54 protein-coding genes (1 of these 54 running past the window's edge) are annotated in these 57,671 nt (G+C 43.5%); 20 read left to right on the top strand and 34 right to left on the bottom strand.

Going from position 1 to position 57,671, the window contains the following annotated elements; genetic code table 11:
• From J7529_RS13895 to hpsL, 9 genes are all read right to left on the bottom strand, one after another.
• On the bottom strand, positions 1-953 hold the 5' portion of the coding sequence (locus tag J7529_RS13895; RefSeq protein ID WP_318729447.1) for an ABC transporter substrate-binding protein. The gene continues 814 nt to the left of window position 1, outside the view; 953 of the gene's 1,767 nt are visible here — the first part of the coding sequence; its start codon is at positions 951-953; the stop codon falls past the left edge of the window.
• A gap of 86 nt (positions 954-1,039) precedes the next feature.
• Positions 1,040-1,474 (bottom strand): DUF3122 domain-containing protein, encoded by a 435-nt coding sequence (locus J7529_RS13890; protein WP_318729446.1) that lies wholly within the window; start codon positions 1,472-1,474, stop codon positions 1,040-1,042.
• A 140-nt stretch (positions 1,475-1,614) separates the two neighbouring features.
• Entirely contained in the window at positions 1,615-2,211 is a 597-nt protein-coding gene (locus J7529_RS13885) for a DUF3365 domain-containing protein (protein ID WP_271942003.1), read from the bottom strand.
• A 178-nt stretch (positions 2,212-2,389) separates the two neighbouring features.
• Positions 2,390-2,614 carry a hypothetical protein gene (locus J7529_RS13880; RefSeq protein ID WP_318729445.1) on the bottom strand — a complete coding sequence of 75 codons (225 nt, stop codon included), beginning with the start codon at positions 2,612-2,614 and terminating at the stop codon, positions 2,390-2,392.
• Between the two features lie 47 nt (positions 2,615-2,661).
• Positions 2,662-2,814, bottom strand: coding sequence for a hypothetical protein (locus J7529_RS13875; RefSeq protein ID WP_318729444.1), 153 nt, complete (start codon positions 2,812-2,814; stop codon positions 2,662-2,664).
• A gap of 235 nt (positions 2,815-3,049) precedes the next feature.
• The gene (hpsP, locus tag J7529_RS13870) at positions 3,050-4,231 is read right to left on the bottom strand and encodes a hormogonium polysaccharide biosynthesis glycosyltransferase HpsP (RefSeq protein WP_318729443.1); all 1,182 of its coding nucleotides are present in this window, start codon (positions 4,229-4,231) and stop codon (positions 3,050-3,052) included.
• A gap of 96 nt (positions 4,232-4,327) precedes the next feature.
• The gene (hpsO, locus tag J7529_RS13865) at positions 4,328-5,494 is read right to left on the bottom strand and encodes a hormogonium polysaccharide biosynthesis glycosyltransferase HpsO (protein WP_271942010.1); all 1,167 of its coding nucleotides are present in this window, start codon (positions 5,492-5,494) and stop codon (positions 4,328-4,330) included.
• Positions 5,495-5,519: 25 nt separating this feature from the next.
• Positions 5,520-6,512, bottom strand: coding sequence for a hormogonium polysaccharide biosynthesis glycosyltransferase HpsN (gene hpsN / locus J7529_RS13860; protein WP_318729442.1), 993 nt, complete (start codon positions 6,510-6,512; stop codon positions 5,520-5,522).
• 33 nt (positions 6,513-6,545) lie between these two features.
• Positions 6,546-8,240, bottom strand: a complete 1,695-nt coding sequence (gene hpsL, locus J7529_RS13855) for a hormogonium polysaccharide biosynthesis protein HpsL (protein WP_318729441.1) — start codon at positions 8,238-8,240, stop codon at positions 6,546-6,548.
• Between the two features lie 139 nt (positions 8,241-8,379).
• Between hpsL and J7529_RS13850 the strand changes: the two genes are divergently transcribed.
• A complete protein-coding gene (locus J7529_RS13850) occupies positions 8,380-8,721 on the top strand; it encodes an NAD(P)H-quinone oxidoreductase subunit M (protein WP_271942019.1) in 342 nt (113 codons plus the stop codon).
• Between the two features lie 12 nt (positions 8,722-8,733).
• On the opposite strand, the gene J7529_RS13845 is transcribed toward J7529_RS13850, so the two are convergent.
• Positions 8,734-9,096, bottom strand: a complete 363-nt coding sequence (locus J7529_RS13845; protein WP_318729440.1) for a hypothetical protein — start codon at positions 9,094-9,096, stop codon at positions 8,734-8,736.
• A 106-nt stretch (positions 9,097-9,202) separates the two neighbouring features.
• Between J7529_RS13845 and J7529_RS13840 the strand changes: the two genes are divergently transcribed.
• From J7529_RS13840 to J7529_RS13830, 3 genes are read left to right on the top strand one after another with little or no spacing between them, the layout of a single operon-like run.
• The gene (locus tag J7529_RS13840; protein WP_271942020.1) at positions 9,203-10,612 is read left to right on the top strand and encodes a NupC/NupG family nucleoside CNT transporter; all 1,410 of its coding nucleotides are present in this window, start codon (positions 9,203-9,205) and stop codon (positions 10,610-10,612) included.
• A 41-nt stretch (positions 10,613-10,653) separates the two neighbouring features.
• Complete coding sequence (locus J7529_RS13835; protein ID WP_318729439.1) at positions 10,654-11,439, top strand: hypothetical protein; 786 nt, start codon at positions 10,654-10,656, stop codon at positions 11,437-11,439.
• Positions 11,439-12,014 carry a DUF3318 domain-containing protein gene (locus J7529_RS13830; protein WP_318729438.1) on the top strand — a complete coding sequence of 192 codons (576 nt, stop codon included), beginning with the start codon at positions 11,439-11,441 and terminating at the stop codon, positions 12,012-12,014. Before J7529_RS13835 ends, J7529_RS13830 begins: the two co-directional genes overlap by 1 nt.
• Before the next feature lie 150 nt (positions 12,015-12,164).
• On the opposite strand, the gene J7529_RS13825 is transcribed toward J7529_RS13830, so the two are convergent.
• The 3 genes from J7529_RS13825 to crtH all read right to left on the bottom strand — a co-directional run bounded on the left by J7529_RS13825 (position 12,165) and on the right by crtH (position 16,186).
• The gene (locus tag J7529_RS13825; protein WP_318729437.1) at positions 12,165-12,467 is read right to left on the bottom strand and encodes a hypothetical protein; all 303 of its coding nucleotides are present in this window, start codon (positions 12,465-12,467) and stop codon (positions 12,165-12,167) included.
• Between the two features lie 262 nt (positions 12,468-12,729).
• A complete protein-coding gene (locus J7529_RS13820) occupies positions 12,730-14,589 on the bottom strand; it encodes a tetratricopeptide repeat protein (protein WP_318729436.1) in 1,860 nt (619 codons plus the stop codon).
• 70 nt (positions 14,590-14,659) lie between these two features.
• Entirely contained in the window at positions 14,660-16,186 is a 1,527-nt protein-coding gene (gene crtH, locus J7529_RS13815) for a carotenoid isomerase (RefSeq protein ID WP_318729435.1), read from the bottom strand.
• A gap of 78 nt (positions 16,187-16,264) precedes the next feature.
• On the opposite strand from crtH, the gene upp reads away from it, so the two are divergent.
• The 3 genes from upp (at position 16,265) to J7529_RS13800 (ending at position 17,796) form a co-directional block, all read left to right on the top strand.
• Positions 16,265-16,915: a uracil phosphoribosyltransferase gene (gene upp, locus J7529_RS13810; RefSeq protein ID WP_318729434.1), complete on the top strand. Its 651-nt coding sequence runs from the start codon at positions 16,265-16,267 to the stop codon at positions 16,913-16,915.
• A gap of 83 nt (positions 16,916-16,998) precedes the next feature.
• Positions 16,999-17,313, top strand: a complete 315-nt coding sequence (locus J7529_RS13805; protein ID WP_318729433.1) for a hypothetical protein — start codon at positions 16,999-17,001, stop codon at positions 17,311-17,313.
• A gap of 198 nt (positions 17,314-17,511) precedes the next feature.
• Positions 17,512-17,796, top strand: coding sequence for a YggT family protein (locus tag J7529_RS13800; protein ID WP_271942045.1), 285 nt, complete (start codon positions 17,512-17,514; stop codon positions 17,794-17,796).
• Here the strand turns inward: J7529_RS13800 and J7529_RS13795 are convergent.
• Positions 17,793-18,239 (bottom strand): hypothetical protein, encoded by a 447-nt coding sequence (locus J7529_RS13795; RefSeq protein WP_318729432.1) that lies wholly within the window; start codon positions 18,237-18,239, stop codon positions 17,793-17,795. The genes J7529_RS13800 and J7529_RS13795 overlap by 4 nt on opposite strands.
• A gap of 180 nt (positions 18,240-18,419) precedes the next feature.
• On the opposite strand from J7529_RS13795, the gene J7529_RS13790 reads away from it, so the two are divergent.
• From J7529_RS13790 to J7529_RS13760, 7 genes are all read left to right on the top strand, one after another.
• On the top strand, positions 18,420-21,998 hold the full coding sequence (locus J7529_RS13790) for an EAL domain-containing protein (protein ID WP_318729431.1): 3,579 nt from the start codon (positions 18,420-18,422) through the stop codon (positions 21,996-21,998).
• 200 nt (positions 21,999-22,198) lie between these two features.
• Positions 22,199-23,452, top strand: coding sequence for a hypothetical protein (locus J7529_RS13785; RefSeq protein ID WP_318729430.1), 1,254 nt, complete (start codon positions 22,199-22,201; stop codon positions 23,450-23,452).
• A gap of 25 nt (positions 23,453-23,477) precedes the next feature.
• Positions 23,478-23,945 carry a hypothetical protein gene (locus J7529_RS13780; RefSeq protein ID WP_318729429.1) on the top strand — a complete coding sequence of 156 codons (468 nt, stop codon included), beginning with the start codon at positions 23,478-23,480 and terminating at the stop codon, positions 23,943-23,945.
• Between the two features lie 43 nt (positions 23,946-23,988).
• On the top strand, positions 23,989-26,235 hold the full coding sequence (locus J7529_RS13775) for a cation:proton antiporter (RefSeq protein WP_318729428.1): 2,247 nt from the start codon (positions 23,989-23,991) through the stop codon (positions 26,233-26,235).
• A gap of 26 nt (positions 26,236-26,261) precedes the next feature.
• Positions 26,262-26,888, top strand: a complete 627-nt coding sequence (locus tag J7529_RS13770; protein ID WP_271942060.1) for an alpha/beta hydrolase — start codon at positions 26,262-26,264, stop codon at positions 26,886-26,888.
• Between the two features lie 163 nt (positions 26,889-27,051).
• Positions 27,052-27,546, top strand: a complete 495-nt coding sequence (locus tag J7529_RS13765; RefSeq protein ID WP_318729427.1) for a DUF4168 domain-containing protein — start codon at positions 27,052-27,054, stop codon at positions 27,544-27,546.
• Between the two features lie 330 nt (positions 27,547-27,876).
• Positions 27,877-29,202, top strand: a complete 1,326-nt coding sequence (locus J7529_RS13760; RefSeq protein WP_271942066.1) for an AAA-like domain-containing protein — start codon at positions 27,877-27,879, stop codon at positions 29,200-29,202.
• Here the strand turns inward: J7529_RS13760 and J7529_RS13755 are convergent.
• The 15 genes from J7529_RS13755 to J7529_RS13685 form a co-directional block, all read right to left on the bottom strand.
• Positions 29,191-34,938: an AAA family ATPase gene (locus tag J7529_RS13755; protein ID WP_318729426.1), complete on the bottom strand. Its 5,748-nt coding sequence runs from the start codon at positions 34,936-34,938 to the stop codon at positions 29,191-29,193. The genes J7529_RS13760 and J7529_RS13755 overlap by 12 nt on opposite strands.
• A gap of 84 nt (positions 34,939-35,022) precedes the next feature.
• On the bottom strand, positions 35,023-35,307 hold the full coding sequence (locus J7529_RS13750) for a hypothetical protein (RefSeq protein ID WP_318729425.1): 285 nt from the start codon (positions 35,305-35,307) through the stop codon (positions 35,023-35,025).
• A 21-nt stretch (positions 35,308-35,328) separates the two neighbouring features.
• A complete protein-coding gene (locus J7529_RS13745) occupies positions 35,329-36,951 on the bottom strand; it encodes a hypothetical protein (RefSeq protein ID WP_318729424.1) in 1,623 nt (540 codons plus the stop codon).
• Positions 36,952-36,993: 42 nt separating this feature from the next.
• The gene (locus J7529_RS13740) at positions 36,994-37,824 is read right to left on the bottom strand and encodes a hypothetical protein (protein WP_318729423.1); all 831 of its coding nucleotides are present in this window, start codon (positions 37,822-37,824) and stop codon (positions 36,994-36,996) included.
• A gap of 1 nt (position 37,825) precedes the next feature.
• Positions 37,826-38,602: an SAM-dependent methyltransferase gene (locus J7529_RS13735; protein WP_318729422.1), complete on the bottom strand. Its 777-nt coding sequence runs from the start codon at positions 38,600-38,602 to the stop codon at positions 37,826-37,828.
• A gap of 462 nt (positions 38,603-39,064) precedes the next feature.
• Positions 39,065-39,388 (bottom strand): protease inhibitor I42 family protein, encoded by a 324-nt coding sequence (locus J7529_RS13730; RefSeq protein WP_318729421.1) that lies wholly within the window; start codon positions 39,386-39,388, stop codon positions 39,065-39,067.
• A gap of 172 nt (positions 39,389-39,560) precedes the next feature.
• On the bottom strand, positions 39,561-40,430 hold the full coding sequence (locus J7529_RS13725; protein WP_318729420.1) for a S8/S53 family peptidase: 870 nt from the start codon (positions 40,428-40,430) through the stop codon (positions 39,561-39,563).
• A gap of 307 nt (positions 40,431-40,737) precedes the next feature.
• Complete coding sequence (locus J7529_RS13720) at positions 40,738-41,460, bottom strand: sigma-70 family RNA polymerase sigma factor (protein ID WP_318729419.1); 723 nt, start codon at positions 41,458-41,460, stop codon at positions 40,738-40,740.
• Positions 41,461-42,090: 630 nt separating this feature from the next.
• A complete protein-coding gene (locus J7529_RS13715; RefSeq protein WP_318729418.1) occupies positions 42,091-43,167 on the bottom strand; it encodes an FAD-dependent oxidoreductase in 1,077 nt (358 codons plus the stop codon).
• 279 nt (positions 43,168-43,446) lie between these two features.
• Entirely contained in the window at positions 43,447-43,629 is a 183-nt protein-coding gene (locus J7529_RS13710; RefSeq protein ID WP_318729417.1) for a hypothetical protein, read from the bottom strand.
• Positions 43,630-43,643: 14 nt separating this feature from the next.
• Entirely contained in the window at positions 43,644-44,039 is a 396-nt protein-coding gene (locus J7529_RS13705; RefSeq protein ID WP_318729459.1) for a pre-16S rRNA-processing nuclease YqgF, read from the bottom strand.
• 316 nt (positions 44,040-44,355) lie between these two features.
• Complete coding sequence (locus J7529_RS13700) at positions 44,356-45,204, bottom strand: alpha/beta fold hydrolase (protein ID WP_318729416.1); 849 nt, start codon at positions 45,202-45,204, stop codon at positions 44,356-44,358.
• A 213-nt stretch (positions 45,205-45,417) separates the two neighbouring features.
• Entirely contained in the window at positions 45,418-45,759 is a 342-nt protein-coding gene (locus J7529_RS13695) for a hypothetical protein (protein ID WP_318729415.1), read from the bottom strand.
• A complete protein-coding gene (locus tag J7529_RS13690; protein WP_318729414.1) occupies positions 45,756-45,983 on the bottom strand; it encodes a hypothetical protein in 228 nt (75 codons plus the stop codon). Before J7529_RS13690 ends, J7529_RS13695 begins: the two co-directional genes overlap by 4 nt.
• Positions 45,984-46,187: 204 nt before the next feature.
• Positions 46,188-46,817 (bottom strand): DUF416 family protein, encoded by a 630-nt coding sequence (locus J7529_RS13685; protein WP_318729413.1) that lies wholly within the window; start codon positions 46,815-46,817, stop codon positions 46,188-46,190.
• Positions 46,818-46,925: 108 nt separating this feature from the next.
• On the opposite strand from J7529_RS13685, the gene J7529_RS13680 reads away from it, so the two are divergent.
• On the top strand, positions 46,926-47,255 hold the full coding sequence (locus J7529_RS13680; protein WP_318729412.1) for a XisI protein: 330 nt from the start codon (positions 46,926-46,928) through the stop codon (positions 47,253-47,255).
• Between the two features lie 21 nt (positions 47,256-47,276).
• Here J7529_RS13680 and J7529_RS13675 read toward each other — a convergent pair whose 3' ends face one another.
• The 3 genes from J7529_RS13675 to J7529_RS13665 all read right to left on the bottom strand — a co-directional run bounded on the left by J7529_RS13675 (position 47,277) and on the right by J7529_RS13665 (position 50,097).
• The gene (locus J7529_RS13675; RefSeq protein WP_318729411.1) at positions 47,277-48,713 is read right to left on the bottom strand and encodes a DUF697 domain-containing protein; all 1,437 of its coding nucleotides are present in this window, start codon (positions 48,711-48,713) and stop codon (positions 47,277-47,279) included.
• A gap of 74 nt (positions 48,714-48,787) precedes the next feature.
• Complete coding sequence (locus J7529_RS13670) at positions 48,788-49,651, bottom strand: aKG-HExxH-type peptide beta-hydroxylase (protein WP_318729410.1); 864 nt, start codon at positions 49,649-49,651, stop codon at positions 48,788-48,790.
• Positions 49,652-49,788: 137 nt separating this feature from the next.
• A complete protein-coding gene (locus tag J7529_RS13665; RefSeq protein WP_318729409.1) occupies positions 49,789-50,097 on the bottom strand; it encodes a hypothetical protein in 309 nt (102 codons plus the stop codon).
• An 82-nt stretch (positions 50,098-50,179) separates the two neighbouring features.
• On the opposite strand from J7529_RS13665, the gene J7529_RS13660 reads away from it, so the two are divergent.
• From J7529_RS13660 to J7529_RS13645, 4 genes are all read left to right on the top strand, one after another.
• Positions 50,180-51,544: an AAA family ATPase gene (locus J7529_RS13660; protein ID WP_318729408.1), complete on the top strand. Its 1,365-nt coding sequence runs from the start codon at positions 50,180-50,182 to the stop codon at positions 51,542-51,544.
• 62 nt (positions 51,545-51,606) lie between these two features.
• A complete protein-coding gene (locus J7529_RS13655; RefSeq protein ID WP_318699552.1) occupies positions 51,607-51,936 on the top strand; it encodes a XisI protein in 330 nt (109 codons plus the stop codon).
• A gap of 89 nt (positions 51,937-52,025) precedes the next feature.
• Positions 52,026-53,297, top strand: coding sequence for an FAD-binding oxidoreductase (locus J7529_RS13650; RefSeq protein WP_318729407.1), 1,272 nt, complete (start codon positions 52,026-52,028; stop codon positions 53,295-53,297).
• Between the two features lie 151 nt (positions 53,298-53,448).
• Positions 53,449-54,816, top strand: coding sequence for a (Fe-S)-binding protein (locus tag J7529_RS13645; protein WP_318729406.1), 1,368 nt, complete (start codon positions 53,449-53,451; stop codon positions 54,814-54,816).
• Here J7529_RS13645 and J7529_RS13640 read toward each other — a convergent pair.
• Together J7529_RS13640 and J7529_RS13635 are read right to left on the bottom strand one after the other, a co-directional pair.
• Positions 54,813-56,165: an ATP-binding protein gene (locus tag J7529_RS13640; protein WP_318729405.1), complete on the bottom strand. Its 1,353-nt coding sequence runs from the start codon at positions 56,163-56,165 to the stop codon at positions 54,813-54,815. The genes J7529_RS13645 and J7529_RS13640 overlap by 4 nt on opposite strands.
• 151 nt (positions 56,166-56,316) lie before the next feature.
• Positions 56,317-56,862, bottom strand: coding sequence for a class I SAM-dependent methyltransferase (locus tag J7529_RS13635; RefSeq protein WP_318729404.1), 546 nt, complete (start codon positions 56,860-56,862; stop codon positions 56,317-56,319).
• A 223-nt stretch (positions 56,863-57,085) separates the two neighbouring features.
• Between J7529_RS13635 and J7529_RS13630 the strand changes: the two genes are divergently transcribed.
• Positions 57,086-57,671, top strand: a 586-nt coding sequence (locus J7529_RS13630; protein ID WP_413038889.1) for an RNA-guided endonuclease InsQ/TnpB family protein, incomplete at its 3' end; no start/stop codon positions are given.

The following is a 57,671-nucleotide window of genomic DNA, read 5'->3' as shown; positions in this document are numbered from 1 at the left end:
TTGCCATCGCGACTGGCTTTATTTAAATTAAAGGTGATAAATACAGAACTGAGGGTGGGTTGTCGTCCGTGGATGATAAATTTTCCTCGGTCTTCTTCTTTCTTTAAGAGGGAAAAATATTCTGGGGAAACCTCGACTAAATCTAAACTCCCGGAACGAAATTGGAGAAAGCTGGTGTCGGTGGACTCGACAATTTGCCAAATGATGCGATCGATATTGGGGAGGCGATCGCCCCCTTCGTCTTTTTTCCAATAATAGGGATTTCGCTTAAAAATGACCCGTTGGGTGGTATTATACCGCTCTAATTGATAGGGGCCATTGACGACAATTTGCTCGACTGGGGTGTCGGTTCCCCAGGTGGAGAGAAAGATGGGATTCCCTTCGGAATCTTGGTTGTCTATAGTCGGTTTAAGGACATGGGCAGGTAAAATTGGTAAGCCGGTACTGCGTAAAAATGGGGCGAAGGGTTCGGGGATGGTAAATTCAACTCGGCGATCGTCTAATTTTCTCACCGTCGGTAGGGCGCGACTTTCACCGATCATCAGTACAAACCGAGCGGAGGTGGGAATGGCTTCATTGAGATAAACATCGTTGTAGCTAAAGACGACATCATCGGTGGTGAGGGGAGAGCCATCGGACCATTGTAAATTCTCCCGGAGGGTAAAGATGATCCGCTTACCTTGGTTGGAAATTTGCCAAGATTGGGCTAATCCGGGTTCAATTTCTCCAGTTAAACCATTGGTCTCAATCAGTCCTTTGTAGGTGAGTCCAAAAATGTTGGGAGACTCTTGACTGAGGGCGTAGTTAAAGGTTTTGGGATCGCTGAGAATGGCTTGCACCAGTTGGGGTACTTCAGCGGCAGATGTGCGAAACTGGGTAGGGCTACAGGCGGATAAAGCGATCGCCATGACCACCAGTAGCACTCTTATCCATCGACTATATGCGATCGCCATATATCTGTGTCTGTCTTAAGTTGCCTATTGATTGTACAGCACAGCCAAGTTGCTCAAGACCCTCGTTAAAGCATCCTCATAAACAATTAATATTCATGGGCTAAATATTGCCATTCCAGAATAATCACCGCAGGAACCGAGATCTGAGTTTCTCCATTTTCCACGGGTAAAGATAGCTCTAGGGAACCAGAAGCGGAAACGGAATCCAGAATATCGGTTAGCTCGTACTGTCCCACATTGGGGGCAGGGGCTTTATCTGCAAAAACATCGGAGGCACTCAACTGCTGATTCTGGCTATCTTTGAGGTTAAGAGGAGCGGGATGTTGAAAAACCGTTTGCTCGGGAAATCCGACTAAACGTAACTGAACATTAGCCAATCCTCCCACTTTGATCCGCTTAAAGAGAATCACTTGCCAGGTTTTGCCACTCCTATCTCGCAAGCTATGGCGAGATTGATAGAGGGTTTGTCCTGGTGCTTCGAGTTGTTGGCGAATCAGAGCCGATGCGGGTGGGGAAACCAAAAGGGTAGAGGGGAGGAGGAAGAACAGCAGGGCAACGAGAAAAGCAATGACCCTGTATTTTCCTGGGTGAGTTGGACACGATTTCCTTAAATCTCCCCGAGAAAAGGGGACTTTAAGGAGAGAAGGGTGAGTTAGGGCGTTCATTCAGATTCAGAAGCGACAGGATTGGGAATAAAGACAGCGTACATGCCTCGAAGATCTCCTACTTTAAAGTCATAGGCTAAATCTTGGGGATAGTTTTGTTTAACAAATTCTGGCCGTGCTGCTTTTGCGCCATGGCAGCCTAAACAGGTGGCTTCTACATTAATTCGGCGATAGTAGTGCTGTCCTGGTTGACCATTAAGGGTTTCATCTTGCCAGAATCCCATCAGTTTTGGATAGCTATCTAGCAGTTTAAGGGCTGCTTCTGCTTCTGGGGTGTCTGGAGCATGGGCAGGGTTGCGATATTTGACTGCCATTTGTTTCACTTGCCATCCGTTTTCTTGGCTCAGTTGTTTGGCTTTCATACCCACGGGTTTACAGACTTGCTTGAAGGTTTGTGGAGTAATGGCTTCGGTTCTGTCTTTGAGGGTGGAGGCTAACCCAGAGCGCATGGCATCTAAGTTTTCAATTTCTTCGATAGCATGGGAGAGTTGACTAGGATCGGGGTTTGCCAGGGCTGTTTGGGGAGCGCAGAGGCTCAGGACAGTGAGGCACAGGAGCAGAGTGCCCATGGCGAGGAGTTTGATCGGTTTCATGAGTCAGATTAAAAATCATTACTTAACTTTATAGTAATGGATTGCAGTCAGAAAATCCAGGTTTGGAAGCCAGGCAAGAGGGCAAAATCGCCCAAATGTAACTGACTTTAGCCGATCGCCGGAAATTCACTTAATCCCAATTTATGATCGCTGTCCAAAAGGTATAACGTCATTGAGGTTACGATCTGCCCCCGTCCGATCCAATTTCTCGATCGATTGCTTGTCGATAGGCTTCAATTTCCACCTGTAGATCGTCAAACGTGGGGTCATCCTGAAAGCATCCAAATTTGTCTAGCCAAGGATTTCCAGTCTTAGTGGTTAGTGGAATCTCAACTTGAACCACTTCAACTTTATTCGTTAGATAGTCAAATTGTAAATCATGAATCATACTGTTGCTTTTCATCTGGTCCATTGACAAAAGGAGTTAGCAGCTCAAATTGTTATAAATTCTCATGACCCCATTACTAATGTAGCGACACTTTTCTTTTCCAAGACATACTCGCTGTAATCAGCGAGATGATCGAGTCCTAAGCAACTAAGAACGATTTCTAAGGCTAACCATAGGGTGATCCTGGGGATTAAGGTTTTCCATCGTACTTTCATCGGTTGAGTTCCTCGACAGGAAATACAAAAACATACGAGAGGTTAGAGGTTTCGTCTGGATGATTTCGGCTATAGTTCTAGGATGCTCTAGAGATGCCGGTGATGACGGTGAGTACAGAGGGCGATCGCCTGTGAGAGATATCCTAGAAAGATGTGATCTCGGTTTTTTCTCTAACCTGATGTTTGTACTATAGGTAGCCGATGGAGAAGGAGGTGAGAAAACCAGGACAGTAATTTAACTGGATGATCGCGCGAACTGTTGGTAAACGCCGATGGTTTGTTGGGCGATCGCCGACCAGCTATAGTGAGTATTAGCGTATTGTGCCCCTGCTGCTCCTCGTTTCAGTCGTTCTTGGCGATCGCTCAGAGCCAGTCGTAAACTATCCGTTAACGAATTCACATCACAACCACACACCCATCCAGCCGCCGCTTTTTGGATATCTTCCCAGATATAAACGCCTGTGGAGATGACGACAGGGGTTCCGGAGGCGATCGCTTCAGCAACAGCAATGCCAAAATTCTCATAGTAGGACGGCAATACAAACAGATCTGCATCTCGCAACAGCGCCGCTTTCTCCGCTCCCCTGACAAACCCCGGAAACTGGGTACAGGAGGCTAAAGTCGAGGATTGGATCTGCTGTTTAATTTGCTCCACATAGGCGGTATTTTGGGGATTACCACCCGCTAAAACGAACTCAAAGTCAAAATTTTCATTTATCAAGGTTTCCAGGGCAGGAATGAGCAAATCCAAGCCCTTTTTCGGGTCAATTCTCGACATATAGAGAATTAAGGGTTTATCGGCAGGGATATTCAGGTTTTCTCTAGCCATGCCTGGTTCTGGCAATTCGGGCAGTTGCACGCCTAAAGGTACAATTACGCCTGGGGTATCAGTGCCAAAGCGATCGGAAATTTTTGCTTCAATGCTGCTGGTAAAATGAATGGCTGCGGCTCCTTTAATATTGCCCTTTTCCCACAGAGCCGTATAGATGCGTTTCAGTTGCCGTTTTTTGCGTAAGTCCGCCGGATCTAACGTTCCCAAAGGACGCATAATATACGGGAGTCTTTTCTGTCTGGCGATCGTGGCAGCAGCCGAACTGACCGGAGAAAATAGGGCATGAATATGGGCAATCTCGTATTCTGAGGCATGTTCGGACAGCCATTGTAATAAATCTAGGGAAAATTTGTAGCGTCGGAATGGGGAGCAGCGAAAGTAGCGAATCTGATAGCCATTTTCCTCCACAGGGCGGTCTAGGGGCACATCTAACGGCGCTTCACCCGTATCACCATTAGAATCTGTGGTTAAGATAGTCACTTCCATGCCAGGCTTATTACTTAAGGCGGTAGACAACCCTTTGACCATCTGACTCGGACCACCATAGACGAGAGAAATGGAAGGAACAATTTGTAAAACGCGCATTATGGTTACAGCGCTTTGCGCTAGGGAATAGGGAATGGGGCAAGATCTACGTTTCGGGAAATCAATTGAAAATACAAGAACTAAACGTGAATGAATCTACAGCAACTGTTCATAAAAAGAGCATTGTTCTTTAGCCAAAGCCGTATTGGTATAGTGAAGCATCGCCCGTTCATAACCTTTTTGCGCCAAATCTTGTCTGAATTCTTGATTTTCCATTACTTGACGCAAACTGTTTCGCAAACCATCCACATTCCCTTCTGGAAATACCAATCCCGCTTCATCAATCACATGGGGAATTTCTCCAGAATCAGAACCAATGACCGGCACTTTACAAGACATCGCTTCAATGAGAACATGGCCAAATTGTTCTTTCCAACCGGCTGCGGTTAGCGTCTTAAATTTATAGGTGGTCTCAGACGGTAAAACCAGGACATCCATTAAATTAATATAGCGATAAACCTGGTCATGGGGAACACTGTCCACACAAATCAACCGGTCTCGCAATCCAACTTCTGAAGCCTTGTTTAAAAGATCTTGCTTCAAGTCGCCTCGACCGAGCAACAGCCATTTCCACGGATAATCTGTAATTTTTTTCAAGGCATTGAATAAAGTCAAAAGTCCTTTTTCTTCGACAAATCGCCCCACAAATCCCACGACAAATTCATCAGGCTTAATGCCCAAAGATATTCTCAATTCCGGTTGCTCTTGGGGCGAAAATAACTGCTCATCTACTCCCAGTTGAGGCATCACTTTGATGGGACCATCATAGCCATGATCGCGCAGTACATCGGCTCCGTCTTGGTTGCCTGATATAATACCATGGGAATGTTTAAGATTAAATCCCTCTAACACAGAAATGGGAAATTTGACTTCATAGGGTAAATTCCACCAAGTAAAGAATACATTTTTGGCGTTCAAGTTGAGTTGCTTATTGAGGGTAATTAATTCCGCGTGGCTAAACGCTTTTGCTCCTTGCTCAGTCTGCAAAATATGGGGTTTGAAGCTTTTGAGCAATTGCACTAAATCCAGCCCAAAAGTCAATAATCCTTGGTTGTTTTGACTAAAGTTGGATAGGGGAACAACTCGAAAATTTCCCTCATCAACGGGTTGGGTTTCAATAATTTTGTTTTGCACGCCTCCCGGTCGCCATCGCTTGGGGACAACCACGGTTACTTCTATGCTTGGATCGAGTTGGGCTAATTTTCTTAATTTCTCTCGATTGAGATCAACAATGTAGGTGTGGCTGGCGATTAAAATTTTCATGATTGTTTAGACTCTAATAACACCATTAAACCGATTCAGAAGCTTGCCATTGTTCATCTTGTTGGCTATAGGTTTGCCCTGTTTTCCATACTGTTTTGAGCCGAGTCTGCCAAGCACTTAAGTAACCCATGGTGTAGAACCCTGCACGACTAACAATTTTGATGGGGGAGCCACTTTTATTGCAGGGAGGATGACCTAAAACGTGACAGTCAAATAACTTGCTAAAGAATCGGACTTGTTGACCTACAGTCAAATTCTTGAGTCCCATAAGAAAGTGGTTATGGTAGAAGGTAATCTGATATTCTAGCGATCGCGTGGAAATATCGTGACATCCTCCGGTTTCTTCCCCCAAATGCACCAAATTGGCTTCTGGATCGTACCAGATTTTGTATCCCGTCTGGCGCAAGCGCAGGCAAAAATCGGACTCTTCCCGTACGGCACTGCCGCGAAATCTCTCGTCAAATTCCAAGCCATATTTGCTAAAAATATCACGGCGGAAGGACATATTACATCCCCGTGCAGAAATAACTTCCTGGGCTTTGGTCGTATGAACTAAATCAATGTGATACCAAGCAATTCCAGGGTCAAAGGCTTGCGGCGGTAACTCTTCAATAGTATAACTATTCTTGGACTCGCCCAACTTCATGCGGTCAAAAACACGACCAGCTACTGCCCCAATTTCCGGGCGATCGTAATTGCGAGCATGGGCCATCAAATAGCCTTCTGGTAACACCACATCATCATCAATAAACAGCACCACATCTCCGCTAGAGCGCCGTACTGCATAATTTCGCGCTCCTGGTAAACTCGCCCAATTGACCCGAAACAGCTTAATTTTGCCTGAATTAGCCATCTCATCCAAGAAGGCTTGAATTTCCGGCTTATGCTCGGCTGTTTGATCGACTACTAAAACCTCAAAATTGGGATAATCCTGCTTCAGGACATCCTGGATACTATCGAGTAGGGGTTCCTCTCTCCCATAGGTAGGAATAATCACAGATACAAAAGGTAAATTCATTGTTGATTCGGCGATCGCTCAGGGATTATAGTTCTATTTCTTCTTTTTACTCGATTTACGCCCATTTTTGCCAGATTTAGCCGATTTAGATTTAGATTTCTTGCGTTTTTTCGGATCGGCTTGTGCTTCCAGAAGCGCTTGTAGTTCTTCCTGTTTCTTTTGTTCTTCCTTATCAATGTCAGGTAACTTTAAGGTAATACCAGCAAATAACCAATAGTAGACACATACTGGATCGGTATCTAATGGATACCAGTAAGTTTGGTAACTGATAATTAGAATAAATACCCAAAAACAAGCGCCAAAATTGCGTAAGCTTTTATCTTTGACCGAACGATAAGCTTTAAACGTTTCCCAAGTCAGAGCAGTAACGAGCAGTAAAAATAAGGCAAGCCCTGGTTTTCCTAATTCAAAGAGGATTTTTGGGAACCAAGTTTCCACCAAAAAAGTTTTCCCAAATATTCTAGCAGAATTAGTTGCCCGTCCTAATCCATTGCCAAAGAAACCGGCTTTCTTCGCAGAATGTTCGGCTTGTTCAGCAATAAAATCTGCTGGGTTAGATGCACCCACTCGACCGACTAAACTATCCCATCTTTCTTGTACAACATCGGGGAAAGCTATAGCCGCACCTCCCAAGAGTAAGGTTAATCCAACTGCAATCGGAATGAACCGTTTTAGGTTAGCAACTTGACCGGTAAGCACCAGTAAAATGACGGTTACCACAGGGACAAGCATTGTCGCAATTCGTTGTCCTGAAATCACAGAACAAACAAAGTTTAATCCCATTCCAGCAAATCCTGCCATTTGCCATAGAGGAGACGGATCGCAAAAAGCAGTTGCAAAGGTAAAGAAGGCGCTACAAATCATATACCAACCCCAGTGCCAAGGGGAAGGTAAGGTACTGGGGAGACGGATCTGACCAACCTGGGGACTGTAAGTTAAAGATCCTCCAACTAGGCATCTGGCTTCAATACTTGCTTTGAATAAATCGTCTCCTGTTGCATTACGGGTGCCTTGACATGCACCAGATAAGAGCGATCGATATTGCATTACACATAATACACAGGTGATCAGGGCTAAAATAGTCGTTATCCGGGTAATCCAAAGCAATTCTTTTTTCCCCCGAATCATATAAAATCCACAACTGATTAAGGGGATGTATCCCATGAATACTTTTAAGCCTAAAAGCCCTAATAAGATCGGTTTATCTCCTCCGTAAGTTTTTCCAGTTGTATTAATAGCTAGGATGACAAAGATACAATAAGTTAATAGGGCAAATATGAAGGGAATTAGGGGTTTAGGTACAAGGAATGGCAAACGATATCGTTGGCAGTATTGATAGATGCCCATTAATCCAGGAATGTAAAACGCATCTTTGGCTAACTGGAGGAGTGCATTTCCTCCTCCCACTCCATAAACAATAGTGCCGCTAAAGGGCATATAGATATAGAAAGCCCATAGAGCTTGAATGGGATAATTCAAGGAAAATATAAGAACACCAATCCCAAATAATCCGGCTACGAAAAATGAAGGTTCGCCCATAACTGCGAACCCAATTAAGCCGAAAACAGAACCAATGCCGATCGCCTGACCTAGGACTCCATTGAACTTTTTGCGCGCATTGGCAGCTTCACGTTTTTTGGCGGCTAGTTCTTCTTTCGTCGGAGGGGGTTTGACTAGGGTGGCTAGATTCGGTGCTTTTCCTTTGGATTTGAGTTTACTTTTGGCCATGGGGGAAGCGGGAACTGCTCTGAAGTTATTCTTTCTGGGAGATCAATACAATGGCACCTTTCCCTAAGATAGCTTAGAGATTGCGTCCTTTGCCTAGCAATGACAGAATACCTATAGGCTGTTTTTTATTGACTATTATATGTTACTCAAATCTACGACCCGCCATATCCGCATTTTTACGGCTGTTATTGAAAAGGGAGAACTTAATCCATCTGACAATATGCTTACTCTGGATGTTGACCCAGATAATGAATTAAATTGGACGGATTCGTCCCTAAAAGCGGTCTATGGTAAGTTTGAGGAGTTGGTTACAGCCTATGAAGGACAGGATTTAACCGAGTATAATCTGCGTCGGATTGGGTCGGATTTGGAGCATTTTGTCCGATCGCTCCTCCAAAAAGGGGAACTCAGCTATAACCTGGAAAGCCGGGCAGTGAACTACAGTATGGGCTTACCTCAAGTCGCCGTCGATCAACCCTAATTCCAATTCCCGTTAAAGACTATCAAATGGATTCGGGGGTTGGGGTTGGGGGCGATCCTCCCCCGCCAACTCTGAGGGAGGACGTTCGTTGCTCCAACCCCACCAGGCTTGTCCGCATTCACATAAATAAAATTCTTGCCATTTACGGCGATTGCCTTCTGTGTAAACGGGCGATCGCCGATTTAACCACACCCGTTCAGCTTGCCTCGAAGTCGCCGCACAGCGAGGACAACAGAACTTGAATGCATGGGTAGCTTGTTCTGTCCAAGCCGGTGGATGAATATCAAACGCTTCCATAAACCTTAAAATTCTCCCTAAACCAACGGAGTGCTTATACCCTAAGCTTAAACCCATGAACACCAATTTTTCATCCATGATGGCTATCCTGGACTTGACATCGGTGTAATTCCGGAGTCTGATAATAATCAACGTGGTGTGACATCACCGGATTGGCTGGCTACTGTGAGGAAGCACTTTGCCCATGAATCCCATCTTAAACCTAATTTCTGCCCTCGGAATAGTTATCTTATGTCTGATTGCTTGGGTTGGTTCCGAAGACCGCAAAGTGGTTCCCTGGCGAACGATCGCCGTTGGCATTACTCTACAAATGACGATCGGACTCTTAGTCTTTGTTCTCCCCACGCGCGATCTGATTGCCCAACTCAATAATCTGCTCAATGCCCTTTTAGATGCTTCAGAAGCAGGTGCTCGCTTCCTATTTGGTGGCGATACTTCTGCTTTTGTCCCCAATCCTAACCGAGTGCTTGGCCCGGGGCCGGCAGGACGGTGGATTATGCGTGCAGTCAGTCAACCCTATGTGGCGATCCCTGGTGATAAACTCGGCTCAGATAATCTCAATCCTGGTTATATCTTTGCCTTTCGCTCCCTACCCCAAGTGGTCTTCTTTTCGGCATTAGTTGCCCTATTATATCGATTGAATATTATTCAACCGATTGTGAAGATTTTTGCCCAACTGTTCCAGAAAACGATGAAAATTAGTGGGGCGGAATCTTTATCCGGAGCAGCCAATATTTTTGTCGGCATTGAATCGGCGATCGCCGTTAAACCCTTCCTGGCAAAAATGACGCGCAGCGAAATCTGTGCCATTCTCACCAGTTGTTTTGGTTCGATTGCTTCCTCTGTTCTTGGACTCTATGCTGGTTTTTTACGCCCCGTCTTTCCCTCTATTGCCGGTCATTTGGTCTCCGCTTCAATTATGACCATTCCCGCTTGTTTCGTGATTTCAAAAATCTTGGTTCCGGAAACTGGAGTGCCTGAAACTCTGGGCAAAATTCCCGAAGAGCCAGAGCAAGACCCCGAAAAACGACCGAATCCCATGGATAGCCTGATTATGGGAGCCTTAGATGGGGTGAAAATGGCCGTTGGTATTGCGGCTGTAATTATCGCCATTTTGGGTTTAGTGGCGTTAATTAATATGGGCTTTGATAGCCTATCCGGATTACCTGCACCAGTCGGTACGGTGTTTCAAGTGGTTACGCTGCAAAATATCATGGGATTTTTGTTTTTCCCCCTAACTATTCTGACGGGGGTATCTCTGGATATTAATGAAATTTGGCAAGCTTCGGTGATTATCGGTCGTCGGGTGTTTGAAACCAATGTGCCGCCCTACATTAGTCTCGCTAATCTGAGTCGTGCAGGAGCCATTAGCGATCGCGCCATGCTCATCGTTAGCTATGTTCTCTGTGGGTTTACTCACTTTGCCTCCTATGGTATTTTCGTTGGCGGACTCTCTTCCCTGATTCCCGAACGGCGATCGGAAGTTTCCTCCCTCGGCTTCAAAGCACTCTGGGCCGCTACTCTCGCCACCTTAATGACCGGTTGTATTGCTGGACTCTTTGACTTGGGTAACCCGGCTACATTAGGACGATAATCGCTAAATTCCCCCTTCCTCCATTTCCCTAGTTTCTACCCATGCTCAAACTCAAACTCCATCGACTCTGGTTTATTAGTTTAATGGTTGTGACTGCCCTAGGATTAATCTTAGGTAACCCTCACTGGTCTGCATTTAACACACCAGTTGCCCTAGAGCAACCCGCGATCGCCCAAGTCCCCAGTCCTCCAACCCCAGAAACCTTACCGGAACCGCCTCCTTTACCTTCTCCGGACGCTTCTCCATCGCCTCAAGCTTCTCCGAGTCCAGAAGCTCCTTCAGCTCCCACTCCCCTCGCCTCCCCTTCTCCTTTACCTCCCCCTCCTGCTCCTCCGAGTCCAGAACCGACTCCAGCCATTCAAGAGCCAACTGCATCCCCGTTAGAGGTGGGTGGGACGTATGAAGATCCCAATGGCTTTTATCAAATCGCGATCGTTCAAGACTATAAGGTGAGTTCCACCGGCAACGATCCTCTGTTTGAATCCCCAGATGGACAAATGGCTTATACCGTTGTGCGTTTACCTCGACTGACCAAACAACGACTCACCAATGGCATTTTGGCCCAAATTGCGGTTGAAGAATTGCAAGGCGGTGAGGGGTTTCTAGCTCAAAGCTATATCCCCCTAGGTGAAGGAGTCGTACAAGTGCCTTGGACAGGAAGCTTAACCCAAGGACGCAATAGCCAACCGATGAGTGGGACACTGATTTCGACTCAACAGGAACAGGATGTCTATTTGGTTTTAATTGCAGCGACAGAAACAGGAGCCGAGCAAGTGCCGAATCTGCTGGCAAGTTTGGTTGATGGTTTGGAGGTTACCCCACAATAATGTATCGCGATCGCGACCCCGAACTGTCTCGACTCATGGAACTGATGCCCGCTTCTGGGCGCATGTTTGTGCAATTGATTGGTAAACCGGAACAACCCCAGGTGATTGATGCACCGTTTCCTTTGCCCTGGAAGCGATCGCGGCCGATTTATATCAATTTTGACCTTTTGCGCCAGTTACCACTGCCAGAGCAAGATTTAGCTGTCCTACAAGCCGTTTGTTGGGTTTGCCAGGTGGAATGGTTTAAGCCTAATCTCTATCAAGGATTAGTGGCAGTAGGATTCCTGGGAACAATGATAGAAATGATGCAAGCTGATGCCGTAGGAATGGTCGCCGGAGGAGGACTAACAGCTATGGCAGTGATGCAAATCCGACGCAAAAACCGCCAACGGGATGTGATGATTGAAGGCGATAAAGCAGCTATTCGGGTAGCCAGTCGGCGCGGATATACGGAACTCGAAGCCACTGAATCCTTGTTAAAGGCGATCGAGCATATCGCTCAAATTGAAGGGAGAAATGGTTTATCTGTAGTGGAGCTACTGCGATGCCAAAATTTGCGGGTGATGTTAAATTAGGGAATAGGATGGAACCCTCCGTCCGTTTTTCTCTACTCTGCAATGGGAAAAACTCATTGAGTCAAATCGTCCTATTCTCTAGAGTAAATACCCAAAATAAAGAAGGTTATGGATTAGAACATCAAGGGAAATGCTCATCTCTACCCTCCCTTATTGCTCGTCAATAGAATCTTCTTGCAACTGAATATCCAAGTTTCCAGGAAGCTCTAGATCCTCTTCTTCTGAAGCAAACGCTTTCAATTCTTCAATTTCAGATTCTTCCGTAATCCCTAACTCAGCCCTTCTTTGTTGATCGATAGGACGATTAAGAACGCACCCCGCATTATCTGGACTAATCGAGCAACCATTAGGGTCAAAGTCCACTTTAACTAATTCAACTGTTGTAGAAACCATAATCAGTCCTAAGGTTAGACTAGCAGCAGAAATAGAGATTTTTTCGTAGATGCTTTCCATCGTGTTTTTGGTTCCCTTGATGCATGAAACAGCTATATAGAAAGCTTAGTGGTAAATTTAGGGAATGTCTGTAAAGCTTTGATGAAGTTTGACCGTATTTTTATGAAGATTTCATGAAGAAGCGCTGAAACAACGCAATTTTGTTTGGTCAGGTACGGGGAATCTACTGAATCGAACCATGAAACCCACATTTAGCACGACACAATGTAGTACAAAAGTCGTTCTCAACGTTCCTTATACGCGAGATTTTATAATAACTCTTTTATTCGATAATATAATCAAATCCATCTAGGCCAATCCTAGCCATAATTTGCGATCGCCACTCTTGAAGAGTCTGTTTAAATGCTTCTGCTCCTAGGTTTCCCTTCAAAATGGTGACTAAATTCGCGACTTGCCGTTTCTCTATCGCATTTTTTTGCTCTAATAAATACAGTCCTAAACAAGCGTGAAATACAGCTAAGGAAAGTTGACCGAGTTGATAGTTGACTTCACCAAGATTGGCATGGCTTAAGCCTTCCAATTCCAAATTCCCTAATTGAATGGATAGGGCTAGACTTTTTTCTAAATAGGATTGGGCATTATTGCTCCGATCTAAGATTAAATGAGCAATTCCCATGCCCAAATAACAAAAGACTGCTGAGATCAAATCTTGATGCTTTTCTAATAACTTGATTCCGCGTTGAAGCCTTTCGATACAAGCTTCTATGTCGGAGATAGAAACATGTTCTTGTTGTTGAGCTTGACGGACTTCTGCATAGCCTAAATTGGCGATCGCATTAATTTCCCCCAATGGATCGCCCATCTGACGAGCAAACAAGAGTGCCCGTTGTCCGAAATCGATCGCCTCCGGAAATTTCCCTAGACTGAGCTGCAAGCGACTCAAATGGTTCAAATTTGCTACTTCACAGTTGCGATCGGACTCTTGACGGGCTAAATCGAGGGCTTCTTCGTGTAAAATGAGGGCGCGATCGCGATCGCCCATCCACTGTTGCGAATAGCCCAATACAGTCAGGATACGTGCCTTTTCTTGCTTTTTCTCAATGGTTTTCAGGGGGCGATCGAGATAGGCAATGGTTTCCCGAAACGTTTTACCCGTAAAGGAGGCAAAGACACCGCCATAGATGGGAAAATTATCTCGTTGAGCAAAAGAGCGTAAAATTTGCAGCCCAATTTGAAAACAAGCATCCGCAAGGCGATCGCGATCGGAAGCTGAAAGCTGCTCTGCTTGGCGAAATCCACTGCTTAATTCGCACCAGATAATCGCAAACGTGAGAAAGGTGGAGGCGGCGGCATCATTGCCCGCTTTAATATTGTAGGGTTGTTTGTCAAACCAGCTCACCAAACCCTCTTGAATGCCTCGCAATAAAACAATTAACTCTACCCAAGCACTCAAATCTAGATGGGTTTGTTGTTGAGCCAGAGATGCAGCAGATTGATTATTCGATTGTTCAGTAAAGAACGATTTAGATAATGGACTGCTCACTTGTTTTGCCCAATATCCCCAAGGATTATTCGCCCCTACTTTGGATGCAAATCCCAATTGACGCGGATCGTATAACCATCCCATCAAATCCAGAGAAGTAGACGCTGACAATCCTTGTTTCAGTCCTGCTGCTAGAGTGTGAAGTTCAGCCACCCTAGTGTCATCGGATTCTTGAACTTGTTCTAGCTCTTTTGCAAAAGATCCAATCTCCTTATTACTGAAGGCATTGGTTTGGTTGGGATCGAGAATATCCAGGAGAACGGATAGGCGATCTCCTTCATCTGCATTGATTAATTGGGTGAGAGCATCGCTACAAGCATTTTCCGTCCTTTGAGTCTCTTGATATCGATTCCAGGCTTCTTCTAAAGTGCGAAGCGCCCTCAGTTGACGCTGGGCTTTTGCTTGCTTTAACTCATCCTGTTCAGCCTCCACTTTATTTTGAGTCAGCGTTATTTTTTCGATTAAACATCGTTCAAAAATCTCCCCCGTACCCCGTGCCAATCCTAGCTGTGCGACCAATTGCCGATAAACATACTCTTTAGATACAATCTTTCCTTTGAGGGTATCGGTAACGATTTTCTCGATAAACGCTGAGTAGCGATCGCTTAAAGATAAGGTTTCTGGATCTTCTGATGGCATTTCTTCTTTAGGTTCTTGATGATGTTCTGAATTATAGCCAGTTCAATGAAAGAGTGGAATCTGGTTTCCCCTATTCCTTATTCCCTGATAAACCTAAATCGACTGCTATTCGGTGGGCACAAGCAAATCCAGAAAAGGCGACTGCATTCAAGCCTTGTCCAGGAAAAGTGCTATCCCCGACACAATATAATCCCGGAATACTTGTCCGATTAAAAGGCATTCCTAACAATCCTAATAACTTACGTTTGGGAATGGGGCCATAGGTTCCATCTTGGCGGTTTAAGAAGCGGCGATGGGTGCGCGGCGTACCGACTTCTTCATAGTCTAATCCCGCTTCTAATCCAGGGAAAATAGTCTCTAATCGCTCAATGATTTGATCGGCAATTTCTTCTTTTTGGGCTTCATATTTTTTCGGCGTTAGTCCTTGCCATTGGTCAATCCAACTGGGGGTAAAGGTGTGGATAATATGATGACCGGGAGGGGCTAAATCGGGATCGAGTAAGGTCGGAATGGAGACAAAAATTGTCCCGTGGGAGGTTTCCATTTTATCCCAATCTTCAAGCAAAATATGGTGGCATTCTGTTCCTTCTGGCAAGACGGAAGCTTTTACTCCTAAATGTAAACTGACGAAACTGGGGGATTTTTGGTAGCGTTCTTGCCAGCTTTGTTCGGCTGGAGGTAGGGTTTCGGAAGGTAACAAGGATTCAAAGGTGTTCCACCGGGTAGCATTGGAAACAACACGGCGAGCAGTATAGCGTTTGCCATTGACTAATTCTACCCCGATGGCTTTGTTGTTCTTGAGGAGAATTTGTTTCACTCTGGATTTATAGAGGATTTGACTGCCTTTTTTTTCCAGTCCTTCAGCGAGTTTTTCCGCAATTTGTCCGACTCCACCTTTGGGATAGTTAATGCCTCCATAATGGCGGTCAGAAAAGACCATCCCGGCGTTGATCATGGGGGTGAGTTGGGCAGGGACAACGGACCAACAATAGCATTCAATATCGATGAATTTGAGCAGTTGTGGATCGCGGATATAGCGACGGGCAATATCTCCCACGTTTTGTGGGAGATATTTCACTAAACCTAAACAAGCCAAGGGATGCTGGAAAAATACCCGCATTAAATATCTAGGTTCCTCTAAGGAAAGGAGTTCCATGGCGTTGAGACAATTAAATACGCGCCAACATTCATCATAAAATTGGCGGATGCCTTGGCGTTCGTGGGGGAAGCGATCGCCTAATTCTTGTATAAACGCCTCGTACTCCCGATGGACTTTTAGCTCTAACCCTCCTGGCAAATGATAATGAATTTGTACGGGATCGGGATAAGTATCTAAACTCATATCCACTGCATCCAGGGCACGGGTGAGTAAATTGGTCGTTCCCTGTTTACCGAAGCCAAAAATCATTGAGGCTCCGACATCAAACCGATAACCATTGCGCTCAAAATAGCCCGCACTTCCCCCTGGAATTAAATAACTTTCCAATACTAAAACGCGAGCGCCTTTAGCAGCGAGTTGGGTCGCGGTGACCAGTCCACCAATACCGGAACCAATCACAATCACATCACAATCGGGGGAAGAAGACTCAACAGACATGACTATAGGAAGGGAAATAAATATTTAGAAGTCCAACATTTAATTGTAAACTATTGTTTGGTTTATCCTCACACACCCATGACTTTTCAACTGCACGTTCATGTCCCCCCCCATCCCCTGATTCAACATTGGTTGGCTGTTGCTCGCGATCACCAAACCCCTAGCGCTCTATTCCGTACTGCCATGACGGAACTGGGACGCTGGCTTACCTACGAAGCAGTGCGAGACTGGTTACCCACCTTCCAAACCACCATCGAAACCCCCCTAGCTCCCTGTGCAGCGACTCTGGTTAACCCAGAAATTCCTGTGGCTGTCGTTCCTATCCTCCGGGCAGGTTTGGCTCTGCTGGAAGGCTCCCAAGCCCTGCTCCCTTTAGCGAAAGTTTACCATCTGGGTCTGGCTCGCAATGAAGAAACCCTAGAAGCAAGTTGTTACCTGAATAAACTGCCCCCAGAGTTTGCTCCAGAAACTCGGATCTTAATTCCAGAACCGATGCTTGCAACAGGAGGCAGCATTACCTTGGCCTTACAAGAACTCACCCAACGAGGTATTAATCCGGCATTTGTCCGTATTGTCTGTGTGGTTGCTGCCTCTCCAGCCCTGCAAAAGCTGAATGAAGATTATCCGGCTCTTAAGGTGTATACCGCCTGTATTGACCCTGAATTGAATCAGCAAGGATTTATTGTTCCGGGATTAGGGGATGCGGGAGATCGCACCTTTGGAACCTAACCTAAAGGCGTACTACTATAAAATCGCTCATTCATCCCCCATAACCGTTAACCTAGAAATAAAGCTTCACCTCACCCGATCCTATGACTCAATCTAATAACAACTTTGCTAGCGGATTTCTCCTCGGCTCCATTGTCGGGAGTGTTTTAGGCGGTATCTTAGGGGCAACCCTAGCCAATCGTCGGAATGAAAACCTAGAATCTGAAGAAATCTTAAATGGTAATAGCCAAAATCAGTTCCAAAACCCCAATCTTGATTTTAGAGCCGATGCCGAGATTGAAGCGGCTCGTCGCCGCCTAGAAACCAAAATCGCCCAACTCAATGAAACCATTGATGATGTGCGTGACCAACTGGGAACCATGAATAAGGTCTCATCTGACCCGGAAACCAATGGGTAATCGGGAATGGGGAATGGGTAATTAGGGCATCTCTGCGTCCCCCCATCTTCCCCGTCTCCCCATCCCCGCGTCTGCATGTCGAACTGTTCTCATCCCCCCATCCCAATCGGTTCGGGAATTGCTCTGCCACTTCTGGGAAGCGATCCGGTACATTAGAAAACAAGTGATCCTGCAAATCTTTAGAGGAATAACATCCCCATGTACTTGCTTGCCAGCACCCTAGCGACATTTTGTAACATTTACTTTGTCCTGCTGATTATTCGAGTTTTATTGAGTTGGTTTCCCAGTATCAACTGGTTTGACCCCCCATTTTCTCTGTTGAGTCAGCTTACCGATCCCTATCTGAACATTTTCCGGTCGATCATCCCGCCTCTGGGGGGATTGGACTTTTCCCCCATTTTGGCGATCTTCTTGCTCCAGTTTTTAGCCAATGTGTTTAACACCCTTGAGGTATCTTTTGCACAAGGTTCATTGGGCTTCTAGCGCCGAACTCGACCCCCAAACCCCGCAGCCTTGAATTGCTCTAGGATTAGGGGAGTCGGTTGATCGGCGGCCACTGAGATTCTCAGTTCAAAGTCACTGACTCCCGGTGGCAATTCTTCAATTAACCCCAAACGAGTCCGATTTTGCATGACAGGGTTGCGGTTGGCATCGTAGACGCGACCAAAAATATCGGCATCATAAACCGTTTTTCCGGTTGGATTCGTTGCTTTTCCATGGATGAGAAAGCAGTTGGCCTTTTGAGAGAAACCTCCACTGGTGACGGTTCCTTCACCAATTTCTGGAGGGCAAGTTTCGTAAGAGAGGTCAGAGAGTTTAATTTGAGTGAGTGCCAAGGCATCAGGGGCGATGCTCCAAGAGGTAAGGATAAGAAGCAGCGCCACTAGAGCGAGTTGCACAGAACGAAGTAGAGAAGGCGATCGCATAAGTGATTACATCATAGACTTTATCTGATCGATTATTTAGCTTACCCTGGATTGAGCATCAAGCCCAAGGTTAGCCTTAGCCTTGGATTAGAGTTTCAATGGGCCATTTTGGCTAAGGGTGTATTGATATTGGCTGAATAATCGGAGATCTATGGGGGAATAACAAGGATGATGGGGGAAATGAAACCAATCCATACAAAAATCAAAGAAGCTCAATTCCGTTTCTTGATGGAAACTACAACGGATGGGGTTTGGATCTGGGAGGTGGAAGCTGACCAGGTGGTATGGAACGAAAAAATGTATACTCTGATTGGTCTTCCTCCTCAAGGAATTGAAGCCAATTTGGAGAGGGTTCAATCTCTGATTCATCCAGAGGATCTAAAGAAGTATCAAGAAATGATTGATGCAGCTCTAGAAACTGGCAATAGCTATGAACTAGAGTTTCGTATCCGTCGTAGTGATGGTCAATATATTTGGGTACTCGATCGCGCAACCGTATTGAAAGATAATGATAATCGTCCTTATCGGATGATGGGAACGATCGCAGATATTAGCGATCGCAAATATAATGAACTGTGGTTAAATGGGCAAAAACAGATTCTAGAGGCGATCGCCAAAAATGCTCCTCTCCAAGAAACCCTCAGCTTACTGATTAATACCTTAGAAGGCCAAGCTCCAGAACTGTTCGGATCGATTCTATTGACCGATCTACCAAACAACTGCTTAAGGTTAGGAGCAGCTCCCCAGTTACACCCCAATTACAACCAAGCCGTTGATGGCGTAGCTATTGGTGAAGGTTCCGGATCTTGTGGTACAGCCGCCTATCGAAAGGAACCTGTGATCGTAGAAAATATTGCAATCGATCCCCTCTGGAAAAACTATAAAGATTTAGCCCTATCCTATGGCTTACAAGCTGCTTGGTCAGTTCCTGTATTATCGTTACAAGATCAAGTGCTGGGCACATTTTGTTTTTATGCTCAATTCCCCAGTCTCCCCAAAGAGAAACATCACAAACGGATGGAGTCTGCCACCCGGTTAGCAGCAATTGCTATTGAACGATGTCAAAGTGAAGCGGCTTTAAGGGAAAACGAGCAACGATTTCGTTGCTTATTTGAAGAAGTACCTTTAATTCCAGTACAGGGATACGATCCAGACCTGAATATCTTTTTCTGGAACAAGGCAAGTGAAAATTTATATGGATATTCTCCTCAAGAGGCGATCGGAAAAAATCTAGAAGAGCTAATTCTTACCCCGGAAACAGCCGATTATCTACGCCAAGAGTATCACAACTGGATTACCCAAGGAATTCCCATGGCTCCAGGAGAATTAATTGTCAAAAATCATAAGCAAGAATCGATCCGTATTTTCTCTAGCTATGTCCTCCTTTACAATGCCAAAGGAAAACCAGAATTATACTGTGTTGATTTAGATTTAACTGAACGCTACCAGCAAGCCGAAAAACTTTCTGAATTGAGTACCCGGCTTAAATATCTCCACCGTCTGAGTACCGGTAATTATCAAGATTTTGAGGAACTGTTTGCGGCTTACTTACAGGCTGGATGTCAACTATTTCGATTGACAACGGGATTTATTGCCAATCTCAATCAAGAGATTATTTGCTTAGAATTTGTGCAAAGTGATTTGCCACTAAAACCGGGAATGTGTTTTAAGGTATCCGATACATATTGTTCGGAAGTGATTTATCATCAGGAGACCATTAGTTGTGAAAAAAATGAAGATCATCCAAAACTGAAAGAATGTTTTATTTGTAACAATCTAAATCTAGAATCCTATCTAGGAACTCCAATTATTGTAGAAGATAAAATTTATGGAGTACTGAGTTTTCTCTCTCCTGAAGTCCGTACCCAACCCTTTACCGAAGCCGATCGCGAGATGATTGAGTTAATGGCTAAGGATATTTCTCGCTTTATTACAGACCATCACCAGGAACTGAAACGCCAAAAAGCAGAATTAGCCCTGCGTGAGAGTGAGTTAAAATATCGCAGTATTTTTGAAAATATTAGTCAAGGAATTTTTCAAAGTACACCCGATGGCTATTATTTAAGTGCTAATCGGTTTCTAGCTCATCTCTATGGATATGATAGTCCAGAATCCTTGATCGAGTGCTTGACCGATATTGATCGTCAACTTTATGTCGATCCGACTCGTCGTCAACAGCTCAAAATCCTGACTGAAAAGCAGGGGATTGTTTATGATTTTGAGTCTGAGGTTTATCGACGAGATGGTGAAATAATCTGGGTTTCAGAGACTCAAAGAGCGGTTTTAGATGAGGAAGGAAATATCATCTATTATGAGGGAACTGTAGAAGATATTAGCGCTCGTCGTCAAGCGGAGGAACAACTGCACTATGATGCCTATCATGATAAACTAACGGGTTTAAAAAACCGGACTTGGTTTATCGATCATCTGGGTCAAACGATCCATGCCTATCAATTGCAAGAAACTGGCTTATATGCCATTCTATTTATTGACTTAGACCGGTTTAAAATTATCAATGATAGTCTGGGGCATTTGGTCGGTGATGATTTATTAAAACAGGTGGCTCAGAGATTACAAACTTCCCTGAGTGGAATTCATGGAGAGTCTTTTTGTAACCTGGATCGGGAGATTCCTAAAGATACATTAGCTCGATTTGGGGGGGATGAATTTGCGGTATTATTAACGTCCCTGAGCGATCCTCAAGAGGCGATCGCCGCTGCCGAACGGTTAGTCTCCCTAATGCGAACTCCCTTCCGGATGGGAGATTATGAGTTTTCCTTGGGCGCGAGTATTGGCATTACCTTAGGGCATCACGATTATCACTCCCCAGAAGAACTCTTACGAGATGCCGATCTGGCCATGTATCAGGCGAAAGGACAAGGAGGAGGGCAGTTTGTCTGTTTTGAAACAGTCATGCATCCCCGCGCCCTAGCTCGGTTGCAGTTAGAACACGATCTCACTCGTGCCCTAGAGTTAGAAGAATTATCTTTATGCTATCAACCGGTAGTCTGCTTAAGGACAGGGGGATTAAAAGGATTTGAGGTCTTGTTGAGATGGAAACATTCTAAGAAAGGATGGATTTCACCGGGAGAATTTATTCCCGTGGCCGAAGAAATTGGTTTAATTAGCACCTTGGGATGGTGGGTCTTAGAGCAAAGTTGCCGTCAATTGCAGCAATGGAGAGCTGAGATCTCCCAGGGGTTAGAGATCGTATTGAATGTGAATTTGTCGTTATTGCAACTGAAACAGACGAATTTAGTTGAGCAAATTGAAAAATTATTGCGATCGCATCATATTCCCGGTGATTGCTTAAATTTAGAGGTTACCGAAACGAGCTTTCTGGAAACTTCTCAATTTGATGCGTCCATCTTGCATGAACTCAAAGCATTGGGCTTACAACTGTCTATTGACGACTTTGGCACCGGATACTCCTCCCTCAGTCGGTTACACCAACTGCCCATTGATATGATTAAAATTGACCGAGAATTTGTTGATGGTATAGAAACGGATATTAGCAAAGAGGCGATCGCCCAAACTATCATCACCCTCGCCCATAACCTGGGGGCACAACTCGTTTGTGAAGGGATCGAAACCCCAGCTCAATGCTGCAAACTGCAACAGCTTGGGTGTGAATACGCACAAGGTTATCTCTTTTCTCGCCCCCTGATCCCCCGATCGGCTACCCAATTACTCAAACATCCTCATTTTCAACAAGCCATCAATTGGTCATCTTGTGGTTGCTCTGTAGCCTCGAAATAGGGAATAGGGAATAGGGAATAGGGAATGGGGAATAGGTTTAGAGTCGCTAAGGAGTGAGAATCTAAGGAACTCCTAACCACCTTGGCCATTGCTATAATGCTTATCACCCTACCAGAACCCCAAGATCGGAGAGTATATTAAAAACAACCCTATGATCCATTACTTATTACCGATTCCCCCTTACCAATTCCCTATTACCCATGAGCCATTCTGCTCAACTCACCCTCAATTCCTGTTTACTTGACTTAAATCTCCAAGATTTTCAAGTCAGTCCGACAACTTTAACTCAAGTTGTCTTAAATCAGTTCGATCAACGTCCAGACCTTGCCGGTGTAATTATTGCCAGTCCTGAGCGACTGTTGGGTATGATTTCCCGGCGTTTATTTTATGAGCATTTAAGTGAAAGCTACAGCACACAAAAAATATTAAAAACTCCTATTCAATTTTTTTTGAATAATATGAAAACCCAAGGGAAATGTTTGCAGCTTTCCTATACTGAAAAAATTGGTACAGCCGTTAATATTGTTCTATCCCGCGATCCCAAAGTTATTTATGAACCCATTGTGGTTGTTTTCCAAGAAGCTAGTGTACCGGGGATAGCGGCCTATTTTTTGTTGGAATTTCAAACTCTTATTTTAGCTCAATCTCAAATTTTATCTGACTTAAACCGGGAAATAGAAAATAAACAACTTGAAGGTCAACGAAACACGATAAAACTAGAACGGGAGCATCAAAAAGTAGAAGCCTATGCTCGATTACTTGAAGATCAATTAGCGACGATCCATGAACGCAATCAGCTCCTGGAATTACAGCAGCAAGAATTAGTGCAAAAAAATCAAGAGGTTGCTGATTTAAATCATCGATTTATTCAAATTGGAAAACTTTTATCTCAATCCGGTAAACGAGCCTTTCGGGCCACCTCCTCTGGTGTAGGTGTGATTTGTAATCAAACCGATAAAATTGTGAAAACTGGAGACTTGTTAGAAGAAGAACTTAAAACGATTGATGAAACCTCAAAGTTGATTGAAAGAGTCAGTCAACAGGTGCGGCACCTAGCCGTACAACTAGCAATTATCGCTAATCAAATGAGTTCAGAAATGAGAGGCTTTAGTAGTGTTAGTTCGGAAATTAGTCAATTGGTTACCCAAACTTTTGAAGCTGGGCAACAAATGAAACGGTTCGCAAATCGATTTCGCCAAAGAATTCAAGAGTTTACCGAATTTGCCCAAACGGGAAGTCAAGTAGCTACTTCTTTAGTAGATAAAGTAGAGAGTGCTGAAAAATCCCTCAAAGATTTAGAATTGTTAGTTCAATTTCAAGCGAATAAAAAAAGATCGGTTCCTAGACCTGCACCCCCAAGATCTCGCCCCGATCCAACTGAGAGTAAGTCCAGGACTTCTGAAGAGAAAAATCAGAAGAATGGCTCTGAGTCCCCTAGGAGTGATAAACTATAGAGGAGTGTTACCTCATGATTAGAATATGATTAAAACGGGAATCAAAATAGCTTTAAGTTTATCTTTCTTTTTATCTATGGGGATGAATGTGGTCAGTCAAACCCCTCCTGCAAATACTTATCAGGAAGGATTTTGGCAACCGATCGCCCGGGTTGACAATCCCCAATTTCCGATGACTGTTGAGCTGGTCAACCAAACGGGTCTAAATCTAGATTATGGCTTGACTACTGACTCGCCAATACAAGTACCAGAGTCCTTACGTTCAGGGGAAACCACGAGTATAGTTCTTGCCGATCCAGAGGCGAATATTTCCATTGGTTATATTCCTCTAGATCCCAGGAATGAAGAGATTAGCTTTGAATATAACATTACCATAAACTCTAGTTCATCTATTCGGTTTGAAATTCTTCGCACGAACCAACCGGATCGGGTAGGCGATGGCATTGGTCGGGTAATTGATATTCAAAGTACGGGGGGAATTTTTATTTATTAATTGCATAAAATTCGCTCACCCATCTCTCTCAAATATTAAAAAAATGGCAGCCGATCATCACTTTATCCTAGACTTAACTCTTGTTTTAGGTGCTTCTGCTCTGGGAGGATATGTAGCTACTCGCCTACGACAACCGGTACTGTTAGGATATCTGGTGAGTGGGTTTGTAGTGGGGCCTTTTGGCTTGCAATTGCTGGCAGAAACGGAACAGATTAAACCCTTAGCAGAGATCGGGGTTGCATTTTTATTATTTGCGTTGGGGGTAGAATTTTCCCTGGCAGAATTAAAGCGGGTGAAAGAAATTGCTATTCAAGGGAGTTTATTGCAAATTGGCTTAACCTTAAGTTTAGTGGCGATCGCCTCCACTGTCCTCGGTTGGGTCAGTGGTTGGACGCAGGGGATTTTCTTAGGGTCAATTTTATCACTCTCATCCACCGCCGTAGTTCTGAAAACCCTCACGGAGCGTGGAGAAGTCAATACCCTTCATGGGCAGGTGATGCTGGCGATTTTAATTGCCCAGGATTTAGCCCTGGGGTTAATGTTAGCCATTTTACCCGCATTAGATTCCCCCGAACACGTCTGGCCCACATTAGGAGCAGCCTTACTCAAAGTATCCATCTTTTTAGGGTTGGCGATCGCCTTGGGACGATGGGTTGTTCCTCCCCTGATCAAAAGCATCGCCCGCACCGAAAGCAGCGAACTCTTCCTCTTAACCACCATTGCGCTGTGCTTAAGTGTTGCCCTGGTTACTGCCCATCTGGGATTATCCATTGAAATGGGAGCCTTTGTGGCTGGCTTAATGATGGCCGAAATTGATTATGCCGATCAAGCCCTCGCTAAAGTTCTCCCCTTACGCGATACATTTGCCAGCCTCTTTTTTGCCTCTATTGGCATGTTAATCGATCCGCAAATTTTGCTCGATAACTTCGGCATTATTTTAGGATTAGTGCTGATGGTGATGTTCGGTAAAGCCCTAATTATTTTCCCCATTGTCCTCAAATTTGGCTACTCCTTAAAAACCGCCGCGATCGCCGCTTTGGGCTTAAACCAAATCGGTGAATTTTCCTTTGTCCTCGCCTTAGAAGGATTCGATCTGGGTCTGTTAACCGAGGAAAAATATCTCCTGATCTTAGGCACAACTGCCATTACTCTAATCCTCACTCCTATTAGCATCCGCTTTGCCCCCCGGTTAGCCCAATTTATGGATAAAATCCCTGGACTCAACCAACTCCTACGTCAACAAGAAATCAAAGCGCTATCCTTACCAGAAACAATTACAAATCATGTTGTCATCGCTGGCTATGGGCGAGTCGGACAAGCCCTAATTAGAATTTTGCATAATCAAGGACATCCTCTCTTAGTTATTGACAATAGTGAAGCTGCAATTCAACGATTAAGACATCAAAATATTCCCTATATTTTTGGTGATGCCGACTCCGAATTGGTCTTAGGCAAAGCTCATTTAGAAACGGCCAAAGCCTTGGCCATTACCCTCCCCGATCCCGGCACGACCAGACTCTTGCTCAAACATGCCCTAGAATTTGCACCAGAATTGGATGTGGTTGCCCGATCCCATAATAATAGTGAAATTGATGTCCTCACCCAACTAGGGGCCCAAGAAGTCGTACAACCGGAGTTTGAAGCTGCCTTAGAAATGGGGGCCCATTTACTGTCCACATTAGGTGAATCTCAATGGGCGATTCAATCAGTCATTCAAGCAATTCATCGCGACCATTATCGCAGCGTCCGTCCAGAAAATTTGGTGGGTCTGCAACAGAAATGGCTGGATGATGCCACTGAATCTTTGCACCATGAATGGGTAAAACTTTCAGAAACGTCATCCTTAGATTGGATGACCTTAAGTGAAACCGATATCCGTCATTTAACCGGAGTGACAGTGATGGCTATTCAGCAAGGTGACGATCGGGTCTATTATCCGAAAAATAAAATGACCTTGCGTTCCGGTGACCAATTATTAGTCGTCGGAAAACCAGAAGAAATCTTAGCTTTTCGAGATTTAGTTGAGGGACGTAGCGCCCTTGCCGAGGGAATCAGTCATTGGTTAACCCTTTCTGAGCTATCCCCGCTGATTATGCTCACACCCCGTGACATTTGGCAAAAATATCAGGTGGTCATTCAAGCGGTACGTCGCCATGGAAAACTTTATAATCCAGTGGATTCAGCCATGCAATTAGAAGCAGATGATTGTTTATTATTGCGAGGAGAGAGCGATCGCATCCAAGACGCGATCGCCGATGATATCCTCTTGAACCCAAACGAGTTAAACTAATTTCTATTACCAATTACCCATCCCCTATGTCTCTCGATTATCTTGAATTTGCTTCTTCTAGCCAACCTCCCCAGGGTTTAGTGATTTTTCTCCATGGTTGGGGGGCAAATGCACCCGATTTATACCCCCTAGCTGAAACTCTGAATTTACCGGAATATCAGTTTATCTTTCCCAATGCTCCCTTTGCCCATCCCGAAGTTCCAGGAGGGTTAATGTGGTATGGTTTAGACTTCAATAATCCTGAAAAAATGTTTAGCGATTCTCAAAGAATTCAAGTCTCCTATGAAAAACTTAAAGCATTTTTAGAAGGGTTATCTCAACAAACTGGAGTCCCCTTAGAAAAAATAGTTTTAGCTGGATTTTCTCAAGGGGGAGCAATGGCGCTCCATGTGGGATTAACCCTGCCGTTTGCAGGGTTAATTGGCTTGAGTGGTTATTTGCATTCAGAAGTAGAATATTCCTATGAGCCTCCAGTGTTTCTCTTTCATGGTCGTTTCGATCCGATGGTTCCCCTGGAGAAAGGAAAACAAGCCAGAGATGAGTTACAAAAACAAGGAATTGCAGTAACCTATGAAGAGTTCGATATGGCTCATCAAATTATTCCAGAAGAGTTGGAGCGGGTGCGCCAAGTTTTGGTGGATATGTTGGCATAGAGCGCTAGGTGTTAGGGAATGGGGAATAGGGAATCGGGAATGGGGAATTGAGGTGGAGGATCATCGAGCCTAAATTATGAATCATACCCTTGTAAGATTCCCCTATCTCCCTATCCTCTCAACGGTTATAGTAGCTAGGTTTCTCTCATTGAAAGACAGTCCTATGGTGAACTTAAGACAAAGAATCTGGAATTGGGGCGCGATCGCCGCGATCGCCACTTTAGCGATCGCCATTACCGCTTGTGGTTCTTCTCCAGAGGAGGTTGCCTCCTCTCCTTCTCCGGTTGATCCCGTAATTCTCACGCCAGAAGAAGTACAAAATTATGCCAGGGTCATCCTAGAACTTGAACCCATTCGCCAAGTTGCTCTCGGCCAAGTACAAACCTTAGTGGATAGCGGTGTAGCGCCGATTATTATTTGCACCGATCCCCAGAGTCTTGCCGGTTTATCTTCTGAAGTGACGGAAGTGGTGGTTAATTTCTGTACTCGAGCTAAAGAGATTAATGACAAATATGGCTTTACCCCTACACGCTTTAATGATATTACCCGTAATTTACCGACGAATGCAGAATTGAAAGCACAAGTTGATGAAGCGCTGTTAGCACAGGTGATGAATCCAGAGACAACTGCACCGGAAACCACTGACTTAGGACAATAATTTGTAAGTTGTGAATGGTTCCATTAACCCAGCAAGAGTGGCTGACTGGTTTTGTTGGCGCGATCGCTCTAAAACTTGGATGGGTATTTCTAAGGATAAATTAGGAAAGTCTTAATACTTTTAAAGGGGTCGAGAATTGCAATCGGGGGCGATCGTCAACCCAAACATTTTCCCCTGTTGCACATTCACAATCCAATATTCTCGAATCCCTACTTTCGTTCTGAATCACTGAATCCTTGAAAACCTCCAGCTACCCTGTCTTGCATCTTGTCTACAAAATTGGTATAAGATAGGCGCTAACTCCTTAAAAACAGATAACTCTCGCCTTTTATGACTATTGATGAGCTATGGGTATTGATAGGCGCTAAATACCACAAACAATTAAGACCCGTACAAAAAATAGTGCTTTATCAATCCTGGGAGGGATATTCCTTTGCTCAAATAGCCAAACAATCTGGATTTACACAAGATCACCTCAAGAATATCGCATCCAAGTTGTGGTCGTTGCTTTCAGACCTGTTTAACGAGACCCTGACTAAAAAGACCTTCCGTGCCATTCTAGAACCGCGCCCCCTGAGCGTCCTCGAACGAGAACTCATCGCACAAGCGACTCCTCTGATGCGGGAATACCCCCTAGAATCCCCCGATGGTCCCGTTCCCCTCGAGTCTCCGTTTTACATCCAGCGTACCCCGATTGAAGAATTGACCTGCACAGCTATCGCAACACCGGGAAGCCTGATCCGACTCAAATCACCCAAACGCATGGGAAAAACCTCCCTGATGGTGAGAGTATTAGCTCATGCTCGGCAGTTAGGCTACCGCACCGTTTCTCTAAACTTGCAGCAAGTCGATCGGGCGTGTTTAACAGACCTAGATTCTTTCTTACGCTCGTTTTGCCTGATGCTCTCGCGCCCACTGAAGTGGACATCCAATCTCGACGATTACTGGGACGATTTTTTGGGGAGCAAAAGTAATTGTACCATCTATCTTGAAGATTATTTACAAGCTCACCACAATTCGCCTTTAGTCATTGCTTTAGATCGGGTTGAGGAGCTATTTTTATATCCAATCATTGCCGCTGAATTTTTTGCCATGCTGCGTTATTGGCACGAAAAAGCGAGTTTTGGAGATAGCGAAAGTGAACTCTGGAAAAACTTACGTTTAATCCTGGTTTACTCTACCGAAGAGTATCTCGCTTTGAAGACGAATCACTCGCCGTTCAATGTTGGTTTTGTGCATAAGTTGCCGTTGTTTACGTCGTTTCAGGTTGAAGAATTAGCGGAGCGCCACCAACTCGACCTCTCAGTGCAACAGATAGAGCAATTTATGGAATTAGTTGCAGGTCATCCCTATCTCGTGCGACTGGGATTTTATCATCTTGCTCAACAGACCGTCACTTGGGAAGAATTGATGAAAACGGCAGCAACCGATACTGGTATCTATCACAATCACCTGCACCAACATCTGGCTAGCCTGAAAGCCGATCCCGATCTCGCCGTGGCTTATAAAGAGGTATTGAAGGCAAACCAACCCATAGAGTTAGAGCAGCAATTAGCGTTTAAGTTGCACTGTTTGGGATTGGTGAATTTGCAAGGTTCTGTTGTGTGTTCTAGTTGTCAGTTATATACTGACTATTTTCGAGACTTAAAGTTTTAGTCGATGCAAGGTTTTGGCTATCCAAGCTCGATCAAAAATTGATTCGTAAATGCGGTTGCCAACTTGGAGAACACCCCTTTTGTTGATGACTAACCCAGACATGAGCAAGTCTGCTTGTTCGACATTATCAATAGCGATCGCCTCTGTTTTCTCTAAGATTTGCCCATAAATTTCGAGTAGTCTAACCGCTTTCTGTTTATCTTGGAGGAGGTAATCGCGAATAGTTCTTAAATGTTGGGGTTCGTCTTGAGTTTCCCAGTCGGTGAGAATGTGCGATCGCACTAATTCTTCTACCCATTCTCCTTCGCGGTTGCTTGGAAGAGTGGAAGAATCGTTGCGGATTAGCCGACAGAGTTTTTGGGTGAGGAAGGGTTGACCTCCCGTCCAAGCTAAGATTTCTGTCAGTAGGGTTTGGGGGTTGGTCACCCGTTTGCTTAACCCATAGAGTAAGGGTTGAACTTCGTGCTTTCTAAAATAGGCGAGTTCAATTTTTTGACCGATGTTAAATGGGGTGCTGCTTTTGGATTGAATGAGTTGATAAGGAGAGGCGGCACCGAGTAAGATGAAAGTGAGGCGATTATAATCGGGAATTTCAGCTCTTTGATTATAGCAGTAACGGAGGATTTTGAATAAGGGATCGGTATCGAAATCCAGGTTGAGGACGGTATCTATTTCGTCGATGAAGATGGCAATTTTTCCCGAAATGTTGGGGAGTAAGACCGTTTCGATAAATTCAGAAAAACGTTGGCTGGAGGATAAGAGGTCGCGATCGCGCCACCAACTGCGAAGATTAACGGTATCTGATAGACGAAATGCTTTGACTAATAAATAGGCTAAACCAGCATACCAGTGTTCCGGACGGACTTGGCGATCGCTAATTCCAGTCAGATCGATCGCCACGCAGTTAGTACCTGTATTTTTCAACTGTTTCACCATTTGCACGCGCAAGCTAGACTTTCCCATTTGCCGAGAATTAAGGATCGTGCAGAATTCTCCTTTGATTAAAGCTTTGTAGAGTTGTCTGTCGGCAGAACGGACGACGTAAGTTGGAGCATCTATTGGCAGGCTTCCACCGACTTGATAGTCAAAGGTTGAGGGTTCTTCTCCACTTTTCAGTAACTCGTTTTCGATTTTTAGTTCCGCCTGAGTTAATTTCAGAACTTCTACAGTTTGAGACAGTTCTTGGGTGCGTTCTTCTACTTTTTGTTCGAGACTTTCGCTGTAGTCTTCTAATTGAGCGTAGAGGCGAGCATTCTCAATGGAAATCGCGGCTTGGGAGGAGAGGATTTTTAAGGTTTCCAGGCGATCGTTGGTAAACGAACCGACGGTTAGATTGTTTTCTAGATACAGAATAGCAATGAGTTTGTTTTGATTGATGAGAGGAGTGCAGAGAATAGATTTGGGTTGAGTGGCAATAATATAAGAGTCGCGAGTAAATCCTCCTTCCTCGGTGGCATTGTTTAAGACGACATTTTCTCGGATCTTGATGACGTAATTAACGATAGCAGTTGAGAGTAAAGGTATCTGCTGTTGAGGATCGAAAGCATCTACAGGAACGCTACGAGCAATTTTGGTCTCTCCAGAGGTGGTATCAGATTCTGCTTCAATGCGCCACTGAATGTCTTCATTGTCTTCTGCATTCATTAGAGTTGGTAAAATCAAAAACCCTCTTTGTGCGCCAGCGTTCTCAATAACCGTCTCGATTAACTTACTGAGTAGTTCTTCGAGGACAATTTCGCTGGAAATAGTTTGCGAAGCTTTCAATATACTGGTTAAATCTAAGGTTTCGTTAGAACCTCCAGCCGTGGATAGGGTTGTTGATAATTTGCGATCGGTTATGGCTCCAGGTTTGGCAGCAAAAAACTGCGGATATCGGGTTTCTAAGTCTCTAACTTTAGCATTCGCTCCCCACCTGAGATAGGCATAATGAGCATCATTTAAGTAATAGCTGGCTACTCTGTCTTGACCTCTAGCTAGATAAAACATTCCCGCTAATTCGCAAGCAATGGCTTCTTCATTGAGATATTCATTTTCTTGAGCGCCAGCTATCGCGCGATCGTAGTATTCTCTAGCATTACTATCTTGTCCTAAAATCCGGGCACGTTCGGCTTCTACTAAGTAAAATTTGTGCAGACAATTAGCCGCACAATGTCCAGCCCAGTTTTCCATTAGTTCTTGGTTAGCTGCGACTTCTTCCAGAATACTTTCTTGGGTTGATTCTGAAGATTTTGAAAAGATAGCTAGTTTACTTAGGGATTTATAAAAATAATATATTGGCATATACACTGATGCTCTTTGTGTCTCGAAGCCCTCCTTAGCTAAATCAAAATATTTAACTGCTCGCTCATAATATTGAAAAATATAAGAAAGGATTATTTTATTAAAATATAGATTAAATAAACCACCTTTATCATTAACTTGAATATGAAGTAGCAGCATTTCTTCCTCCTTATATATTTCGCCACTTAAGCAGAACGGATTATCTATTTTGCTTTGCTGCAAGAGTAAAATTGCCTGCCAATAAGTTTTGAGCCAGTCTAGTATTGCTTCTTGTTTGAGTTTAGTTACAACTGCACCATAAATTTCTATCTCCTGTTGTACCTCTGCTAAATTTTTGCTAGTGAGGTACAAAACAATGCAGTAAGTACTTGCATTGTTAGCTGCAAATTCCAAATCCCCAGTTTCTAATCCACTTTTATATCCCTCTATAAAAGATGATAGAGTATTTTTAATATGCTGCTTCCAATGAACTACAGCAAAATTATTTACCATTAAGGTTCTTGACTTAATTTCTTGGGCACAAAACTGTCCTAATATCTGTAAAGCAAGTTGTCCAAATTGATAACCTCTCTCAATATCATTAGTTCCACAAAGGAGATATGCATACATTGTATAAGTGCCAATAGCATCCTCTGTATTACCATATTGGATCAAGAGGTTAATTTGTTGACTTACTAGCAAAGGAATTAGTGAATACATTCCCACAGCAGCAGGCATAAGTAATTTATTCATCATTTGCATAGCTATTAGCTTTTGTGGGTCTTTCATCGCAGGCAGATTGATTAAATCATCAATTTTTCGTTCTTCTAAAATGGATTTTGTTTGCTGCATTGCTACCAGAACATCTTCTTCTGTTGGACTTACTGGAAAATTCAAGCCTAACAAATTCAAGAATTCTAGACCAACTTTTATTGCTTTCAGTAGTTTGCGTTGAGCAGAATAAGCTAATATTTTGACTTCATAAATTCTAGATTTTTCAATTTTTCTTGTAGCACGGTTCGATACTACTTGACTATATTGCTCCATCTGGTCAAAATCCGTACTTAAGAAAGCAGTTTCTGACGCTTCTATATATAGTTCTAATGTTAACTCATACTCGCTCACCCAACTATCTTCTACTAATAGCTTTATGCCAATCTTCAAATACTTTAATGCAGCTTGATATGCGGCAGATAATTTTGCTTTCTTCCCAGACTTCAAATTTAATCGTGCTAACTCATATTTATTTTCTGAATCTTCAATCAAATCCAGACCTAAATTTAACTGATTCACAATATCAAATAGCTTTCGCTCTTGCTCTGCTAAAGGGATATACTGTAGCAACAACTGTCCAATTCGTAAATGTACTGCTTGTCGATCTGCTTCTGGAATAAATGAATAAACCGCTTGCTGGATTTTATCGTGGGCAAATTTATATTCCGCTGTCAACTCTTCCGAGAGTCCCTCTATATCTAGTTCTAAAAGTTTGTAAGTCTTCTTTTGTGGTAAGATCAGACCCTCAGCGATTGCCTCTTCTAAGTCGATCGCAGTGACTCGCGGTGATTCTTCAGATATGATCGCGAGGATTTTCAAATCGAATTGGTTGCCAATACAGGCAGCTAACGATAGCACTTCTTGGGTTTTCGGTGCTAGCTTCCGTGCTTTGGCTGCTATCAAGTCTACTGCGCTCTCAGCAATCTGTTGGACTTGAATTTGCTCTAAATCCCATTGCCAACAACCGCGAATTCTGTCAAACATTAGCAATCCTTCCTCCTTTAAAGCTTGTAAAAACTGTTTCAGGAAAAAAGGATTACCACTAGTTTTTGCATGTAAAACTTTTGCTAGGGGTTTGGATGTTGGGAGTACGACATGGAGCGTATGAGCAGTTAAACGGTTAACCTCAGATAGGTTGAGAGCAGAAAGCTGGATGCGATTGATTTTGGCATCGCTTTTTTCGATTTCTTTTAAGGTCAGCATCAACGGATGGGATGCACTCACTTCATTGTCTCGATAGGCTCCGATTAAGCATAAATCATTGCTATTGTCATCTGTCATTAGCAGTTTGAGCAACTTTAGCGATGCCCCATCTGCCCATTGTAAATCGTCTAAAAAAATGACGAGGGGGTGTTCAGGTTGGGTGAAGACTTTAATAAAGGATAAAAATACTAAGTTGAAGCGATTTTGCGTTGCTGCTGCTTCCAGGGGAGGGGCTTCCGGTTGCTTGCCAATAATTAGTTCTAATTCGGGAATAACTTCAATGATAACTCTGCCATTTATTCCTAAAGCGGCTAGCAATTTTTCTCGCCAAAGCGCGATCGCCTTTTCGCCTTCTGTCAGCAATTGTCGCAGCAAGCTGCGAAAGGCTTGGATGACGGAATTGTAGGGAATATTGCGCTGCAATTGGTCGAATTTACCCGAGATAAAATAGCCCCGCTGTTGGGTGAGGGGTTTGTACACTTCTTGGATGAGAGCAGATTTGCCAATACCAGAATATCCGGACACCAGTATCATTTCGCTTTTTCTCTGACCTGCTCTTTTAACGATTTCCACTAAACGAGCAATTTCTTTTTCTCGTCCGTAGAGTTTCTGGGGAATTTGAAATTGCTCGGAAATATCGTCTTTGCCAAGAGGAAAAGAGTCAATCTGTCCTTTAGTCTGCCACTGTTGCTGACATTGTTCTAGATCGGCTTTGATTCCGTATGTCGATTGGTAACGATCCTCGGCATTTTTAGACATTAATTTGAGAGCGATCGCCGAAAGTGCTGGCGGAATATCTGGATTGCACTCGTGAGGCGCTGGGGGTGGCTTGGCGATGTGGCAATGCACCAATTCCATCGCATCGTCGGTGGGAAAAGGTAGTTGGGAAGTCAGTAATTGGTAGAATGTCACCCCCAGGGAGTAAAAGTCCGTCCGATAGTCAATGCTCCGGTTCATCCGCCCCGTTTGTTCTGGGGAAATATAAGCTAGGGTTCCTTCTAAGAGGTTGGGATGGCAAAATATCGAATTTTCCACTGCCAAGTTTGTCGAGATGCCAAAATCGATTAATTTGACCGTGCCCGTAGAGGGGTTAACAATAATATTGGAGGGGTTAACATCTTTATGAATAATATGTTGTTGATGAACCGATGCTAAAATCTCAACGATCTCAATGGCCAGAGAGAAAAATTGACCCAGATCGAGTTGGTGGTGTTGAATTAGTGTATCGAGGGATTGTCCACCAAAATCTTCCAGCACCATTAACCATTGATGTTGGTCATTCTCTAAACTGTAGGCTTGTACTATTTCTGGAATATTCAAGCTGCGAGTTATTTCATATTCCTGTCTGAACCCAGCAATTTTTCGAGGGGGCGGATGGGTTTGTTTGAGTACCTTAAGAATGACAGGTTGCTTGTTGTCTAGACTGGAAGCGCGATAAACTAATGAGTTATTGCTCTCGTGCAGTTTGGTTCTAATTTTATAGCCGAATAGTTCGCTCACGATCGAAGGAAAATTATTGAGTTACAAAACCCCAGTTTCTTAAAGAAGCCAGGGTTTTAAGTGTTTTTACTTGTGCCTATCTATTTAATTGTTGTTCCTCTTAGAGGAATCGGAAGGTGGATCGGGATCGGGAGGTGGATCGGGATCGGGTATAGGATCTTCCTCCGGAACAACAGTTGCCAACGCTACTTGAAAATCTTCCCTGGGGATAATTTCAGTAATCCTGCTTTTTGTCTTGCTTTCAATCGCAGCTCGTTGCGATGGAGATAACCCCGCTTCTGCCATCACTGTACTGGGAGTTAACTCAAAAGCTTGCTGTTGGCTTGGTTCTACAGCTAAATTGATTAAAAACTCTAGAAATTGACTCATGTGCTTTTTGCTCCTTTCAGCTTATTGATTGTTGGCTTCGCATTCTTTTTGCAAATCCTTGTACAAACTATAAGTTGAATCAAGATAGGATTTAATCAATAGCTTGGGACTGCGGAAAAATGCGGTTCGCAAATAGTCTTTTGCTCGATCTATATCTTCCTTCAAGCTGCTTTTGTCTGCTGGTTGCTCGATCTTGTATTTGAGAAAAATTTGATTGAGATACAAGCTTGCACGAAGATAATCTTCATTTAATTCCTGTAGACGAATCGGATGATTGATACTATTGGCATGACTATTTTTGAAGTATCCTTTCAAGGCACTTAAATGCTCCTCAAAGTTGTCCTTAAAGCTGTCATTGCTTTCATCTCCTTCCTCAGGCTCTAGGAAATCGTACTGATTTTTCAGGGTAAGCTGATAGTGCTTCAATCGGGCTATTGCTAAATAATAATGATGGAACTCTGGATCTTTGGGATGCTTTAGAAATGCCTCTCGAACCGTTTTCCCTGTCGTTTCTGTTATCTCTCCTAGACGTCGGTATTCCTCTCCCATTCCTTGCTTGAGGAGAGCTATTTTTGTTTCATCCCGTGGCTCTTTGCTAAGCTCCTTGTATAGTTGTTTTTTCATGATTTCTAATTTAGTTTTGCTTAGGCTCATTGCCCGTTCATGGAGTATGACTACATTTTTGTAAGGCGCAACTATCTTGCTATCTTCTTCTAAGGCCAAAATGAGCGTAGAAAATGCAGCGTGCCACTTCTTCTCTGCATCCCGAATATACTGTTTTTGTTTCTGAAAATTTTTCTCATGTTTGGCCTCTATTTCAAGAATTTTCGCCTGGATTCCATAGGTCGAGGCTAAGTAAACATTCGCCCAGGGATAGGTAAGCCCTACTTTCCTAGCTACCCTTACAGCACGGTTTAGTTTTTTTTCCGCCTCGCCTAAGTCGTCTTTACCCACGATTTCTTGAGCAATTGCTTTCTCAAGTGCCTGCTCAAAATGCTTCCATAAATCATCCAAGGTTGCAAATCTATAGATCGCTAAATAATAATATGTAGCACCTAAGTGTGCTAAATCCCAGTATCCATCTCTTCTCATCCCTTCTTCAAAATTTTCTTTCGCGTTCGTTAGAGCTTGTTTTTGCCCCTCATAATACTCATCACATTTGCCAAAATCTTTATCAGAATTGCGTTCAAACAATCCCAAGTAACCATAGCGTATAGCTTGCTGCCGATAGGCTTCTCCTAGATGACTGTAAGCCCACTTATACTTCTTCTTTCCTCTATCTTTTAGTGCGTCTTTAAACCAATCAAAAATAGTCTTTTCAAACTTGTTTATCGCTGCACCTAAAATTGCCTTAGCCTCATCTTGATATCCACGATAGTATATGTCTACTGCCATATTAACTACTTTTTCCATTTGTTGATTTTCAATGGCACCTTTATGAGCATAACTCCAGGAACAAAACTCCTGGCTTATTGTTGTTTTTTCCTCTCTAGCTTTAGCTTTCTTTTCAGCTTCCTTTATTATGCCGAGGATGATATCAATGAGCACCAAAGCACGCTCGCTTTCTCCCCGATTTTCATACTCCTGACAATTTTCAGCCATTAATTGGAGTCTGTTTGGTTTAGATTCTACGCTGTCATTCATGGTTGTCTTCTTCTTGTTTTGTTAATTGCAAATCAGCTTTTCTTAACTGTCGAATTGAGGTCGATCGCGCCATCCCTGCCAAGCCAGATCGTGACGCAGTAATTGTCTTGGTTCTTCCTGTAACATAACAGCTTCGCGAAGCAAGGTTAAGGCTCGTTCCTCATCTTCTTCTAACGCTGCTAATCCTGCCAAACGATACACAATTCCACCCGTTCTGCCCTCTTGCTCCAATGCCGTTTCCAGCGCCTTCCGCGTCAGGGCTATTTCTGTTGCTGCTGCACCTTTCCATCGGAATTTAGTCACAGTTAGGGTGTACCAAGCAACATAGTCATCAGGATTTTCCGCTAATCCTAATTTACAGTATTCTGTCGCTTCTGCGTATCTGTACATATAACTTAATAACAATCCCCGCTCTCCCTGCCAACTCGGTATAATCTGGTTGTCTATAGCGATCGCCCGGTCGAGATCCGATAAAGCGGTTTCATATTCTCTCATCGCCGTATAACAATTGGCTCGATAAATGAGCGCCCAAGCATAGTTTTTTTCTAACTCAATGGCCCGGTCGAGATCCGCCAGGGCTGCGGGATGATCTTGTAAGCTAAAATAAGTTGCTCCTCGGTGGGCGATCGCCCAAGGACGACTCGGTTGTAAGGCGATCGCTCGATTAAAATCAACCAACGCTTTCTCATAGCATTTCATCTGTCTGTAGACTTCTCCGCGATGGGCGATCGCCCAACCATAGTCTGGTTCTATGTCTATCGCCTGACTAAACTCAATTAACGCTTTGTCATAGCATTTCTGCAAGCGATACTTTTCTGCCTTTCTCGCCAGTTCTCGCGCCTTTGCTCCGACTTCAATCTGCCGATTGTTCATCTTAATTCACCATCCCCAAACGTGCCATCATTTCCCGATTGAAAGGAATTTGTCCTTGCGGAGGAACGTAAAGAGTGGACACCTCACTCACCAAGGCTTCTGGTAACTTAGATAAGGACATCGGCTCAATAATTGGCTGACAAACCGGATAATAAACAGCGGCTTCATAGACAATGACTTCATGGTTGCGATCGTAATGCTTTTCTAACACCTCTGTCAAAACCTTGAGACCCGGAAAAACTCCTTGAGCATCAAAAAAGCTAAAATTCCCAATCAACCCAATTTGCCACAAGATTAACGCGCTCCTGGGGTCAAAACGGCGATCGCGAAGCAGAAAATCCGTCGCTTCAAAACTCTGACATCCATACTGTCCCGGATCGACTCCCACATCGGCAAATAGACAATCAGATGCCGATATTCCCGGTAGCATTTGTGCCCGGAATCCCTCCTCTCGTGCCTGCCGAATCGCCTCACGAGTGGGATTAGCAAAAACTCCAGGATGACCGTAGAAAACTGCACACACATCCAATCCTTGACGAACAGCATTGAGCATCACCTCCACCATTTCACCATAGGTTTGTTTGCGCCATTGATTGTTGGTATTGTACGGAAGACTTTCGGCAGTTTCGTTGAGCGATCGCAGCCATTCAGCCGTTGCCGGATCGGCTACAGCATACAAGACTTTATCAGCCTGTTCGATCCAAGCCTTTGCCGCCAAGGTTACTTGACTGACAAATTGGATTCCCGTCCCGACAATCGTTAAACAACCTGATTTCAAACTCGACCTACCTAATCATTATTTCCATATCATTTTGCCTGGGAGGCGATCGCCAGAGGACCAGCGATAGAACCGAAAGCGAATTGAAGCACGATCGGATTTTAGTTTTAACAGTGTCTCCTCAACCTTGCCACTCGAACGCTTAAAAAATCACACTAGGGTCTGATTTTCAGCCAGTGTTACCAGCGATTTTAACCTCAGTCAGTAGCTGTATAATTGCGGTTGAGTAATGTTGTTTATCTATCTGAGCACAAACCCCTGAAAATTGCAAGACTTTTTCCAAATTATCTTTTTTTCAGCCTTGTTTAATGATAATGATAAAGTTGGGTGTGCGACATGATATGAAGACACCCAACGATGGAGAGAGTATATTAAGCTACTCTCCTTTGTAGGCTTACACTTAAGTTACCTTAAACCAAGGTACAAGATATGCGATCGCCCTAAAAAGAGATACGACTGCACTTACTCAAGTGTGATGGTAATAGTTGTGGTTTCAACTGCAGAGGTAGCAGCGGGTGGATAAAGTTCGAGCAGAATGGAGCCTTTGCCAGCTTTTATTCCCTTGAATTTCCATATCATCATACCAGGAACCCCTGTTGCTTCAGTAGAAGGATGAAGAGTGATTTCTTCAACCAGCTCGTAGACACCTGAATTGTCTGGTGTAAAGCGCCAAGTATAGCCTGTCGAGGCATTGAATTCTCGAAGCAACCAACCCAGTTCTCCATTGACTGCCATCTTGTTGGTGAAATGGCTGTTTAGCAGAATTCCAGTTCGTTTTTCGATCATATTTTTCTTCTCATAGTCGATATCCAAATTTCTGATGACATAATTTGGTCGTGCATTTTAAAGACGATTCTATTGATCAATTTCTGACAAGAATTCTAGAATTCACTCAGGACAAGGGTTTTCTGACAACCGAGAACCGTCTACTTATAGGGACTGTAAAGCTTTTAGCTTTTTAGTCATTTGCCCTGCTTGATAGCGCTTTCCAGCTAGCCTCAGCATTCAATAAAGGCGGGATCATACTGGTTCGGCGGATATCAGGACGGAGGATCGCTCGACGGATTTCCTCTGCTGTAGCCTGGGGAAAAAGAGACCATAGCAAGGCCGCCGTTCCACTGACAAAAGGTGCGGCTGCGCTAGTGCCAGTCATTGGCATATATCCGCCACTCGAAGAAGTACTGATCGTATTCACCCCTGGTGCCCTAAGTCCCGATTTCCCTACCGATATGTCGCTATTCGATTTGAAATGCCAGTCTCCTTGCATATTGCAGGCAGCGACTGGAATCGTCCAAGGATGATCAAACAGAGCCATTTGCCCAATTCGACCTTGATTGCCAGCCGCTCCAACGATTAAGACTCCTTTTTGAAGGGCATAATCGAACGCCTCTTGGAGAAAACGTTGCTCTTGGAGCGACGTGGTGGGTAGGCCCAAACTAAGATTAATAATCTTAGCTCCAGCGTCGATCATTTCCCTAAGGGCACAGGCAAGATTCTCGGGCGTAACTTTGAGGCATTGCTCAAAATCGCCTGTATCGCATAAGATGGGCTTCACCAATACCGTACAATCCGGGCACAGCCCTGGAGCTTGAGAACCCCGTTGGGCACAGATAATTCCTGCGACAAAAGTTCCATGCACGCAGCCGATGCTCTCTTTCGTTTGGCCAATCACCTCTGATGCGGCGGGGAGCGTGCGTAGGGAAGCCGCTTGCAAATCTTCATGAGATCCTTCTACAGGGCCATCAATTATTCCTACTACGATTTCAGGTCGCCCAGATGTAGCAGCCAATAGCGGTTTGATATTAATAAGTTCTAAATAATTAGCCATTTTTTTAGACAACACTTTAACGTATTAAACTGCTTGCTTAAACCTGCACCCCATTGGCAAAATTAGTCTTAACTCTCTTCATATCTCTTCAGCAAATCGGAGTTTTTTGTTGCCATTGATGTATTTTCTTTTGACATCAACGCCTCTTTAGCTGAGGAAAAGCGATCGCCTCAAATTAGTCAATTTCATTACGAACAAGGTAGTACTAGCTTTTGCCAACAACCGCAGGGAACTTCCGAGAAAAGCCTGCAAGAGGGGAATCAAGGTGCGATCGCACTAAAGTCAAATCAGTAGTCCTGAAATCTACTTAGGTATATTTTGTCTGTGTATTAGTGCTTTTAATCGCCCTACTGTTCTTCTGACTTACCTCCCCATCCGTCCCCAGAAAATAGCTACTTAACTTCTCTTTGAGGATTTTCCGCGCCAAAGATATCCGCTTGCAAACATTCTCGTAGGTTATACCTTGTACTTCAGCAATTTCTGTATGGGAGAGCTGTTGATAAAAATGCAAGATAAACGTATGGCGCAACCGTTCCGGTAAAGAAGCGATCGCCTCCCGAATCACCATCGCCTTCTCTTCGTTCTCCAAAACCTTTTCCGGGGTATCCACCGCACTGGTAGGGCCCCCATTCTCCGTTTCTCCCACCCATTCAAGACTATCTACACCCGCCGCTTCCCCAGAGCGTTTGCGAATAATATCGATACATAAATTGCGAGTTACCTGCATCAGCCAAGCTTTCAAATTGTGGATTTTCCCCACATACTTCAGCACCTTTTCCCTAGCCTTCAGCATCGCCTGACTCAAAGCATCTTCTGCATCCGTAGAATTATAATTCATCAACTTCAGACAGCAGCGATACAATGGGTCGTGCATTTCCTGCCAGAGTTGCCAAAACTGGGAGACAATATCATCGAAGCCCCTAACAGCATTACGATCTTGGCGCGACCTTCCCGTCAGTAAATCGCGCTTTTTTCGTCTCAGTTGTACAGGGTTATCCGAGCCAATTTCACTTGCTTTGGCATACATCATAAGTCTTCTGTTTTTCTGGAATTTGATTAATTTTGGCTAGATTTGGGGAGGAGGGTCAAGATGGAAAAAGTAACATCTTAAAAGAGCTAAGAATTGGTGAGTTCGTTTGACGGGTCTGGGGCGCACTGCTTCTGAACATAACTCCCTAAGAACTGCTTGTTTGCGGTATTGATATGAAATCCGCATGGGTTACTTTTTACCCCTTTTTCCTGGAAACCAATCGGGCCAAACTCGACAGAATTCTCAAAAGAACGGACAAGACCCGTCTATATATAATTGGAAGTTATGTTTTCTCTATTTTTTGATTACTTTAGTCGATAGCAGACTGATTTTTTCAGGGGTCAAGATGAAAAAGGTAATTTATAGTTGATTCAATGAACACTCAGACACTCTAAGAGAGTCTACAATAACGGTATATGTAGGGGCGAAAAATTTTTCGCCCCTACAAAAATGTCTCACTGTTATTTGAATTGACTATAGGTGTAGCGACCTGCAAGCACGATGAGGTGAGGTTAATTATATAGCAGAGGAAGGGAGAGTTACGACACTTTCTATTGCTATTCGGGCCTATTGCCTCAAACCATAACCTAACTGTCCTAAGCCACTTATTCCGTGCTATAGCTTCACTGCTTAAGATTGGAGCAATGGAATAAGAATCTGGGCAGTTGCTGGAGCGAGTAGTACCCCATTACGGTAATGGCCGGTGGCAAGCCATACCTGTTCGTGACCGGGAAGTTGACTAATAATGGGAGCCGGTTGGTTGTGGGGACGAGGGCGTAAACCTGACCATTTCTCGGTCATATTTAAATGTTGCAGACCCGGACAAAAGCCGATCGCTACTTCAATCATTTCATTGAACAACTGCTTATCTGCAATCATCTCATCCTGTTCATCGGGAAATTCCACTGTAGCGCCTACCCAATAGCTACCAACTCCTGACGGCACGACATGCACATCACCAGAGGTAATGGCAGGTTGAAAGTCCGGATCGCCTAAAATTTCCCCTTCATAGGCGATCGCCTGACCCAAAACTGGGCGAATATCTAGAGGAGTCTGTAAATATTGAGCCAGGAATGGACTGCCTAAACCCGCAGCAATAATCACTCGATCGGCTTGCCATTCCTGGGATTGAGTTTGCACGCGATAACCAGAATTACCTACCACTAAGTTAACTACGTCCTCGCCAAACTCAAACCGCACCCCTCGCATTTGAGCGGCTTTAATCAAACATTCCGTTAAAATTTTGGGGTGAACCTGGCGATCTTGGGGAGAATATACCGCTCCCAGACACTGCTCAACTGCCAAATGAGGACAACGCTCTTGCAGAGTTTCTCGACTCCAAAGTTGCAGATCCCATCCTTGAGATTGGCGAGTCTCGGCTAATTTCTGTTTTTGCTGCCACTTTTGTTCATCCCTGCACAGCATCAAAATCCCTTGGCGGTTATAGGGAATCGTTTGCTGGCAGAGGGTTTCGAGTTCCGGGATTAAGGTATCATAGCGGCGAATACTGGTTTCTCGCATTTGCCAGGCTCTACCCTTGGTTTTCTGGCTAATGCATCCCATCATCACTCCCAACGCAGCGCTCGTACAGCCTTGAACTCCAGATGTGCGATCGATCGCGGTAATTTCCACTCCCGCTATTGAGGAGAGTTCATAGGCGATCGTTGCCCCAATTACACCACAGCCAATAATCAGAATTTGCGTCATAATATCGTATTTTTCTCTTTTTTATGATGGTTAGTTATAGACGATCGCAATTAGAAGCACACAAGAAAGGAATCGTTAAGAAATTTCTCTTCTAGCTCCTTGGGTAGTTATGGCATCATAAATCAAGCGACTTTCTTAAAGCTAAATTAACCGGTTCAACTAATTCAGGTAATAAGTTACCCAACTTTCTTTGAAAAACAGCTTCATTTACTGTGGCTATTTTATCAGCTCTAATTAATGAAGTCTTAAGGAAAAGCAACTAACCAGATTTCATGAATCTTAGGATTCATAAATATCTTCCTCTGGATCATTCCATTCTTGAAAACCCGTTTCAGCCAGTTGCATGAATTCTTTAGTTTCCAAAGATTTTCTGATTTCGTTCATGAGTTGATTAATTTCTTCTACTGGTAATTGTAGAATCATAGATTTGATGTGTTCTTGAGTCATTTTCTGAGTCGCCATAACCACTAAAAAAATTACAATGAAGCAAAATAGCGTTCAATCAGGATAATTGCCACAATATCATCGATGGGACGGGGAGGTTGGCGCATTCCTTGGGGAACCAGACGAGTTAAGCCTTTGGGGGGATACATTTGCCAGTAGCGATCGCGAGCTTCTAAGGTAGAATATCTCTCATCTACCTTGATAATTTCCACGGTTTCGGCAAACTCCGGTTTCAGTTTCGCTTCCCAAGCTTTCGAGGTAGTTTGATTTCCCATTACTAACACGGAAACCCCATACTGTTGAGACCAAGCTTTTAAAGTGGCGATCGCCTGCTCCGAAGCAACCACTTCATGCTCGAATACCTGGCGATCTTCATCCATCACCGCAATGCCACATTTATCTTTACCCGGATCGAATCCCAGAATCATCAATTTTTCGACTGCCTGCTTGCGAATCTACTCTCATTGTACGTTACCGAACATACAATAGAAGACGAAATCTATGCAGTAAGTGGCTCTAGGCTGAAGCTGCAATAATGTGGCAGTCTAATCTTGAAGTCTCGTTGGAGGCGATCGCTGTAGCCGTAGTAGTCGTAGTGGATTGTTTCATCTAAAATAGTGCATTAGACTTGGTTTTGTAGTGAGGGATTGAGCAATCTCCAGCTAGGCTTTTAAGCACTCTTCGTGCTTACTACAAACAAAGCACTATTTTAGATGAAACAGTCCAGTAGGGGGTGAGCAAAAACTATGCACTTTGTCGTCGTAGAAACGGAATCAGAGCCTCGCACACTTTTTCTGGCCAGTCTTCTTGAGCATAATGCCCAACTTCTTCTAGTGCAATAAATTCGGCTTGTGATACCCTAGAAATCGCTTCTTTTGCGCTCGATGACGACAACCAGGGATCGTTGTCTCCCCAAATCACTTGTAGGGGTTTTGACCATTGGGGGAGAGTGGTGCTAATTTGGGCTAAACTCGATTTCAGGTTCAGATTTCGCAACGTTGCCAGCAGAGCGCGTCCAGCCGCCGAAGCTTCTAAAAAGGGACGACGATAAACATTGAGGTCTTTTTCATCGACTTGATAAGGCGATCCCCCTTCCAGGGTGCGATCGACAATGAGGGGATCTTGGGTCATCATTTCTCCCGCTAGAGGTAGGGTAAACTGCTGGATTTTCCAGGGTAATTTAGCTTGGGGACTCAGGGGAATGTTGATTAAGCTGAGGCGATGGATGCGATCGCTATTTTGCAGAGCATAGAGGAGTCCGGGAACACTGGTGTAGCCTTGCAGCACGAGGGAAACTTGCTCCAATTCTAGACTATCCATGAGGTCACCCAAAGCTTTAGCAAACGCTTCTGGAGTATAGGCAAAGTCCCGTTTTTCCGGAAATGCTGATTGTCCGGAACCGATCCAGTCTGGGGCGATCGCCCAAAATCCTTGTTCGGCTAGAGACGGCAGAACTTCTCGCCAACTATAGCTTTGGGAGAGTAACCCATGGAGTAATAAAACTGCGGGTTTGTCGGTTGCTTGCATCGGTTGCGCTTCGCGATAAAACCACTCTAGGGAACCGACGTTAATTTGCTTCTCCTCAATAGACACTCTTGTTGCTCGACTCCGTTTCGTTTCACTGGGATGGAGTTAGCATACCGTGTTTTTACCTCTTTTACTACTATAATTGGCGATTTTAAAAACGAATATCCTGCCAAATTTCAGCGTCAGCAAAGCGCTCTAAACGTTTGCGATTCGTTGTCGCAATCACAACATACTGACCAGGATATTCTTCTTGAATGAGTTTCTATTGAGCGCATATAATCATATCACAATCAATATTTTTGAGATCGGCAGTTTTGGCATCCCTTGCGTTCTCGCTTCTGCCCATAATTTAGATGCTTCCTTAAGTACCGGTTGGATAATCGGTAGAAAATCGATAATTTCTGGTAACCGATCTAGATTCTTTAGACCATCATTTCTAGATGCAGTTAAACCAACTAATAATAAACCTCGCCGCACTTCATAATCACAGATATCAGAATAAACAAGATAAGCCCCTCTAGCCAAAATTTGATACAACCACCGTTTGCATTCTTGGGCTTCACCTAAATAACTCGGAGATGAAATTAATCCGACAATGCCTGAATCTAAAAAGACAATCATTCTTGATGATATAACTTAAAGCCTGATGATCGCTCTCGATCGATGATTTCCTTTACCGTTTGCCAATATTGTTCTCGATCGCGCACTTCTTCTGGGGAAGGTTCTTCTTCTATCCACTGTTTTAATAGTGCAAGAGTCGCTTGATTTTTATCTATCTGCTCTTCAAGAGTCTCTCCTTTATGGGGCAAAACGAACCTCGATTGAAGTTTTAATTGTTCTGGCATAAACTAATTTTTGCTGATTGAATCCAAATTTACTGATATTTTAACACGCATCTCCCCATTCACTCACCTCGCTCTGGATATTCGCCGATAACAGAGGACGACGTATAAGTGTTGCCTCGATATTCTTCACTAAACCCAACAAGATCTCTCGCTTAACCTGATTGGAGGGGGATCGCGTAATCAAATTTCCTGAGAAATTTTATTTCAGGATAAATCAATAATAGTTTTACCTTCATTTTTGTAAGAAGTACGAAGCCATTCAAGGATTTCTGTGTCTAAAATTTTTGCTTCTTTTAAGCGTTGTAAATCTTCTTTCTGTTTGGCGATTTCTTGTTTTGCCAATCGATGATTGGCAATATACTGACGTTGTTCTTCCAAAGGTTTTGCAGGCCAATCAGGATCGTCTGTATCTTTCTCTAAGGTTAGAAAACTATCTATAGTATCTGTAATATATTCAGCTATTTTTACTACTTTTTGTGAATCAATATTCAGATTGATTTCCAAAATTAAATCAATCACACTACAAGCCATTTGAGCTTCAAATATAAATCGTGAAAATCGGCAATTATCCGCATCAGGAGCGATCTCATCCATTTGTCTTTGTAATTGGTTGATTTTTGGGATATCTGGTGTTTGAGCTTGAAGGATACGCCAAGCCTCATCTAATGCCTCTCTAAGAACTTGAGGATTTCCCCATTTTTCTTGTTGACAAAAAACATCATAAATTGGCAGCATTCTTTCACACATTGAAGCAGCAAATGCAAGTCGATGTAAAGGAGGTAGTTCATCCAGCACTGTATTTAATTCAGATAAATTAAAGAGTTCTAAATTCATTGCTTCATTCTATTAAAATAAGGGATCCTAAGAATTTAAAGTATATTTACTTTACTATAGAAACGCTATACTCTCTTTATATTACCCTAATTGAAAAGAGGTTGTCGAATGGAAAAACTAGAAAAGTATCGCCAAATTGTTGAAGAGGTTATCAAAAGTCATGTCAGTCCCGAAGAGCCGGATATTGAATCCCAAGTGATTTGCGATCGCGAACAGGATCATTATCAACTGGTGGATCTGGGTTGGCAGGGTTTCAATCGTATTTATGCCTGCTATATTCATATCGATATTAAGGACGGAAAAATCTGGATTCAGAACAATATGACAGAAGCCGACTTAGGACAAGAGTTAGTGGATAAAGGCGTTCCTGCTTCAGATATTATTCTCGGTTTACATCCCCCATATAAACGTCCTTATACCAAGTATGGCGTTGCTTAAGATGCAAGCAGTCTATTAAATCTAAATGGATTTTATTTGCACGAGTTTCAATTTATTGACGGCTGCAGTAACAAAGGATTGAACAAACGCTGTGCGCTGATTTTGTTCAAAGATGGTTTTGATAATCGAGGTCAGCTTCTCCAAATTTAAGCCCTGCTCTGGATTAAAGTCTTGGGTTTGGAAATACTCAATTAAACTTAATCCAGCAATGCGGGTTAAATAGGCAGCGCTAATGCCTTGTACGAGTCCGCCTGCTGTATAGGTGATGGCGTTGGTTTTGAGAACGCCGGTAATGGTTTGGGTGGAAAGTTCGACTAATCCCAGTTTGACGATCAGTTCGCCAACAATGCCGGCAACTTTTTGCCCCTGTTGCAGGCTAAAGGACTGGTTCGGTTGATAGATTTTTGCTAAGTCTAAAATCAGTTGACCGGTAATTGCCCCCGTTGTCAACAGATCGAGGCTGGGAATGGGGTTAGCAAAGGCAGTGGTAGCAGCGATCCATTGATATTGCTCGATCGCCGGCAAAGCGCGATCGCGGCGTTTTTGGTTCCAGACAGCTTGGATCTCGCTCTGTAAGGCTTCTGCTTGGCGCTGAATCGTCCCTAAAATGGGCACATGGGAAGCATCCGACACTTGCGCGAGACGGCTTTTCAGGGATTCAATTTGGGGCGCTGGATTTTCCATCCATTCGTCTACAGTGCCATCGGGGTGATGTTTGCGGACTTTGATGGGTTGAGGGATAGCGGCAGTTACCACTAAATCCTCTTTCTCTAGTTTACCGGTAATGCGGCTGTTGATTTGTTGGAGAATACTGGGCAGTTCTTGGGGTAAGTATTGGTCTTGTTTATTCAAGACTAAAATAACGTGATGATGGTTATTTTTTAGCTGTTGTATGGTTTGATATTCAGAATCGGTTAAATCTCCGGAAATAACCAACAGAATAACGTCGCTGTTGCGGTGTTGTTCTTCAATCTGGCTTTGAATTTCTTCACTCGGATTGGGCGTAAATAGAGGAGGTGTTTCGATAATTTGCCAATCCTGGGATAGTAGCTCAAACAGGCTACTTTTTCCCACATTTTTACCGCCGGTAATCGCGATTTTCAGGGTTTGGCGGTTGATTTCTTCTTTGAGTTCATTGAGGCGATTTTGCCAACTGGAAATATCAATCTCTTCTGTCGCCAACTCGGCGTTCGCGAAGCGACTCCAAAGGAGTATCGCCCCTTCAACCTGGGTAAATGTTCGCTCTAGAGTTTCCTTATTTACTGGTGAAGAAAGGGTTTTCACGGGAACAGAGACAGAATTTTGTCGCCACCACCAAATCCCACCCCAGGCGATCGCCCCCAGGGTAACCCATTCTCCCCATTCACTCACGGAACTTTGGATACTTGCCCACAACCACAGAAGTGCCCCTAATCCTAAGCCACCAACTAACAGAGGACGACGTATGAGTGTTGTCATTGATTTCTCCACTAAACCCAACCATATTTCTAGCTTAACTCGATTGGGACTCCATTGGGGGGCGATCTCGTACCCTAAACAACAACAACTGTCTGGAAGGATTTTTCTAATTGATGTAAAGAGGTTTCCACCTTTCCTAGAATTTCACTAAATCTGGGTTGAACCAAGTCAGTATTATCAACCACAGACTTGATACTTTGAACAGTTTCTAAAGACGCAGAAAGCATTTGCTCAGAAGGTGGATGAACATGAGGATTGCTTGGTTCTCCAGCTTCTTGGCGATAACGGAGTATCTCATGGGCAACTACCAGACTATGGAATGCGTTATCAAAAGGACGTTCTATCTTTAAAATGCTGGACTTTGCATAGTTCTTTTTGTTGCTTAACTGTGATCTGTCAGTATAGTGCTGATAACATAATTCATCTAAAACTACAAGATTATGAGTCAGTTCATGGACTAAACACTCTGCAGTATCCATATCTGTCCAGTGGCGTTTGATCGCACACCAGATTGTTCCAGGTGCGTCGGATGTTGAACCACCTCTTGCATTCGGCGATCGCAAGTAAAATAAAGTATGAATCACGAGATCAAATATTGTGCCTAGAGAAGGATTCACTTGATTTAATAGGATCTGACCATTTTTAACATGGCTTAACGCTTCCTCCATTGATGCAAGAGGTGTATTCAAATCAATTTTTGGTTTTCGGCTTCCCTTGCCTTGATGTTTAACCGCTATTTTTTTGATTCGCTCTATATCAACACAAAATTGCTCAAGGTTGCCGTGAGTGGGGATAGGAGTTTCTGAAAAATGTTTATTCAAAAAACAGATATATTGATTTTTTAATTTCTGAAGGCTGTCAATGGTCTGTTGCTGGTGACTACAAGCCAAAAGAAAAACAGTTTTGATACAATTTTCATATCCATCCACGTAAAACATTTTGACTCTCCGATGTTCTCTTGGTATGTTGTTTAGTTTTCATTAATTCAAAAAACAAATGCTAAATGTAGGGTAAATTCGAGAATCGCCCCTACATTTAGCGACGAGATCAAGTTTTGCCAAAGCTAAATCATTAATTAAAACATTTCAGATTCTAAGTCATGGGCAAACTGGATATAGTGGTAAGAGCAATGCCCTGCAACATTATTTTCACCGTTGTCTTGGTGCATACTGCGGACTTTAGTTGCGACGGCTTTTATCTGCTTGATTTCATCAGTTGATACGGTGTTGGCCAGATTTGCAATTAAATCTTGAACGTTATTTTGCATGAGCATAATTGCGGAACTCCAGTATTGGTAATTTAGCTCCTTTCCAATATTGAAAATAAAATTAGTGCCAGCAATGCTAAAATGTTTTATTGGATCGTGTGTTTTGTAAAGAAACATTTCACTTAAAATCGTGAAATATCGTGAGACGCTGTATTGGACTGAGTTATAATGGTGAAAACCCTTACTCTATCTTGACTCTATGGTTGTTACAGCAATGTTACAATTTGCCGATCGCCTCGTCTTTGACGAAACGGGAAAACACTTAGATGACATTCAGAAAGCTGTAGTGAAAGGGGTTTGGCAAGGGAAAAGTTATGAAGAAATTGCCCAAGAATGTCATCGCAGTGAGAGTCGGGTGAGAGATGTGGGGTATAAGTTATGGCGAATTTTGTCAGAACGGTTAGAAGAAGATGTGAATAAATCCAATTTTCGGGCGACGATTGAAAGATTGCATATCCCAATTAATTCGTCTCAGTTAGTTGGGGTAGGAATTCATAGTCATTTTAATTTATGTCCAGAGACATCAGAAAAATATCAAACAAATGCTTCTACAAAAAGTCAAGCTAGTGTGAATTCTTTTATAGATTTAGCATTAGCTCCAGAAATTACTCACTTTCAAGGACGCAGCGAGGAACTTGAAAAACTTTCTGAGTGTATTTTCAATCAAACTACTCGTCTCATGGCAGTGTTGGGATTAAGTGGTATTGGCAAAACAATACTGGTTAGGCGATTTATTGACTTACATTTGGATTCCTGGGAGGCTGTAATCTGGAAAAGTTTGAAATTCCCCAAATCTCTAAGTCATCTGCTGCATGATATTTTGGCGACTTTCAACCCAGAAACTGAAAAGAGTCTTGAGCTTGATGAACAAATCACCCAAGTCTTTGATCTGTTATCTAAGCGGCGATGTTTGCTGATTTTTGATGATGTCCAAACTCTGTTTATCCCTGGACAATTTGCGGGACAGTATCAACGCGAATATACAGAGTATAGAACTTTCTTCAAAATGATTGCTGAGGTTTCACATCAAAGCTGTTTCATCCTTATCAGTCAAGAAAAATCGCCAGAAATGATTTCTTTGGATGCCGAATTATACCCAATTCAATATTTAGAACTAGGAGGGTTAGATGCTGATGCTTTAGAATTCATGCAATATCAGGGATTATCCTCTGAAAATAATTTGTTAGACTTAAGCAACCTATATCAAGGAAATCCTTTCTATTTCCAATCTATCTCTAGTTTAATTAAAGAGGTTTTATCCGGTGATGTGGATGAATTGATGGCTGAGGATAGTTTGATATTGACAGAAGAGATAAAATCAGTGTGGAATAGCTTGTGGATGAGGCTATCTCAGGTAGAAAAAGACATCAGTTTAGAGATGAGTCGGGCAAAAGCGCCTATGTCCAGAGATGATTTAAGAAATGCTTTAACATTGTCTTCTCTAGAAGTTGTCAATGGCTTACAATCGTTGAGTAGGCGCTATCTATTAAATTCAGTTCAGGGCGATCGACTTTCATTTACCCTCAATCCTATTTTTCAAGAATATCTAAAATTTGTACGCTAAGATGAGCAAGGAAACTGTCTCCGCCTGATCGCATATGACCCTAATTTAGAAGAGTGTGTCGAATGGAAAAACTAGAAAAGTATCGCCAAATTGTCGAAGAAGTTATCAAAAGTCATGTCAGTCCCGAAGAGCCGGATATTGAATCGCAAGCGATTTGCGATCGCGAACAGGATCATTATCAACTGGTGGATCTCGGTTGGCAAGGCTTCAATCGGATTTATGCCTGCTATATTCATATCGATATTAAAGATGAGAAAATCTGGATTCAGAACAATATGACAGAAGCCGACTTAGGACAAGAGTTGGTGGATAAAGGTATTCCCCCTTCAGATATTATTCTCGGTTTACATCCCCCATACAAACGTCCCTATACCAAGTATGGTGTGGCTTAAGATTGTAGTGTAATGGAGATAGCAGTGGGTCGATCGCGGAGTATCATAGATCGTAGAGACTCAAATCAATCACCTTATCTATTGCTCCTGTGACTGCGATCGCCCCCACCTCCCTCCTCGATATCTGCCCCCTGTTGCCCTTTGAACAGCTCGAACCTTCCCTACAACAGCGTTTTCAACAGGCTTGGCAACCCGGATCTCCCCTTCCTTCTGTGGTATATCCAGAAACTCAAGCGCAACTGAGTGAAGTGATGAAACTCTCCAAAGCAAACCAATGGCAGGTTTTACCCTGGGGAGCAGGCAGTAAAATTCATTGGGGTGGCATCGGTAAACCAGTAGATCTTATCATCAGTACTCAACGCATCAATCAGGTGATTGAACATGCAGCCGGAGACCTCACGATTACTGTAGAAGCCGGGATAACCTTGGCACAGGTGAAGGAATTTCTCGCGCCCCACAACCAGTTTTTAGCCTTCGATCCAGCCTACCCCAACCAAGCCACCATCGGCGGTATCATTGCGACAGCGGATACCGGAAGTTGGCGACATCGGTATGGTGGCGTGCGCGATCGCCTGATTGGACTCTCCTTTATCCGCAGTGATGGGGAGATTGCCAAAGCAGGGGGCAGAGTCGTCAAAAATGTTGCCGGTTATGACTTGATGAAACTGTTCATCGGCAGTTATGGCAGTTTGGGGATACTTTCTCAAGCCACGTTCCGCCTATATCCGATTCCCGAACATTCAGCTACTGTGGTGCTTTCAGGAAATCCAGAGGCGATCGCCCAAGCCACCCAAACCCTACTGAATTCCAGTTTAACCCCCACTGCCCTCGATTTAAGACCCCAAAATGACCAAATTCTGCTCATTGCTCGGTTCCAAAGTATATCCTTCAGTGTGCAAGAACAAGCTAAACGAGTATTCGATCTTAGCCAAGCATTAGGATTGAGCGCCCAAATCTACGAGCAGCAGGAAGAAAGCCAACTATGGGCAACCTGGCAACATCAAATTTGGGAAACCCACCCCCAAAAGGTTATCTGTAAACTCGGTATTCGTCCCACCGAAGTCGTTAACCTGTTGCTAAAAATTGAACAACTTGCCCAAGTGCAAAGTCAATGTGTGCTTCACGCTCGTACTGGCTTAGGTATACTACGATGCAATCAAATTCGATCGACACAACTGTTGGAGTTGCGATCTTATCTTACCTCCCATGGCGGCTTTCTCAGTGTCTTAGAAGCCCCTTCATCCCTAAAACAATCCCTAGACGTATGGGGATGTACAGGAAATGCACTTAAAATTATGCAAAATATCAAGCATCAATTCGATCCCGATAACTTACTCAGTGGCGATCGCTTCATTCGATAAACTACATTTCTATAGTATCGATTAGCATAACTCATGTTTTTTACCTTGCACCAAGCTAACCCTTTTTTGCATAATTAAAATCAGATCCAGTCAATTAGTAGGGTAGGTAGTGCCCTAATTCCCTATTCTCTATTCCCTATTCCCTCTTTTCATGACTCCCGCCAAAAGTAGTAATTTCTTATCTCAAAACCCCCATTTGTCCTCTGGATTTGATCCTCAAAATCCACCCAATCCCGATCTAATTAATACCTGCGTTCATTGCGGATTTTGTCTCTCCACTTGCCCCAGTTATCGCATTTTAGGACAAGAAATGGACTCTCCTAGAGGACGCATTTATTTGATGGATGCGATTAACCAAGGTGAAGCGCCCTTAGCCCCCGCTACCTCCCAACATTTTGACACCTGTTTAGGATGTTTAGCCTGTGTTAGCACCTGTCCTTCAGGAGTGCAATATGATAAACTCATTTCCGCTACCCGCCACCAAGTCGAACGCAACATTAATCGCAATATTCCCGATCGCATTATTCGCTCCTTAATCTTCAGTCTTTTTCCCTATCCTAATCGCTTAATTCCCCTTCTTTATCCCCTCTATTTCTATCAAAAATCAGGCTTACAATCTCTCATTCGGCGCACCAATCTTCTGAAAAAAGTATCGCCTAGATTGGCGGCAATGGAATCCATTTTACCCCAGATTTCTCTCTCTTCCCTACACCATTCCTTTGCTGATGTCATTCCTGCCCAAGGGAAAAAACGCTATCGGGTGGGAGTCATTCTTGGCTGCGTGCAACGGCTGTTTTTTAATCCAGTGAATGCGGCAACGATTCGCGTTCTAACTGGGAATGGGTGTGAAGTTGTGATTCCCAAAACCCAAGGCTGTTGTGGGGCACTCCCAGAACATCAGGGGCAAACCAAACCCGCCCAAGATTTAGCACGCCAAATGATTGATTCCTTTGCCAATTACGATCTGGATTATGTGATTATCAATGCCGCTGGATGTGGACATACCCTAAAAGAATATGGTCATATTTTAGCTGACGATCCCAATTATCAAGATCGGGCAAAACAATTTGTCAGTAAAGTCAAAGATATTCAAGAATTTTTAGCCATGGTGAGCTTAACTGCACCCTTATCTCCCCTAGCTGAAGAAGAGTTGAAGGTTGTTTATCAGGATGCTTGTCATCTATTGCATGGACAAAAAATTAGTGTGCAACCCCGCCAATTACTCAAACAAATTCCTGGCATTCAATTAAAAGAACCTGTAGATGCTGCCTTATGTTGTGGAAGTGCAGGAGTTTATAATATGTTGCAGCCAGAGGTGGCAGAAAGTTTAGGCGATCAAAAAGTGAATAATTTGCTCAATACGGGAGCTAATTTAATTGCTTCTGCAAATCCAGGCTGTAGTTTACAGATTAAAAAACATTTACAGCAGCAAGGTAAGACTGTTTCGATTTTCCATCCCATTGAGCTACTCGACTATTCCATGCGAGGCATTACCCTATCTTCCCTCGACAGGACTTAATCTGAGGAGGAGGAAAGGGAGACAGGTAACCAAATTTCAAAGGTTGTACCGCTTCCAATTTGCGATCGCAGTTTCAGATATCCTTGATGTTTTTCAGTTACAATCTGGTGGGAAATGGCTAATCCTAATCCCGTCCCTTTTCCCACGGGTTTGGTTGTAAAAAATGTTTCAAAAATACGCTCTTGAATCTCTGGAGGTATCCCCGTTCCATTATCTCCCACCTCAATTTTAACCCATTCTGACTGATCGGATTCCATTAACCATTGGGTGGTAATCGTAATTTCTGGTTTCCATTGATCGGATTTTTCCCGTTCATTTAAAGCATCAATCGCATTGGTGAGTAAATTCATAAAGACTTGGCTCAATTGCCCTGAATAACACTCAACTAAGGGTAACTCTCCATAACTTTTCACCAAGTGAATTCCAGATTTGAATTTATTCCGTAAAATCAATAAGGTACTATCTAAACATTCATGAAGATTCGCCAGTTGGGGATGGTTTTCACCCATATGAGAAAAGTTCCGCATTCCACCGACTAAGGCATTTAAGCGCTCTGCACTCTCCTGCATACTATCAATTAGTTCGGGTAAGTCGTTCTGTAAATACTCAAAGTCAATATCTTCTTTGATCTCTTCAATGGGTTCCGGATCTTCTCCAGATTCTTCCTTATAAGCTTCTACTAAATCTAGTAAATCCTCACTATAGGTTTTTAAGAACTTTACATTTCCCCATAGGGTATTAACTGGATTTCTGATTTCATGAGCTAATCCAGCTACCATTTGCCCTAAACTGGCTAATTTTTCGGTTTGAATCAGATGGGCTTGAGTATTTTCGCGTAATAGTTTCGTGGTTAGTTCATGAATTCTGGATTGAGCTAGGAGTAATTGATGAACATCGAGCAAACAATAGCAATGGCTTGAACACTTTATGACTAAGGGTTCATAGAGTTTTTCTGGAGGACGTTCTAAAGAGCGAACTGCTGCTTCTACAATAGGTTCTGTACCGGGCATAATCAGGTGATTGGGTAAAAGATGTTGACCAACTTTTTGATTGGCTAATCGATTTAAAACTCTAATTTCTCGCCGGATAAAAACTTCTAAACCATAGGGACGACTCAGTTGCTCTAGAAATCTTCTTCGGGAAATCATTCCGGCAAATTCACCTTTGTCTGTTAAAATTACTCCAGGCAAAAGGGAATATTCTTTAAAGATTTGTGCGACGACACGTCCCGGTTGACTAACATCCACAGAACATTCCCATAACGAGAGGTCTTTTAAGGTTGAATCAAGGTTTACTTTTGTGGCTCTCAGACCGGCGCGAGCCACTACCTCTGTTGGTATCTCTGACACTTTTACCACCATATTTTTTATTATTCAAAAACTCTTCCTCTATTATAGGAATAAAAACTATAATAGACTATAATGAGGGTTTAAGTAAGTCAATTTTTATTATCGCCTTAAACTTTATTTAACCTATTTAGAATTTATTTAACCTACTGATTTATAAGGGTCTATTCCCAGAAAGATAGAGCCGCGATCGCACCCGTTCTAAGCAAAACTCATGAACTAATATCCAGCCCCATTTCGGGGAGATTTCCGGGCGTTTATGGGGAGTGACAATCATCAGGCGATCGCCAATCCAGCTTAACTGATATACTAAGGCCGGTAAGCGCGATCGCTCCACCAAATGCAGCGCAAAACTACACACGATTAACCCATATTCACGTCCCCACAACACTCCCTGCTCAATGTCTTCAAATCGATAACCCTCGGCCACCTGTCCCGTGCGCTCTAGATAAGCCTCCTGAGTATACGGATCAATGCCCTGTATATCCTGCCATCCCAACTGACGCAAGGCCAACGTCACTTCGCCACTCCCACAAGCCAAATCCAAAACGGGTAAACTCCCTCTCGGTACATCTACTAGCCCCTGAGCCAAAACTTGCCCAATCCTCTCCTCATGGGGATTACGATAGGTTGCTCCCTGCTGTTGGTAAAAGTCTTCTACTCCCCAGGTTTCATAAGCCTGACGAATCGATAAATCCATGCAATTAACAATTAATAATTACGGTTCTGCCCCATCTTCCCCATTCCCTCTCCATCCTCCCATCCCGCCCTTGCCCCCAATCCCTAGAGAGAGTAAAATCAGAGCATGGGCTGCTCTTAGTTCAAACTTAATCTAGGCTGACGAAAACCCGACTGGTAAGGAAGATGTCAGTTCAATTACCAAAAAGATGGGTCTAGAGCAATGCCCTTCCAGGGCAGCTTTCATGAGAACCCTAAAGTTTAAGCTATACAAACATAAACGAAATAGATACCTGAAGCGACAGATAAATGCTGCTGGGGTCATCTATAATCATTGTATAGCACTTCACAAACGGTCCTACCGATTGTGGGGTAAACACTTAAACTGTGCCCAACTGCAAAAACATACTGCTAAGTTAAGAAAGCGTAATCCTTTTTGGCAATTAGTTGGTTCTCAGGCGGTTCAAGATATTTGCCAGCGCATAGATAAAGCTTATAATCTATTCTTCAAACATCAGGGTTCGGCTTTGCTCACCAACCACGGAAAAGGTTTGAGACCGCCAGGTTTTAAGAAGATTAAAAAATATAAGTCCTTAGCTTTATCTAGCCAGAAAAAAAGATCTAGACATTGGCACAAGGCAAGACTTGATCTGGCTCGCAAATATGAAAAGATTGTTAACCGTAGACGAGATTGGCAGTGGAAATTGGCCCATGAGTTAACCAATCGGTTTGATGTTTTGTACTTTGAAACTCTTAATCTGAAAGGAATGCAACGACTTTGGGGTAGAAAGATCGGTGATTTGGCATTGGCTGAATTTCTTTCTATTCTTG

This window comes from Roseofilum sp. Guam (genome assembly GCF_017746735.1).
GTDB lineage: Bacteria > Cyanobacteriota > Cyanobacteriia > Cyanobacteriales > Desertifilaceae > Roseofilum > Roseofilum reptotaenium.
Note: the sequence above shows the minus strand (reverse complement) of the source record. Positions and strands in the feature narration are given on the sequence as shown.

Coding starts and splice junctions, on each gene's coding strand:
- J7529_RS13845 (WP_318729440.1), bottom strand. CDS start 9,096: ATGGATGAAAAATTGGTGTTCATGGGTTTAAGCTTAGGGTATAAGCAC.
- J7529_RS13645 (WP_318729406.1), top strand. CDS start 53,449: ATGACTCCCGCCAAAAGTAGTAATTTCTTATCTCAAAACCCCCATTTG.
- upp (WP_318729434.1), top strand. CDS start 16,265: ATGACTTTTCAACTGCACGTTCATGTCCCCCCCCATCCCCTGATTCAA.
- J7529_RS13710 (WP_318729417.1), bottom strand. CDS start 43,629: ATGGCGACTCAGAAAATGACTCAAGAACACATCAAATCTATGATTCTA.
- J7529_RS13775 (WP_318729428.1), top strand. CDS start 23,989: ATGGCAGCCGATCATCACTTTATCCTAGACTTAACTCTTGTTTTAGGT.
- J7529_RS13740 (WP_318729423.1), bottom strand. CDS start 37,824: ATGAACAATCGGCAGATTGAAGTCGGAGCAAAGGCGCGAGAACTGGCG.
- J7529_RS13765 (WP_318729427.1), top strand. CDS start 27,052: ATGGTGAACTTAAGACAAAGAATCTGGAATTGGGGCGCGATCGCCGCG.
- J7529_RS13715 (WP_318729418.1), bottom strand. CDS start 43,167: ATGACGCAAATTCTGATTATTGGCTGTGGTGTAATTGGGGCAACGATC.
- J7529_RS13670 (WP_318729410.1), bottom strand. CDS start 49,651: ATGTTTTACGTGGATGGATATGAAAATTGTATCAAAACTGTTTTTCTT.
- J7529_RS13850 (WP_271942019.1), top strand. CDS start 8,380: ATGTTACTCAAATCTACGACCCGCCATATCCGCATTTTTACGGCTGTT.
- J7529_RS13820 (WP_318729436.1), bottom strand. CDS start 14,589: ATGCCATCAGAAGATCCAGAAACCTTATCTTTAAGCGATCGCTACTCA.
- J7529_RS13840 (WP_271942020.1), top strand. CDS start 9,203: ATGAATCCCATCTTAAACCTAATTTCTGCCCTCGGAATAGTTATCTTA.
- J7529_RS13660 (WP_318729408.1), top strand. CDS start 50,180: ATGGTTGTTACAGCAATGTTACAATTTGCCGATCGCCTCGTCTTTGAC.
- J7529_RS13705 (WP_318729459.1), bottom strand. CDS start 44,039: ATGATTCTGGGATTCGATCCGGGTAAAGATAAATGTGGCATTGCGGTG.
- J7529_RS13635 (WP_318729404.1), bottom strand. CDS start 56,862: ATGGATTTATCGATTCGTCAGGCTTATGAAACCTGGGGAGTAGAAGAC.
- J7529_RS13655 (WP_318699552.1), top strand. CDS start 51,607: ATGGAAAAACTAGAAAAGTATCGCCAAATTGTCGAAGAAGTTATCAAA.
- crtH (WP_318729435.1), bottom strand. CDS start 16,186: ATGTCTGTTGAGTCTTCTTCCCCCGATTGTGATGTGATTGTGATTGGT.
- J7529_RS13875 (WP_318729444.1), bottom strand. CDS start 2,814: ATGAAAGTACGATGGAAAACCTTAATCCCCAGGATCACCCTATGGTTA.
- J7529_RS13795 (WP_318729432.1), bottom strand. CDS start 18,239: ATGCGATCGCCTTCTCTACTTCGTTCTGTGCAACTCGCTCTAGTGGCG.
- J7529_RS13675 (WP_318729411.1), bottom strand. CDS start 48,713: ATGACAACACTCATACGTCGTCCTCTGTTAGTTGGTGGCTTAGGATTA.
- J7529_RS13695 (WP_318729415.1), bottom strand. CDS start 45,759: ATGATTGTCTTTTTAGATTCAGGCATTGTCGGATTAATTTCATCTCCG.
- J7529_RS13745 (WP_318729424.1), bottom strand. CDS start 36,951: ATGAATGACAGCGTAGAATCTAAACCAAACAGACTCCAATTAATGGCT.
- J7529_RS13785 (WP_318729430.1), top strand. CDS start 22,199: ATGAGCCATTCTGCTCAACTCACCCTCAATTCCTGTTTACTTGACTTA.
- J7529_RS13730 (WP_318729421.1), bottom strand. CDS start 39,388: ATGATCGAAAAACGAACTGGAATTCTGCTAAACAGCCATTTCACCAAC.
- J7529_RS13790 (WP_318729431.1), top strand. CDS start 18,420: ATGAAACCAATCCATACAAAAATCAAAGAAGCTCAATTCCGTTTCTTG.
- J7529_RS13665 (WP_318729409.1), bottom strand. CDS start 50,097: ATGTTTCTTTACAAAACACACGATCCAATAAAACATTTTAGCATTGCT.
- hpsN (WP_318729442.1), bottom strand. CDS start 6,512: ATGAATTTACCTTTTGTATCTGTGATTATTCCTACCTATGGGAGAGAG.
- J7529_RS13760 (WP_271942066.1), top strand. CDS start 27,877: ATGACTATTGATGAGCTATGGGTATTGATAGGCGCTAAATACCACAAA.
- J7529_RS13685 (WP_318729413.1), bottom strand. CDS start 46,817: ATGAATTTAGAACTCTTTAATTTATCTGAATTAAATACAGTGCTGGAT.
- J7529_RS13885 (WP_271942003.1), bottom strand. CDS start 2,211: ATGAAACCGATCAAACTCCTCGCCATGGGCACTCTGCTCCTGTGCCTC.
- J7529_RS13805 (WP_318729433.1), top strand. CDS start 16,999: ATGACTCAATCTAATAACAACTTTGCTAGCGGATTTCTCCTCGGCTCC.
- J7529_RS13725 (WP_318729420.1), bottom strand. CDS start 40,430: ATGGCTAATTATTTAGAACTTATTAATATCAAACCGCTATTGGCTGCT.
- hpsL (WP_318729441.1), bottom strand. CDS start 8,240: ATGGCCAAAAGTAAACTCAAATCCAAAGGAAAAGCACCGAATCTAGCC.
- J7529_RS13750 (WP_318729425.1), bottom strand. CDS start 35,307: ATGAGTCAATTTCTAGAGTTTTTAATCAATTTAGCTGTAGAACCAAGC.
- J7529_RS13830 (WP_318729438.1), top strand. CDS start 11,439: ATGTATCGCGATCGCGACCCCGAACTGTCTCGACTCATGGAACTGATG.
- J7529_RS13770 (WP_271942060.1), top strand. CDS start 26,262: ATGTCTCTCGATTATCTTGAATTTGCTTCTTCTAGCCAACCTCCCCAG.
- J7529_RS13825 (WP_318729437.1), bottom strand. CDS start 12,467: ATGGAAAGCATCTACGAAAAAATCTCTATTTCTGCTGCTAGTCTAACC.
- J7529_RS13690 (WP_318729414.1), bottom strand. CDS start 45,983: ATGCCAGAACAATTAAAACTTCAATCGAGGTTCGTTTTGCCCCATAAA.
- J7529_RS13720 (WP_318729419.1), bottom strand. CDS start 41,460: ATGATGTATGCCAAAGCAAGTGAAATTGGCTCGGATAACCCTGTACAA.
- J7529_RS13835 (WP_318729439.1), top strand. CDS start 10,654: ATGCTCAAACTCAAACTCCATCGACTCTGGTTTATTAGTTTAATGGTT.
- hpsP (WP_318729443.1), bottom strand. CDS start 4,231: ATGCGCGTTTTACAAATTGTTCCTTCCATTTCTCTCGTCTATGGTGGT.
- J7529_RS13800 (WP_271942045.1), top strand. CDS start 17,512: ATGTACTTGCTTGCCAGCACCCTAGCGACATTTTGTAACATTTACTTT.
- hpsO (WP_271942010.1), bottom strand. CDS start 5,494: ATGAAAATTTTAATCGCCAGCCACACCTACATTGTTGATCTCAATCGA.
- J7529_RS13780 (WP_318729429.1), top strand. CDS start 23,478: ATGATTAAAACGGGAATCAAAATAGCTTTAAGTTTATCTTTCTTTTTA.
- J7529_RS13880 (WP_318729445.1), bottom strand. CDS start 2,614: ATGAAAAGCAACAGTATGATTCATGATTTACAATTTGACTATCTAACG.
- J7529_RS13680 (WP_318729412.1), top strand. CDS start 46,926: ATGGAAAAACTAGAAAAGTATCGCCAAATTGTTGAAGAGGTTATCAAA.